Source organism: Amycolatopsis sp. CFH S0740 (assembly GCF_004522315.1).
GTDB lineage: Bacteria > Actinomycetota > Actinomycetes > Mycobacteriales > Pseudonocardiaceae > Amycolatopsis > Amycolatopsis nivea.
The window spans coordinates 1-56548 of sequence record NZ_SDLS01000044.1; the positions used below are offsets into that span (position 1 = coordinate 1).

The 56548-nt window shown below is 69.4% G+C and carries 55 protein-coding genes (1 of these 55 cut by a window edge); 26 read left to right on the forward strand and 29 right to left on the reverse strand.

What is annotated here, in order from left to right; all coding sequences use genetic code 11:
* Window positions 1-46: 46 nt before the first annotated feature.
* The 4 genes from EIZ45_RS47480 (at window position 47) to EIZ45_RS42280 (ending at window position 3544) form a co-directional block, all read left to right on the forward strand.
* The gene (locus EIZ45_RS47480; RefSeq protein WP_134669545.1) at window positions 47-358 is read left to right on the forward strand and encodes a carboxylesterase family protein; all 312 of its coding nucleotides are present in this window, start codon (window positions 47-49) and stop codon (window positions 356-358) included.
* A gap of 194 nt (window positions 359-552) precedes the next feature.
* A complete protein-coding gene (locus EIZ45_RS42270) occupies window positions 553-1455 on the forward strand; it encodes an NADP-dependent oxidoreductase (RefSeq protein WP_134669543.1) in 903 nt (300 codons plus the stop codon).
* 26 nt (window positions 1456-1481) lie between these two features.
* Window positions 1482-2972 carry an MFS transporter gene (locus tag EIZ45_RS42275; protein ID WP_134669541.1) on the forward strand — a complete coding sequence of 497 codons (1491 nt, stop codon included), beginning with the start codon at window positions 1482-1484 and terminating at the stop codon, window positions 2970-2972.
* Between the two features lie 119 nt (window positions 2973-3091).
* The gene (locus tag EIZ45_RS42280; protein ID WP_134669539.1) at window positions 3092-3544 is read left to right on the forward strand and encodes a hypothetical protein; all 453 of its coding nucleotides are present in this window, start codon (window positions 3092-3094) and stop codon (window positions 3542-3544) included.
* Between the two features lie 269 nt (window positions 3545-3813).
* Here the strand turns inward: EIZ45_RS42280 and EIZ45_RS42285 are convergent, their stop codons facing one another.
* The 9 genes from EIZ45_RS42285 to EIZ45_RS42325 all read right to left on the reverse strand — a co-directional run bounded on the left by EIZ45_RS42285 (window position 3814) and on the right by EIZ45_RS42325 (window position 11659).
* Window positions 3814-4047, reverse strand: coding sequence for a hypothetical protein (locus EIZ45_RS42285; RefSeq protein ID WP_134669537.1), 234 nt, complete (start codon window positions 4045-4047; stop codon window positions 3814-3816).
* A gap of 15 nt (window positions 4048-4062) precedes the next feature.
* On the reverse strand, window positions 4063-4578 hold the full coding sequence (locus tag EIZ45_RS42290; protein ID WP_134669535.1) for an SRPBCC family protein: 516 nt from the start codon (window positions 4576-4578) through the stop codon (window positions 4063-4065).
* 20 nt (window positions 4579-4598) lie between these two features.
* Complete coding sequence (locus EIZ45_RS42295; protein WP_134669533.1) at window positions 4599-5519, reverse strand: VOC family protein; 921 nt, start codon at window positions 5517-5519, stop codon at window positions 4599-4601.
* A 1-nt stretch (window position 5520) separates the two neighbouring features.
* Window positions 5521-6372 carry a fumarylacetoacetate hydrolase family protein gene (locus tag EIZ45_RS42300; protein WP_134669531.1) on the reverse strand — a complete coding sequence of 284 codons (852 nt, stop codon included), beginning with the start codon at window positions 6370-6372 and terminating at the stop codon, window positions 5521-5523.
* Window positions 6373-6385: 13 nt separating this feature from the next.
* Window positions 6386-7942 carry a hypothetical protein gene (locus tag EIZ45_RS42305; RefSeq protein WP_134669529.1) on the reverse strand — a complete coding sequence of 519 codons (1557 nt, stop codon included), beginning with the start codon at window positions 7940-7942 and terminating at the stop codon, window positions 6386-6388.
* On the reverse strand, window positions 7939-8499 hold the full coding sequence (locus EIZ45_RS42310) for an SCO family protein (RefSeq protein ID WP_205670300.1): 561 nt from the start codon (window positions 8497-8499) through the stop codon (window positions 7939-7941). The genes EIZ45_RS42305 and EIZ45_RS42310 overlap by 4 nt, the downstream gene beginning before the upstream one ends.
* A 55-nt stretch (window positions 8500-8554) precedes the next feature.
* Window positions 8555-9496 carry a LysR substrate-binding domain-containing protein gene (locus EIZ45_RS42315; RefSeq protein ID WP_037817981.1) on the reverse strand — a complete coding sequence of 314 codons (942 nt, stop codon included), beginning with the start codon at window positions 9494-9496 and terminating at the stop codon, window positions 8555-8557.
* 45 nt (window positions 9497-9541) lie between these two features.
* A complete protein-coding gene (locus EIZ45_RS42320) occupies window positions 9542-10024 on the reverse strand; it encodes a DUF6130 family protein (RefSeq protein ID WP_240690932.1) in 483 nt (160 codons plus the stop codon).
* A 114-nt stretch (window positions 10025-10138) separates the two neighbouring features.
* Complete coding sequence (locus tag EIZ45_RS42325; protein WP_134669527.1) at window positions 10139-11659, reverse strand: tannase/feruloyl esterase family alpha/beta hydrolase; 1521 nt, start codon at window positions 11657-11659, stop codon at window positions 10139-10141.
* Window positions 11660-11772: 113 nt separating this feature from the next.
* Here EIZ45_RS42325 and EIZ45_RS42330 point away from each other — a divergent pair, with 113 nt between their 5' ends.
* The 13 genes from EIZ45_RS42330 (at window position 11773) to EIZ45_RS42390 (ending at window position 27275) form a co-directional block, all read left to right on the forward strand.
* Entirely contained in the window at window positions 11773-14484 is a 2712-nt protein-coding gene (locus EIZ45_RS42330) for an AAA family ATPase (RefSeq protein WP_134669525.1), read from the forward strand.
* Between the two features lie 92 nt (window positions 14485-14576).
* Window positions 14577-15599: an alpha/beta fold hydrolase gene (locus EIZ45_RS42335; protein ID WP_134669523.1), complete on the forward strand. Its 1023-nt coding sequence runs from the start codon at window positions 14577-14579 to the stop codon at window positions 15597-15599.
* A gap of 85 nt (window positions 15600-15684) precedes the next feature.
* Window positions 15685-16797, forward strand: a complete 1113-nt coding sequence (locus tag EIZ45_RS42340) for a serine hydrolase (protein ID WP_134669521.1) — start codon at window positions 15685-15687, stop codon at window positions 16795-16797.
* Window positions 16798-17071: 274 nt separating this feature from the next.
* Window positions 17072-17803, forward strand: a complete 732-nt coding sequence (locus EIZ45_RS42345) for a glycoside hydrolase family 75 protein (RefSeq protein WP_037820048.1) — start codon at window positions 17072-17074, stop codon at window positions 17801-17803.
* 118 nt (window positions 17804-17921) lie between these two features.
* The gene (locus EIZ45_RS42350; RefSeq protein ID WP_134669519.1) at window positions 17922-18824 is read left to right on the forward strand and encodes a nucleoside hydrolase; all 903 of its coding nucleotides are present in this window, start codon (window positions 17922-17924) and stop codon (window positions 18822-18824) included.
* 80 nt (window positions 18825-18904) lie between these two features.
* Window positions 18905-19318 (forward strand): hypothetical protein, encoded by a 414-nt coding sequence (locus EIZ45_RS42355; protein ID WP_205670299.1) that lies wholly within the window; start codon window positions 18905-18907, stop codon window positions 19316-19318.
* Window positions 19319-19524: 206 nt separating this feature from the next.
* Window positions 19525-21399, forward strand: a complete 1875-nt coding sequence (gene dnaK, locus EIZ45_RS42360) for a molecular chaperone DnaK (RefSeq protein ID WP_134669517.1) — start codon at window positions 19525-19527, stop codon at window positions 21397-21399.
* 5 nt (window positions 21400-21404) lie between these two features.
* Entirely contained in the window at window positions 21405-21887 is a 483-nt protein-coding gene (locus EIZ45_RS42365) for a nucleotide exchange factor GrpE (RefSeq protein ID WP_134669515.1), read from the forward strand.
* Window positions 21887-22819, forward strand: coding sequence for a DnaJ C-terminal domain-containing protein (locus EIZ45_RS42370; protein ID WP_134669513.1), 933 nt, complete (start codon window positions 21887-21889; stop codon window positions 22817-22819). Before EIZ45_RS42365 ends, EIZ45_RS42370 begins: the two co-directional genes overlap by 1 nt.
* Window positions 22816-23127, forward strand: a complete 312-nt coding sequence (locus tag EIZ45_RS42375) for a chaperone modulator CbpM (protein WP_205670298.1) — start codon at window positions 22816-22818, stop codon at window positions 23125-23127. Before EIZ45_RS42370 ends, EIZ45_RS42375 begins: the two co-directional genes overlap by 4 nt.
* A 2-nt stretch (window positions 23128-23129) precedes the next feature.
* Entirely contained in the window at window positions 23130-25754 is a 2625-nt protein-coding gene (gene clpB / locus EIZ45_RS42380) for an ATP-dependent chaperone ClpB (protein WP_134669511.1), read from the forward strand.
* Window positions 25755-25758: 4 nt separating this feature from the next.
* Window positions 25759-26937: a CdaR family transcriptional regulator gene (locus EIZ45_RS42385; protein WP_134669509.1), complete on the forward strand. Its 1179-nt coding sequence runs from the start codon at window positions 25759-25761 to the stop codon at window positions 26935-26937.
* A gap of 2 nt (window positions 26938-26939) precedes the next feature.
* Window positions 26940-27275: a hypothetical protein gene (locus EIZ45_RS42390; protein WP_134669507.1), complete on the forward strand. Its 336-nt coding sequence runs from the start codon at window positions 26940-26942 to the stop codon at window positions 27273-27275.
* 27 nt (window positions 27276-27302) lie between these two features.
* On the opposite strand, the gene EIZ45_RS42395 is transcribed toward EIZ45_RS42390, so the two are convergent.
* The 11 genes from EIZ45_RS42395 to EIZ45_RS42440 form a co-directional block, all read right to left on the reverse strand.
* Entirely contained in the window at window positions 27303-28283 is a 981-nt protein-coding gene (locus tag EIZ45_RS42395; RefSeq protein WP_051171873.1) for a hypothetical protein, read from the reverse strand.
* A gap of 94 nt (window positions 28284-28377) precedes the next feature.
* Complete coding sequence (locus tag EIZ45_RS42400) at window positions 28378-29649, reverse strand: FAD-binding protein (RefSeq protein WP_051171872.1); 1272 nt, start codon at window positions 29647-29649, stop codon at window positions 28378-28380.
* An 86-nt stretch (window positions 29650-29735) separates the two neighbouring features.
* Window positions 29736-30380, reverse strand: coding sequence for a carbonic anhydrase (locus EIZ45_RS42405; protein ID WP_037820036.1), 645 nt, complete (start codon window positions 30378-30380; stop codon window positions 29736-29738).
* An 82-nt stretch (window positions 30381-30462) separates the two neighbouring features.
* Window positions 30463-30627: a hypothetical protein gene (locus tag EIZ45_RS46340; protein ID WP_093572809.1), complete on the reverse strand. Its 165-nt coding sequence runs from the start codon at window positions 30625-30627 to the stop codon at window positions 30463-30465.
* 147 nt (window positions 30628-30774) lie between these two features.
* A complete protein-coding gene (locus EIZ45_RS42410) occupies window positions 30775-31770 on the reverse strand; it encodes a hypothetical protein (RefSeq protein ID WP_134669505.1) in 996 nt (331 codons plus the stop codon).
* A 233-nt stretch (window positions 31771-32003) separates the two neighbouring features.
* Window positions 32004-32384, reverse strand: coding sequence for a hypothetical protein (locus EIZ45_RS42415; protein ID WP_134669503.1), 381 nt, complete (start codon window positions 32382-32384; stop codon window positions 32004-32006).
* Between the two features lie 61 nt (window positions 32385-32445).
* Entirely contained in the window at window positions 32446-33249 is an 804-nt protein-coding gene (locus EIZ45_RS42420; protein ID WP_134669500.1) for a nitrilase-related carbon-nitrogen hydrolase, read from the reverse strand.
* The gene (locus EIZ45_RS42425; RefSeq protein ID WP_134669498.1) at window positions 33246-34700 is read right to left on the reverse strand and encodes an APC family permease; all 1455 of its coding nucleotides are present in this window, start codon (window positions 34698-34700) and stop codon (window positions 33246-33248) included. The genes EIZ45_RS42420 and EIZ45_RS42425 overlap by 4 nt, the downstream gene beginning before the upstream one ends.
* A 90-nt stretch (window positions 34701-34790) precedes the next feature.
* On the reverse strand, window positions 34791-36146 hold the full coding sequence (hisD, locus tag EIZ45_RS42430) for a histidinol dehydrogenase (protein ID WP_134669496.1): 1356 nt from the start codon (window positions 36144-36146) through the stop codon (window positions 34791-34793).
* A gap of 135 nt (window positions 36147-36281) precedes the next feature.
* A complete protein-coding gene (locus EIZ45_RS42435) occupies window positions 36282-37244 on the reverse strand; it encodes a LysR family transcriptional regulator (protein ID WP_134669494.1) in 963 nt (320 codons plus the stop codon).
* A 35-nt stretch (window positions 37245-37279) separates the two neighbouring features.
* Complete coding sequence (locus EIZ45_RS42440; protein ID WP_134669492.1) at window positions 37280-38272, reverse strand: ester cyclase; 993 nt, start codon at window positions 38270-38272, stop codon at window positions 37280-37282.
* Window positions 38273-38495: 223 nt separating this feature from the next.
* Here EIZ45_RS42440 and EIZ45_RS42445 point away from each other — a divergent pair, with 223 nt between their 5' ends.
* Window positions 38496-39833: an MFS transporter gene (locus tag EIZ45_RS42445; RefSeq protein ID WP_051729784.1), complete on the forward strand. Its 1338-nt coding sequence runs from the start codon at window positions 38496-38498 to the stop codon at window positions 39831-39833.
* A 42-nt stretch (window positions 39834-39875) separates the two neighbouring features.
* On the opposite strand, the gene EIZ45_RS42450 is transcribed toward EIZ45_RS42445, so the two are convergent.
* Entirely contained in the window at window positions 39876-40868 is a 993-nt protein-coding gene (locus tag EIZ45_RS42450) for a LacI family DNA-binding transcriptional regulator (RefSeq protein ID WP_134669490.1), read from the reverse strand.
* A gap of 151 nt (window positions 40869-41019) precedes the next feature.
* Between EIZ45_RS42450 and EIZ45_RS42455 the strand changes: the two genes are divergently transcribed.
* Genes EIZ45_RS42455 through EIZ45_RS42475 form a run of 5 tightly spaced genes read left to right on the forward strand, consistent with a single transcriptional unit; the run spans window position 41020 to window position 45666 of the window.
* Window positions 41020-42162 carry a cupin domain-containing protein gene (locus EIZ45_RS42455; RefSeq protein ID WP_037820025.1) on the forward strand — a complete coding sequence of 381 codons (1143 nt, stop codon included), beginning with the start codon at window positions 41020-41022 and terminating at the stop codon, window positions 42160-42162.
* A complete protein-coding gene (locus tag EIZ45_RS42460) occupies window positions 42129-42854 on the forward strand; it encodes an alpha/beta fold hydrolase (protein ID WP_240690931.1) in 726 nt (241 codons plus the stop codon). The genes EIZ45_RS42455 and EIZ45_RS42460 overlap by 34 nt, the downstream gene beginning before the upstream one ends.
* Window positions 42855-44156: a histidinol dehydrogenase gene (gene hisD / locus EIZ45_RS42465; protein ID WP_134669488.1), complete on the forward strand. Its 1302-nt coding sequence runs from the start codon at window positions 42855-42857 to the stop codon at window positions 44154-44156.
* Window positions 44153-44917: an SDR family NAD(P)-dependent oxidoreductase gene (locus tag EIZ45_RS42470; RefSeq protein WP_240690930.1), complete on the forward strand. Its 765-nt coding sequence runs from the start codon at window positions 44153-44155 to the stop codon at window positions 44915-44917. Before hisD (EIZ45_RS42465) ends, EIZ45_RS42470 begins: the two co-directional genes overlap by 4 nt.
* Window positions 44914-45666 carry an HpcH/HpaI aldolase/citrate lyase family protein gene (locus EIZ45_RS42475; protein ID WP_205670297.1) on the forward strand — a complete coding sequence of 251 codons (753 nt, stop codon included), beginning with the start codon at window positions 44914-44916 and terminating at the stop codon, window positions 45664-45666. Before EIZ45_RS42470 ends, EIZ45_RS42475 begins: the two co-directional genes overlap by 4 nt.
* A 28-nt stretch (window positions 45667-45694) precedes the next feature.
* Here the strand turns inward: EIZ45_RS42475 and EIZ45_RS42480 are convergent, their stop codons facing one another.
* From EIZ45_RS42480 to EIZ45_RS42495, 4 genes are all read right to left on the reverse strand, one after another.
* Window positions 45695-46111, reverse strand: a complete 417-nt coding sequence (locus tag EIZ45_RS42480) for a hypothetical protein (RefSeq protein ID WP_134669484.1) — start codon at window positions 46109-46111, stop codon at window positions 45695-45697.
* Between the two features lie 40 nt (window positions 46112-46151).
* Complete coding sequence (locus EIZ45_RS42485; RefSeq protein WP_134669482.1) at window positions 46152-47828, reverse strand: DUF885 family protein; 1677 nt, start codon at window positions 47826-47828, stop codon at window positions 46152-46154.
* A gap of 99 nt (window positions 47829-47927) precedes the next feature.
* Complete coding sequence (locus tag EIZ45_RS42490; protein WP_134669480.1) at window positions 47928-49148, reverse strand: CdaR family transcriptional regulator; 1221 nt, start codon at window positions 49146-49148, stop codon at window positions 47928-47930.
* Window positions 49149-49220: 72 nt separating this feature from the next.
* Window positions 49221-50519, reverse strand: coding sequence for an FAD-binding oxidoreductase (locus tag EIZ45_RS42495; RefSeq protein WP_134669478.1), 1299 nt, complete (start codon window positions 50517-50519; stop codon window positions 49221-49223).
* 186 nt (window positions 50520-50705) lie between these two features.
* Here EIZ45_RS42495 and EIZ45_RS42500 point away from each other — a divergent pair, with 186 nt between their 5' ends.
* A complete protein-coding gene (locus EIZ45_RS42500) occupies window positions 50706-52775 on the forward strand; it encodes a prolyl oligopeptidase family serine peptidase (RefSeq protein WP_167756706.1) in 2070 nt (689 codons plus the stop codon).
* A gap of 18 nt (window positions 52776-52793) precedes the next feature.
* Here the strand turns inward: EIZ45_RS42500 and EIZ45_RS42505 are convergent, their stop codons facing one another.
* Window positions 52794-53144, reverse strand: a complete 351-nt coding sequence (locus EIZ45_RS42505; RefSeq protein ID WP_134669474.1) for a VOC family protein — start codon at window positions 53142-53144, stop codon at window positions 52794-52796.
* A 13-nt stretch (window positions 53145-53157) separates the two neighbouring features.
* Window positions 53158-53931, reverse strand: coding sequence for an oxidoreductase (locus EIZ45_RS42510; RefSeq protein ID WP_134669472.1), 774 nt, complete (start codon window positions 53929-53931; stop codon window positions 53158-53160).
* 80 nt (window positions 53932-54011) lie between these two features.
* On the opposite strand from EIZ45_RS42510, the gene EIZ45_RS42515 reads away from it, so the two are divergent.
* A complete protein-coding gene (locus tag EIZ45_RS42515; protein ID WP_134669470.1) occupies window positions 54012-54575 on the forward strand; it encodes a TetR/AcrR family transcriptional regulator in 564 nt (187 codons plus the stop codon).
* 32 nt (window positions 54576-54607) lie between these two features.
* Here the strand turns inward: EIZ45_RS42515 and EIZ45_RS42520 are convergent, their stop codons facing one another.
* A complete protein-coding gene (locus tag EIZ45_RS42520; RefSeq protein WP_134669468.1) occupies window positions 54608-55126 on the reverse strand; it encodes a DUF2165 domain-containing protein in 519 nt (172 codons plus the stop codon).
* A 193-nt stretch (window positions 55127-55319) separates the two neighbouring features.
* Between EIZ45_RS42520 and EIZ45_RS42525 the strand changes: the two genes are divergently transcribed.
* The gene (locus EIZ45_RS42525; protein WP_134669466.1) at window positions 55320-56411 is read left to right on the forward strand and encodes a hypothetical protein; all 1092 of its coding nucleotides are present in this window, start codon (window positions 55320-55322) and stop codon (window positions 56409-56411) included.
* 19 nt (window positions 56412-56430) lie between these two features.
* Here EIZ45_RS42525 and EIZ45_RS42530 read toward each other — a convergent pair whose 3' ends face one another.
* On the reverse strand, window positions 56431-56548 hold the 3' portion of the coding sequence (locus tag EIZ45_RS42530) for a TetR/AcrR family transcriptional regulator (protein ID WP_134669464.1). The gene runs 521 nt beyond the window's last position; the window shows 118 of its 639 coding nt (coding positions 522-639); the start codon falls outside the window, past its right edge; its stop codon occupies window positions 56431-56433.

Consider the following 56548-nt stretch of genomic DNA (forward strand, 5'->3'; position numbering starts at 1 on the left):
TGAGGGAATCTGATTCCCTCAAGGAGTCCTTCACGGACCTGTCTGCATGGTCCAACGGGAGCTGATCGGGCCGGGGAACCGTCCTGGCGGGGTTCTCTGCGCGTTGACAAGAACACTGTTCGTTGATAGAACGGTGTTCGTGGAAGCATGGACAGAGCGGCCGGTGGTGAAGACCTCGCACGGCCAGATGCGCGGCGGGACCCCCTCGGGCTTCCGCGGCATTCCCTTCGCTGCGGTGCCCGTGGGCGACCTGGCACCCCAGCCGCCTCGTACCTGGGAGTATGTACTTGACGCCGGGGAGTTTCGGACGGATTCCCGCCCAGGCGTCCTCGTCCGCGATCGAGCCTCGGCAACCTGACCGGTCCGCTGGTCTGGAAATCGCTGGGCCGCAACCGAATGCCGAACTCGCCGCGCTCTCGTCGGCGATGAGAACGGCGCGGACCCGATCGTGCGGCCTTGTCCGGAGCAGCTGTCCGCGCACCTGCGGGCTAGCCACGACTTCCTGTGCCTGCCTCTTCGATCCTCGGCCTCGCGCCGGGAAGGGATTGCCTCATGAAATCGGTCCGGTTCAGCAGCTTCGGCGGCCCGGAAGTCCTCGAACTCGCCGACGTCCCGGATCCGCATCCGGGCCCCGGCGAAGTCCGGATCTCGGTGCGTGCCGCGGGGATCAACGCGAGCGACTGGAAGAAACGTCAGGGCCTGATGGACCAGGAACTCCCGCAGACGATGGGACACGAGGCGGCGGGCGTCGTGGACGAACTCGGCGAGGGCGTCACGGATGTCGCGCTCGGCGACCGCGTGTTCGGATTCTCCGCTTCTGGTGGCGCACAAGCGGAATTGACCGTGCTGTCCTGCTACGCGCCCATCCCGCCGTCGCTCAGTTTCGCCGAGGCGGCTGCCTTGCCCGCCGCAGCCGAGACGGCCGCGCGTGCGCTCGACCAACTCGGCGTCGAGAGCGGGGCCACGGTGCTCGTCAACGGTGCTTCCGGCAGCGTCGGTGCTGCCGCGGTCCAGCTCGCCGTGGCGCGGGGCGCGCGGGTGATTGGCACAGGAAGCCCTGCCACGCATGACTTTCTGAGCTCGCTCGGTGCCGAACCCATTGCCTACGGACCTGGTATGTCAGACCGGGTCCGTGCGCTCGCACCAGACGGCGTCGACCTGGCGCTGGACGTCGCCGGAAGCGGTGTTCTGCCGGAATTGATCCAGCTCGCGGGCGGTCCGGAGCACGTCATCACCATCGCCGACTTCGCCGGTGCCCAGCAACACGGCGTCCGCTTTAGCCGCGGCGACGGCGGGCACGCGCTGTACGTGCTATCTCAACTCGGCGACCTGGTGGAAGCCGGAAAATTCACCCTGCCCGTCGGGCAGACGTTCCCGATGGCCGACGTCGCGGAAGCGCACCGCGTCGGCGAATCGGGCCGGGTACGCGGAAAACTCGTCCTCCTGCCCGGCTGACGGGCCAACTCAATCGAGAGAACTTCATGAACTCTGACCTCTCGCCGACCGGGATCGCCCAGTCGGCTCCCCGAAGCGCGCCCGGAAACGCCGTGCGCCACCAGTACCGCTGGCTGACGCTCGTCGTGCTGAGCCTCGCCCAGCTGATGGACATCCTCGACTCCACGATCGTCAACATCGCCCTGCCGAGCGCACAGCACGACCTCGGATTCCCCGCCGATTACCGGCAATGGGTGCTCACCGGCTACGCGCTCGCGTTCGGCAGCCTCCTGCTCCTCGGCGGCCGGCTCTCCGACTACTTCGGCCGGAAACGGCTGTTCCTCGTCGGCGTCGGCGGGTTCGCCGTCGCGTCCGCGGTCGGTGGCGCCGCCGGGAATTTCACGACCCTGCTGGCCGCGCGAATCGGCCAAGGCGCGTTCGCCGCGATGCTCGCCCCGGCCGCATTGTCCTTGCTGTCCATCACTTTCGCCGACGACGCCAAGGAACGCGGCCGCGCGTTCGGCATCTTCGGCGCGATCTCCGGCGCGGGCGGAGCAGTGGGTTTGCTGCTCGGCGGCGTCCTCACGCAGGGCCTGTCGTGGCGGTGGTGCCTGTACGTCAACCTGATCATCGCGGCGCTCGCGTTCGCCGGCGGACTAGTCCTCCTCCGCGACGGCGACCGGCCGCAGCGGGTCCGGCTCGACGTCGCGGGCACGGCCGCGGTGGTGCTCGGCCTGATCGGGATCGTCTTCGGTCTCGGCACCGCGGAACGCAATGGCTGGCACGACATCCGGACACTCGGACCGGTGCTCGCGGGCGTCGCGCTCATCGCCGTGTTCGTCGTCGTCGAACGCCGCACCGCCCACCCGCTGCTGCCGCTGCGGGTGATCCTCGACCGGGTCCGCGGCGCCGCGTACCTGACCTTGGGCATCACCGGGACCGGAATGTTCGCGATCTTCCTGTTCCTCACCTTCTATCTCGCGAACACGCTGGGGTTCAGTCCGCTGCAGACCGGCGTCGCGTTCCTTCCGATGATCGGCCTGGTCATGGCGGGAGCGGTGTTCTCCGGGGCGGTGCTCCTGCCGCGCTGGGGGCCTCGGCCGATCGTGCCGCTCGGCTGTCTCCTCGCCGCCGTCGGCATGGTCATCCTCACCGGAATCGGCGCGGACTCGAGCTACGCGGGGAACATCCTGCCCGCCCTGCTCGTCACCGGGATCGGCTTCGGATTCATCTTCGGCCCGGTGCAGAACGCCGCGACCAGCGGAGTCCGGCCGCACGACGCCGGGGTGGCGTCCGCGCTGGTGACGACGGCCCAGCAGATCGGCGGCTCCGTCGGAACCGCGGTGTTCAGCTTGCTCACGACGTCCGCGATCGCCGGCTACCTGGCCGCACATCCAGGAACCCTCGCCGCGGCGACCTTCGCCGGATACCACCTGGTTTTCTGGACTGCGGCGGCGGTTTTCCTGTGCAGCGCGCTGCTGGCCGCGGCGCTGTTCCGCAGTGGTCCGTTGCCGCTGCCCGCAGACCCGGCGATCTGAGACGCGAACGCTAGCCTGGTGGTATGGCAGACACCCGTCCTGGAGGCCGGGCGGCGCACAATGCCATGCGCGAGTCGCCGTCCGGAGTTCTGGGTCGCGCGCGGCATAGACTGGCCTGCGTGGCCGGCCAGAAACTTCTAGCTTTCCTCCGCGAACTGCGGGCGACCACCACCTGGAAGGTGACCGCCGACGACACCTCGGTGAGATGGCAACTCGGCGGGTTAACGTGGCAGACCACGGTGATCGTCGACCCTCGGCGCTGGCTCGGGCTGGAGTTCGAGGCACGGGTCCCGGCGACCGGCAAGCTTGTCACGTACGACATCGACACCGACCTGTACGACATCACGCAGGAGCGTCAGCGCGAGTTCGCCGAGGAGATCGAACGCGACATCATCGAGTTTCTCGACAACCTGCGGAAGGGCTCGATGCTGCGCGGAACCGACGGCGCGCTCGTCTTCCCGCTCGACGGCTCGTGGATCCGCGTCGTCCGAGGGCGGTTCCTGACCAGCGCGTCGACGCACGCCGATGCTGCGGCAGCCCGGGCCGGTGGTGACTATGCCGTGGTGCGGTAAGGGCTGCTGATACTTCACCGGGTTGCCGTTGAGATCGCCGCCGTCGCACGGCCAGGGTCCGTCGTCCAAGGGGCCGAGCCCGCTGCCGTCGTCCGAGAAACCGGCCGCGATGCGGTCGGCAGCGATCAACAGTGGCTGCCAGCGTGCCGCGGCGAGGTCGGTGTCCTCTGGTGCCAGAGAACCGAGCGGGATGGCGGTCGGCCAGACTGACCGGCCATCGGAAGCCAAGACACGCAGACGCCGTCCGCCAGCAGGACGAACGCGCCGAGCTATTCGTGCTCGAGCGCGACCGAGCGGAGGACCGCGCCGACGAAGTCGAGTTCGGCCAGGACGTAGCCGTCCGCGTCTCGGTCGGCGATCCACACCGTCCCGGCGAGGCTGACCACCGGCGGGTACGGGTGGCCGTCGGCACGCTGCTGCCAGAGGACCGCACCCGAGGAATCGAATGCGGTGTACGTGAGGGGAACCCTGACGGAATCAGATTCCCCCAGGGTTCCCCTCACGTACCTCGGCAGCGCTTACGCGGCAGTGCCCTCGATGTGCGCCTTCAGCAGTTCCAGTCCGGGCTGGATGCGGGCCGAGTCCTCGACCGGGTGCGGGCCCGCCGGTTCGGTGGGCGGGACCAGGCGCTCGAACAGGCGGCAGAACAGCGTCGTGCCGTCGCCGAGGTCGAAGGTGGTGAAGGTGGCGATCGCGTGCATCGCCGGCGCCAGGGTTCCGTCGTCGAGCACGTCGCGGCCGACCACTGTCCACAGTTTGCCCGGCACTCGCGCGACGACGGTGTACAGCTTCGGCTTTTCGTTCAGGTCCGGCACGATGGTTTCGAGCAGCACGTCGCCGAGTTCGGCGGGGACGTCCGGAGTGCCGCGGCGTACTTCGGTTCCGGTGGCCATCGGCAGCCACTTCGGCAGGTTCGACCAGGTGGTCACCCAGTCGTAGACCTCCTGCGCCGGGCGGTTGACCACGATGCGGTTTTCGACGAAGCGGATGTTCAGGTTGTCCGGGATCTGCGGGACGTACAGTGCGGTGGACATGATTGTTCTCCTTTTCGGGGTTATTTGGAGGAATGCTGACCGGTCATGAGCGCGCCGAGGTCGTCCGGTTCGAGGAACGACGGCGGCGGGGGCGGGCCCCAGCTGAACAAGCCCTGTGCGCCTTCGAAAACCTCCGGCGTCCAGATCTCGTCCTCGGGGATGCAGTCCATGTCGGCGTAGTACTCGCTGAAGTTCCCCGCCGGGTCTTTGAGATACCAGAAGAAATTGGACCCCGCGTGATGGCGGCCGAGGCCCCACACGTGCCGGTCGGGGTGGCCGTTCAGCATCGCTGCTGCGCCGCGGCCGACGTCGTCGATGTCGTCGACCTGCCACGACGTGTGGTGCAGGAAGTTCACCGGGGCCGCGAGCGCCAGCACGTTGTGGTGATCCACCGAGCAGCGCATGAAGGCGCCTTTGTGCCCGATGTAATCGCTGACCTTGAAGCCGAGTGCCTCGGTGAAAAAGCGCATGGTGGCGTCGAGATCGGTGGTGCCCACTACGCAGTGGCCGAGTTTCTTCGGACGGATCGGGTACTCGCGCACGACACCGGGCGCGCGGCCTAACCGTTCGATGCGGCCGGGGCCGTTGTACGGCGTGGCCAGGACGGGGTTTTGCGTGATCCGCGGCGAAATCTCGACCCGGACCGTGAATCCGGAGACTGGCTCGATCGCGCAGACGGCGGTGCAGCTCTCAGTGCTGACTACGCCGAGCCGGTTCAGGCGCGCCGCGGTTCGGGCGAGGTCGTCGGCGTCGTCGACTCCCACGCCGAGTTCGAGCAGTTGCCGGTACGGCGCGTGCCGGACGCGCAGCTGCTCGCCGCCTTCGAGGGTGGTGAAGGATCCGTCGCCGACATGGGTGAGTCCGAAATCGGCGTAGTAGGCAATGGTTTCCGCGACATTCGGCACACCCATCGTGACGCGGGTCAGCCGGTGCATCCCCATGTCAGTCCTCCAGCGCGGCGACGAAGGTCTGCCGCATTTCGCCGAGACCTTCGATCCAGCTGACCAGTTCCTCCCCGGCCCGCAGGAACCGTTGCGGCGTACGGCCGACACCGACCCCGGACGGGGTTCCGGTGAAGACGAGATCGCCCGGGTACAGGGTGATCGTCTGCGACAGCGCGGAAATCAGCCGGGCGACCGGGAAGATCAGCTCGCGGGTCCGGCCGTCCTGCACGGTCTCGCCGTCGACCGCGCAGCCGAGCGCCAGGTCGTCGCGGTCCGCCAGTTCGTCCGGCGTGACCAGCCACGGCCCGACCGGGGCGAAGTCCGGGAAAGACTTGCCGAGGCTGAATTGCGGGGCCGGGCCGGCCAGTTGCGAGACCCGTTCGGAGAGGTCCTGTCCGATCGTCACCCCGGCGATGTGCTCCCACGCTTCGGATTCCGCGACGTGGTGCGCGGTTCGTCCGACGACCGCGACGAGTTCCACCTCCCAGTCGACGTTGCCGCCCGGCGGCAGGACGACCTCGGCGTCGGGACCGGTCAGTGCGGAAACGAATTTGGTGAATACCGGAGGAAGGCCGTCGGGCGAGGCGAAACCGGATTCCGCGGCGTGTGCGTCGTAGTTGAGTCCGATCGCGACGATCTGCCGCGGCTCGGGGGAGGGCGGACCCAGCTGGGTCCGGGCGAAGACGACATCGGGTTCGGCGGTGACCTTTTCCGCCCAAGCCTGGAATTCGGTCCAGTTGCGGTACAGCGAGCCGAGGCCGAAGAGGCCGCCCGACGCCTTGGCGACGTCGATTCCCTTGTCCTCGGCGGTCAGCAGGACGGCCCGGCCGTCCACATTGGCCAGTTTCACGGGGTTCTCTTTTCTAGAAACAGAGTGTCAGATTGGTCCGGACGGCGAGCGGGAGACTGACGACGAGATCGGTCCCCTCAGACCGGGTGCGGAGGCCGGGCGAATCGGCGGCGAGCACGTCGTCGCGGAACAGTTTCCAGGGCCGGTCGACGTTGCCGATCCGCAGCGTCACGTCGGCCGGTTTCCCGGCCACTGGCCGCAAAGTCAGTGCCAGCAACGACTTTTCCCGTTCGTACCAGGCGCGGACGAATTCGGCGGGGCCCTCGATCGCCGTCACCGCGGGCTCCCGGAAATGTTCCGCGGTCCACGGATGGTGATACATCTTCCACAGCCCGTCGGCGACGTTCAGCCGGGCGTAGCCGAGCATCGCGTTGCCGGTCAGCCGGTCCATGAAGATCATGTTGCCGTTCTCGTCGAACGACCGGTCCTCGCGCGGGTAGAACAGTCCTCCGTTCTCCCAGGTCGGGTTCAGGTAAGCGTCGGCGTAGCCGAGGAGGCCGCGCAGGTTCTCGTGATCGCCGACCTCGGCCATGCAGGCCGCGACGTAGCCGAAAGCCGGGGCGCGCCAGGCGAAATCCAGGTCGCGGGCGAACTCCGGTTCCCGGCCGGCGAGGCGCGCCTTGCGGGCTTCCAGCGCCGCGGTCGGTTCGGCGAGGGTGACCAGGCCGTCCGGGGTGCGCCGGATTTCGTCGCGGATCTGGTCGGGATAGAGCCGGTGCACCAGGTCGCGGCTCCAGGCGTTCAGGTTCAGCGCCGTCCAGGCGTTGCCGCCGCCTTCCAGGGGCATCTCCGGCCGGTTCTGCTCGACCAGCCAGAGCCGCCAGTACTCGCCGTACTCGTTGAGGATGCCCCGTTCGTCCCACGCCGCCTGATAGTTCCGGGTGACCTCCTCGGCGACCGACGTGCTTTTGCGCAGGTCGAGGAACCGGAAGCCGAGGATCGGGAACTGGTTGCAGACGAGGAAAAGGCAGTTGGGTTCGCAGACGATGCCGTACCAGCCCTGTTCGGCCATCTGCCAGTACAGGTTGTCGGCGAGCGAGCTGAGCGAGTACTCGTAGATCTCGGTGCCGAGTCCTTGGAAGAGCGGGTCCCAGCGGAAGGAAAGCGCGCCTGCGCGGTCGTACTGGTCGCTGTCGAACAACATGCTGTGCATACCGAGAATCGCGAAGAACCGGCCGCTGTACATGATGTTTTCCTTGACCACCGGATCGCGCCAGCCTTCGCGCAATTCGGTCAGGTCAGGGTTGTTGCGGATGCTTCCCCGGCTGGTCTCGCGCCAGTACGCCCACACTTCCGGAAGCTGCATTTTCCGGATGATCTCCTCGAACACCGGCCGGAACGCGGCGGGGGCGGCGGGAAGATGGTGGAAATGCGCGAAACCCAGCGTGTAAGCCATCTGGGTCAGCTGGTAGCGGTAGGCGTCGGTCCATTCCTGGCCCCACCGCATGCTGCCCATGTTCGCCCATTCGTTGTCCTGCTGGGCGATCAGATTGCGCACGTGCTGGACGTGGCCCGCTTGCTTGTCGTCGAGTGCCGGATACCCCGAGATGTCCGGGGCGGTCGGCGTCACCGATCCGCCAAACAGGACTTCAGCGCGGCGGCGATGTCGTTGCTGTCCACCGGATCCACGAAGTGGGTGAGGTATTCACCCTCGGGGCCCATGAGGTAGGTGAACGCGCTGTGCGGCATCCGGTAGCCGTCGGGGTCGTCGACGCGCCGGGAGTGCACGTGGTAGGCCTTCTTCGCCGCCTCGATTTCCGCGGCGGGCCCGGTCAGCCCGGTGATCCGCGGATGATTGGCCGCCAGGAAAGCGCGCATGACCTCCGGGGCGTCGCGTTCCGGATCGACCGTGACATAAAGGGCTCGCACTCGATCCGCGAGATCGCCGAGGTGGTCGAGCGCCTGGTCGATCCGGGCCAGCGCGGGCGGGCACACGGTCTGGCAATGCGTGAAGCCGAAAAAGACGAGGAGGTATTTTCCGAAATAGGAACGTTCGGTGACCGCGGTGCCGGAATCGTCGATCAGCCGGAAACTTCCGCCGACTGTCGGAACCGGGCGCGAAATCGTCGCGGAAGCGGAACCGGACCCGGATCCGGGAGGGGTGCAGCAGGAGGAATTCATTTCCATGACTCACACGCTAGGAGCCGTGGTCATGCCCGTCCAATGCCGCGTTGGCGCTCGGCTATGTCGGTTGGGTATAGCCGCTGATGGTCGCCCGGATCTCGGCCGCGACCTCGTCCAGTTTTCGCATCATGAGCAGCATCGTCGGGGTGAGCTGCCGGCCCGCGGGCAGCGTGACGCCGACCGATTCCACGATGCCGAGGTCGATCGGCAGCGCGGACAGCTCCGGTTCGGTGTCGGCGACGAGCTGCGGCATCACGACCAGGGTGTCGGTCTCGAGCGCGATGGCGCGCACGGCGAGGAACGAACCGCATTCGATGCGGTTGGCCGGGGTGGAGAGGCCGCGGCTCAGGAGCTGTTCCTCGAATTGCCGTCGCTGCGGGTTGTCGGCGGGCGGCATCGACCAGAGTTCGCCGACCAGATCGGCGAGCGTGAGCCCCGGCCGCCGGTGCGCCGGATGCTGGCTGCGCGCCACTACGCGAGCGGGCTCGTAGTAGAGGTGGTGCTGGCGCAATCGGTCGTTGTTCGCCGGTTCGAGCGTGCCGACGACCAGGTCGACGTCGCCCGCGAGCAGCGCCTCGTACAGCGCCTCCGGGCCGCCGTGCCGGATGATGACGGTCAGGTCGGGGGCGACGGCTTTCACTCGCGCGACCGCGCGGGGCAGCAGCACGCTCGCCCCGGCGAGGAAGGTGCCGATCGTGACGGTGCCGGCGTGGCCGTCGACGAGTTCTTCGAGATGCCGCCCGGCTTGGCGGAGTTCGGCGAGCACTGCCCGGGCGTGGTCGACGAAGACCTCGCCGAACAGCGTCGCCGTCATCCCGCGCGGGCTGCGCTCGAACAGTTCGACCTTGAGGATCGACTCGAGTTCGCGCAGCCCGCGGGTCAGCACCGGCTGCGTGATGTGCAGCCGTTCGCCCGCGGCGACCAGCGAGCCCTGTTCGGCGATCGCCACGACGTAGCGCAGATGGCGCAGCTTGAGCCTGCCGTCGGCGAGATCGGTCATCGGGAACGCTCGGCTGGTCGCATGCGCCCGATTCTGCCGGTCCGCTCAGTGGTGGCCGCCCGCCGGCACGACGAAACTGACGGTTTTGCTGTCCAGGACGTGGTGCGTCGGGTCGGCCAGCCCGATCCACACCTTGTGCGGGCGGGGCGGCAGCGCCTGGATGATCAGCGGTTCGCCGCTGCCGTCGGCCCAGTGCCAGGGCGCGTCGTCGACCGTCACGTGGATGTGGCCGATGCGCGGCGAGACGTCGAGCGCGGCCGGGCCGTAGACCGGGACGATGCGCAGGTTTTCCGCCCGGTAGCGCAGGACGACCAGGCCTTTCGCGAGCTGTTCCGGCAGCGGCGCGTCGACGGTGAGCGCGGGCGGCGGCTGGGACGGCAGCGGCACGACGGGGGCGGGCGGCCACCCCGAGGCCGCGGCGGGCGGAGGGGCGGAGGTCACCGGAGGAGCGGGAACGGCGGAAGCGGAGCAGGCGGTCGCCAGCAAAGCGGCTGAACCGAGGATCGCGGTGCGAAGAAAATGAGCCATGGAAAGAAAACTAGGCAGCTGTTGATCATCTTCGCGTCGGTCGGACGACCGGATCGCTGTACGTCATGAGGGAAGTGCCGTGCGTGCCGCTGGGGTCGGCACGCACGGCACAGGTCAGCGGCAGCGGTAGCTGGACGCGTCGGCGGGGTCGCCGTAGCCCTTGTACCGCGAGACCCGCGGGTACGCGCACAGGTCGCGGGTCTGCTTCCCGTCCGCGGTGGCGGCCGCCAGGGTGGCCGGGGCCTTGCCGTGCTCGACCCAGTCGACCAGCGCGCCGAGCGGGTTGGCGGGCGTCGCGCCCGTCCCGCCGCCGCAGTGTTCGACGCCGGGGGCCAGGAACAGCCGGTAGAAGTCGTTCACCCGGTGGGAGCCGCCCATCGCCCGTTCGACCTCGGCGCGGTAGCGCAGGGTGCCGCCGGGCGGGATGAGCTGGTCGTCCGTGCCGACGAAGGTCAGCAGCTTGCCGCCGGTCCGGCGGAAGGCCGACAGGTCCGGGTCGGCGGTGCCGATGACGTCGTCGTACTCCCGCACCGACTGGCGGAACACCTGCGCGAACTGCGCGTAGCTGAGCTTCGAGACGTCGAAGTCGGCCTGCTTCTCCACGAACGACTGCACCCACTTGACCGCGACCGGGAACCCGGTGGCGTACGGGCTGTCGCCGGTTCCGGCCAGCCAGGTGAAGTCCGCGCCCTTCGGGAGGCCGTCCCACAGCTTCCGGCCGCGTTCGTCGGTCGGCCCGGCCCAGATCTTGCGCATGACGTCGGCGTCCTTGGCCGTGACGGTGATTTCCTTGCCGTCGCAGAGGACCTTCGTGCCGATCAGGGAGCGCGGGTCGTAGCTGCACTCGTCCGGCCGGTCGACGATGCCGTTCTTGACGCCGTCGTTCGCGTCGCACGCCTGGACCGCGGCCTGCCGGAACGCGGTGAAGACGCACGCGCTCGGGAAGTCGTGCTCCTGGTTCATCACGATCTGCGGCCAGAGCGTCGCGACCGCGAACTGCGTCCAGTGGACCGCGGGCGCGTTCGCCAGGATGCCGTCGAAGTCGCCGGGGTAGTTCTGCGCCTCGGAGTAGCCCTGGCGGCCGCCGGTCGAGCAGCCGTTCCAGTACGAGTAGGTCACCGGCCGGTGGTAGAACCGCTGCGTGACGTCCTTGCCGATCAGCGCGGCCTCGTGCACCGAGCGGGTGGCGAAGTTCGTCAGCAGCGGCTGGTCGACCTTGCCGGGCGCGGTCAGTGCCCACGAGGTGTCGAGGCCGGACAGGACGCCGGCGTCGGTGGTCACGCCCGCGTAGCCGTCTTTGGCGGCCTGGGCCAGCGGTGCGCCGAAGTCCCCGGCGGCGTACGCGCTTCCGCCGACTGCCTGGAGCCGTCCGGTCCAGCCGGTTTGCGGCAGGGCCACCCCGACCTTGACGTGGTCATTGGCCCCGGGATGGGTGAGCGTGACGGTGATTTCGCAGTAGCCGGGCTTGGCTTCGGCCTGCACGGATTCGATCTTCGCGCCGCTGGGCGCGGTGACCGGGACGGTGGCGCAGGCGGTGGTTTCGGCCGCCGCGGCGCTGGGCGCGAGCTGGGTGACGGTGGTCACCAGCAGCGCCGCGAGCGGCAACGCCGAGAGAAGTGTTCGGGTGCGTCTCATCGCTTTCCTTTGTGGAGGGTCGCTTTCGCCTGAAACTAAGGCGGCCGCCGCACCCTTCGCGCCCGTCGGACGACGCCGTTGACGTACGTCGTCGCCCGGTATCGTCAGGGATCATGACGCTGCGCGGACGGGACGCCGAGCTCAAGGAGCTGACCGAGCTGGTGGACGGCCCGGAAGGACGCGTCGGCGTCCTCGTCCGGGGCGAGGCCGGCATCGGGAAGTCCGCGCTCGCCGGCGCGGCGGCCGCGGCCGCGTCGGTCGCGGGCATGCGGGTGCTGCGCACGACCGGCGCCGAGGCCGAGCAGGACCTCGCGTACGCCGGGCTGCACCAGCTCCTGCACCCCATTCGCGCAGGTGTGGCCGGGCTGCCCGCGCCGCAGCGGACGGCGTTGGAGACCGCGCTCGGACTCGCGGACGGACCGGAACCCAGCGCATATCTGGTCGGGCTCGCCGCGCTGACACTGCTGGCCGACACCGCCGCCGCGAAGCCGGTGCTGGTCATCGCCGAGGACGTCCACTGGCTCGATCGCGCCAGCGCGGACGTCCTGGCCTTCGTCGCCCGGCGGATCGAGACCGAACCGGTCGCCCTGCTCGCGACGCTCCGCGACGGATCCGGTCCGCTGGCGGACGCCGGGCTCAGCCTGATGCCGCTCGATCGCCTCTCCGACGAGGCCGCCGCGGAGCTGCTGGACTCGGTAGCGCCGAGGCTCGACCCGATGGTCCGTACCCGGCTGCTCGCCGAATCCGCGGGTCATCCGCTCGCGCTCACCGAGCTTCCGGCCGCGGTGGCCGACCTCGACGTGCTCGATCCGGTCCTGCCGCTGACCGAACGGCTCGAGCGGACGTTCGCCTCCCGGGTCGCGACGCTGCCGGAAGCCACCCGCGCCGCGCTGCTGGTCGCGGCGCTCAACGAGACCGGGTCGATCGCGGAAACCCTTGCCGCGACGGGAGTTCTGCTCGGCACGCCGGCGGAACCCGAGGTGCTGAGCCCCGCTGTCGACGCCCGGCTGGTCGAGTTCGCGGTCGGGTGCCTGACCTTCCGGCATCCGCTGATGCGGTCGGCCATTCCCGCGGCGGCGACGCTCAGCGAGCGTCGGCGGGCGCAGCTCGCGCTGGCCGAGACGGTGCGCGAACAGCCGGATCGGCGCGCCTGGCACCAAGCCCGGGCTGCCGCCGGTCCGGATGAAACCGTGGCCGCGGCCTTGGAATCGGCCGCCGACCGAGCGCGGCGGCGAGGCGGGGCTGCGGCGGCGATCGCGGCACTCGAGCAGGCGGCGCAGCTCAGCGAAAACCCGGACGCGCGGGCGGATCGGTTGCTGCGGGCCGCCGAGCTGGCCGTCGAATCCGGTCGCCGCGAGACTGCCGAACGGCTGGTGCGCGAAGCCCGGAACGGGTCGCTTTCCGCGCGCCGGAAGGCCACCGCGAGCCAGTTGCTCAGCGGTTTCGAGGACGGCGTCCGCGAGGATCCCGCCCGGATCGGGGAGTTGGCGGCGCTCGCCGAATCCGTCGCCGCCGACGGGCAGGACGACGCCGCGATGCGGATCCTGTGGGGCGCGGCGATGCGGTGTTTCTGGGCCGAACCCGGCGCGACAGCCCGTCAGACGCTGCTGGACGTCGCTGGGGAGCTGCCTCGCCCGGACGACGACCCGCGCCTGATCGCGGTCGCTGCGTACGTCGCGCCGTTCGAGCGTGGCACCGCGGTCCTGGCGCAGCTTCGGGTACTCGCGGGCGCGACCGGGGCCGATCCGGAAACCGACCGCTACCTGGGCAGCGCGTCCTTGCAGGTAGGCGCCTTCGACCTGGCCGCCCGCTTCTCGACGGCCGCGGTGCCGGGCCTGCGCGCGCAGGGCAGGCTCGGGTTGTTGCCGCGGGCGTTGGCCGTCCAGGCGTGGAGCCGGGTCCGGCTCGGCGACCTGGCTGGCGCGGCACCGTCTGCCGCCGAGGCGGTCCGGCTCGCGCAGGAGACCGGGCAGCCGTTCATGGGCGGGCTGGCGCTGGCGGTCCAGGCCGAGATCGCCGCGCTTCGCGGTGACTACAAGCAGGCCAACGCCCTCGCTGACGAGGCCGAACGCGCTGGGCTCGCCGCCGGAGCGCGTCCGGTGCTGGCCACAGTCCAGCTCGCGCGCGGGCTCGTGGCGTTGAGCGAAGGCCGGTACGAGGACGCGTTCGCCGACCTGCGCCGGTTGCTCGACCCCGCGGATCCGGCGTATCAGCTGGCCCTGCGCGCGTACTGCGTCGCGGAGCTGACCGAAGCCGCCGTCCGGGCCGGGCAAACCGATGCGATGCGGGAAATTCTGGCCGAGCTGGAGCCGTTGGGAGCCGCGTCCGAGGCACCGGCGCTGCACATCGGCCTGCGGTACGCGCGAGCCGTGCTCGCTCCGAAGGAAACCGCCGAAGACCTGTTCACGGCGGCTTTGCAGGCGGACTTGAGCGGATGGCCTGCCGAACGCGGACGGGTCCACCTGGCGTTCGGCGAGTGGTTACGGCGGCAGCGCCGGGTGGTCGAATCGCGGGCGCACCTGCGTACCGCGCGGGAGACTTTCGACGCGCTGGGCCTGACGGCGTGGGCCGAGCGGGCGCGGCGCGAGTTGCGCAGCGCGGGGGAGTCGAGCCCGAACCGGAGCCCGGACGCGCGCGACAAGCTGACGCCGCACGAGCTGAGCATCGCGCAGCTGGCCGCTGAGGGGCTGACGAACCGGGAGATCGGGCAGCGGCTCTATCTTTCGCACCGGACCGTCGGGACCCACCTGCACCGGATCTTCCCGAAGCTCGGCGTGAGCTCCCGCGCCGAGCTGGCCGACGCGGTGCGGGCGCTCGGCGACTGACTTACGCCGGTTGCGTCATCCGACGGGCGCGGGCGGGCGGCCGGACTCTCTAGCGTCGAGGCCGTCCCACGGTCTTGCGCACAGGAGTTCAGATGATCAGCAGGAGACGATTCACCCAGATGTTCGCGGCCGGTGTGGCAGCGACCTCGCTCGCCGCCTGCTCGTCGCCCGCCGCTTCGCAGCCCGTGGCTCCCGACCTGCGGGCGGGTTCGGGCGAGCACACCTCGCTGGGCACGATCAAGCACGCCGACGCCGGAGTCGTGAGCATGGCGTACGCCGAATTCGGCCCGGCGGGCGGCAAACCGGTGATCCTGCTGCACGGCTGGCCGTATGACCCGTACAGCTACGCCGACGTCGCGCCGTTGCTTGCCGCACAAGGGTTCCGGGTGATCGTCCCGTTCCTGCGCGGGTTCGGCCCGACGGTGTTCAAGTCCGCGGACACGGTCCGCAACGGGCAGCAGACGGCCATCGCGCTCGACGTCGTCGCGCTGATGGACACGTTGAAAATCGACAAAGCGATCCTCGGCGGATACGACTGGGGTTCCCGGACCGCCGCGGTGATCGCCGCGCTGCGGCCCGAGCGGTGCCAGGCCGTCGTCCCGGTCAGCGGGTACATCGTCGCCAACCTCAAGGCGAACCTGCAGCCGCTGCCCCCGGCCGCCGAACTGGGCTGGTGGTACCAGTATTACTTCGCGACCGAGCGCGGCCGCGCGGGCTACGCGGCGAACCGGCACGATTTCAACAAGCTGATCTGGAAGACGGCTTCGCCGACCTGGCATTTTGACGACGCGACGTACAACCGCAGCGCCGCGGCGTTCGACAACCCGGACCACGTCGCGATCGTCATCCACAACTACCGCTGGCGGCTCAGCCTCGCCCCCGGCGAACCGCGATACGACGCGGACGAACAGAAACTCGCCGCGGGCGCGACCATCGGCGTCCCGGCGATCACCCTGGCCAGCGACTTCGACGGCGCGGCCAAGGACGGCAAGGGCTACCGCGCCAAGTTCACCGGAAAATACGAGCACCGGATCCTCGACGGCATCGGGCACAACGTGCCGCAGGAGGCGCCGCGGCCGTTCGCGCAGGCGATCGTGGACGCGGCCAAGCTCTGAGGATTCATCGAGGTTTGATCGAGAGCGAATACGGTGCGCACGCCTCTCGCCGGAAACCCGGCGGCTGTCGAACTTGAGGAGTGCGATGAGACGCAAAGCTTTCGGTGCCGTGGCGGTCGCGGCCGCCTTGATCGGCCTGGCCAGCCCGGCTTCGGCGGAAACTCCCGCCGACATCCTCCAAGCGGGCGCCCAGGCCGGCGTCAGCGCGGGATACCCTGGGGTGATCGGGCTGGTCCGCAACGGCGAAAGCACGCAGTACATCCACGCCGGATACGGAAACCTCACCACCAAGACCCCGGCGGACCCGAAAGCGCGGTTCCGGATCGGCAGCGACACCAAGGCGTTCACCGCCGCGGTGCTGCTGCAACTGGAAGCCGAAGGCAAGCTCTCCCTCGACGACACCATCGCCCGCTGGCTGCCCGGCGCGGTGAACGCCAACGGGAACGACGGCACGAAGATCACCGTCCGGCAGGTGCTGCACCAGACCTCCGGATTGCCGGACTACACGGGCGACTCGCGGTTCATCAACTCCTACGTCGCGAATACCAACCCGCGCCAGGCGTGGCCGCCGCAGACGCTGGTGGACATCGCGACGTCGCATCCGTCGCTGGGCACGTCGTTCCACTACTCGAACACCAACTACATCCTCGCCGGCATGGTGATCAAGGCGGTGACCGGAAACGAACCGGCCGTCGAGATGCAGCGGCGCATTTTCGAGCCGCTCGGATTGAGCAACACCTCGTTCCCGACCGCCGACCCGGGGTTGAGCGGCAATTACCTGAACGGCTACTACATCTCGTTCGGCGTGTTCTACAACGACTTCACCGTGTCGAATGTGCAGGCCTTCGGGACCGCGGGCGCCATTGTGTCCACAGAGGACGATCTGGCGACGTTCGAACGCGCGCTGTTGAGCGGAAAGCTCCTGCCGCCGCAACAGCAGGCCGAGCTGAAGACGACGGTGCCGATCGACAACGCGGGCAACCAGTACGGGCTGGGGATCGGCCTTTCGCCGACGGCCTGCGGAATGGCGTGGAATCACAGCGGCGGGGTGCTCGGCTACTTCAACACGTGGCTGACCAGCGACGACGGCAGCAAGCAGGTGCTGGTGGCGGCCAATGAGAACCATCTGGCCGGAGCCGCGACCCGGGGGCAGACCACGCTCGGCAACGCGGCGCTGAAGGCCTACTGCGCGTCCTAGGCCCGCTGTCGGTCGTGAGGGGAGCCCTGCGGGAATCAGATTCCCTCAGGGTTCCCCTCACGTGCGGTCCGGTCCGTTGGGCTCGGCTGGGCGGCCGAGTTCCGGTCAGCGGCACCTGTCCGGCGTGGATTCCCAGCACCAGGCGGCCGCCGCGGACTTTCTGGGAATCACCTCGTGACACGGGCCGGTCACGGGTGGTTCACTATGTTAGGAAGTTTTCCTAATGAAGGCTGGAGGTCGCCCGGTCATGTCATCCTCCCGTAGGCGTTTCGCTGTGGTCGGCGCCGCCCTGGCGCTCGCCGTGCCGCTCGCGGTCAACTCCGCGCACGCGGAAACCGCCGACGCCACCGCCAAGTCCTATACGGCCGCGCAGGTGCTGGCCGGTGTCAAGAAGAACAGCACGGACGCGAACAAGGTCAACTCCAAACCGCACATCAACACCATGACGCGGGCCAAGAACGTCAACGTCTACCAGGTGGCGAAGGGCGTCTACGCCTACGGTTCCGGACTGGCCGTCGACACCGACGGCAGCGACCCCGACCCCGATCCCGACCATCAGGGCACGACGACTTTCAAGGACAGCAACGGAAAGTCGCTCGGCGCGCACCACGTGCCGTTCTACGTCCTCGGCGACGACTGCTACGACAAGAAGAGCCCCTGCCCGCATTTCTTCTACAAGGAACACGGCATCAAGGGCCGTCAGTTCGCGCTGATGTTCTACAAGAGCAAGGTGATCGGTGCGATCTTCGGCGACACGCAGACCGCCAACGACCAGGACACTTCGGACAACGACTCGCGCGAATTGGGCGAGGCGTCGGTGAAGGCGGCTTCGCTGCTGGGAATGAACAGCAGCGGCACTGACGGCGGCGTCGACAACGGCGTGACCGTGGTGATCTTCTCCGGTTCGGACTGGGTCGTGAACGGCACCAACTCCAACCTGAACGCGACCGCCCAGGGCATGGTCACCAAGGCGCTGGACAGCCTTGGTGCGAGCATGGGTATCTGATTTCTCCGCCGAACGCGGTCACTGCCGAGGCTTGCAGTGGCCGCGTTTGACGTGTTGTTCTCCGGTTCGGTTGACGGCGAAGTTTGCGCTGTTCGCCAGTCTCCGGAGAAGATGTCTTATGGCGACCACGACCACCGTCATTGTCGACCAGGACGGCGGTGTCGACGACGCGCTTGCTCTCGTTCTCCTGGCCCGTACGCCCGGGGTGGAGATCGTCGGCGTGGGTTCAGTGCACGGCAACGTGTCCGCGGCGGCCGCGGCCGACAACGGCTTGCGAGCGCTCGAGCTCGCGGGGGATCACTCGACAGCGGTCGCGGTAGGAGCTTCTGATCCGCTCGCCCGTCCTCTGCATCTCGCCCACCCCGAAGATCTGCTGGGCAAGGCGGCGGGTTTGCCGAAGCGGACGCCCGTACGGGAGGAAACCGCCGCCGAGCAACTAGTGCGTCTTGCCTGGGAGAGCCCCGGCCGGGTCGATCTTCTGACGCTCGGCCCGCTCACCAATGTCGCGCTCGCTCTGCAGGCTGAACCCGAGTTGCCCCGGCTGGTCCGGCGTGTGGTGTCGATGGCTGGCGCGTTCGAGGTGAAGGGCAACATCAGCGACTGCGCGGAAAGCAATGTGTGGCACGATCCGGAGGCAGCGGCCCAGGTCGTGGCGGCTGGGTTCGACCTGACGCTGGTTCCTCTCGATGTGACCCGCAATGCCACCGTCACCCGGCTATGGCTCGAACGCCTCGCTGCCGATCAGGACCGGCTGTGGGGGCGGATGGCGGCGATGCTCCTTGCCATACCGGGAAAGTTACCGGCTTTTCCGCTGCATGACCCCTTGGCCGCCGCGGTCCTGCTCGACCCGTCGATCGCCACATTCCGCCACGCGTCGGTCACCGTCGACGTCGGGGAGCGGCGTGGGGAGACTCGAGCTGGGGAGGCGACACGCGGGGCGAACACGGCTGTCGTCGTTGCCGCTGATGCCAGCGCCCTGCTCGCACAGTTGACCCACGCTTTGCTGCCTGGTCGGCGCTAGGAGAGTGGCTTGTGGAAATTTCTTTCTCGCCGAGTCCCGTCTACACGCCTGCTGGGCGAGAACATGCCCATGCTGACGGCTTGGCTGCCATTTCCCAACACGATTTGCAGTGGTATTTCTTCCTCGGCCAGCTTTCGATCTCCCATGCCGGAATCGGGATCGGGCCTCCGTGGGGCTGGGTGCCGCTGTTCGACGCCATGTTCTGCGTGCGGAACGTGATAGCCGTCGCCCGGACAGGAAGCGGAACCTGGACGATCGACTTCACCGAGAACGCCGAACTCATCGTTTTCGACTTCGATCGAGGTTCCCTCCGGGTCACTCCGACCTATCTGGATGCCGTAGTGCATTGCTCCGCCGACGAATTCGTCGCCGCTGGGACGGGTTTCATCACGGGAGAACTGCGCCGGGTGCTGGCCGAGTACCCCTCGCTGGCCCGCAACCAGGCTGCTCGGACGCTGGCGCGGGACGTGGGGCTGGAGTTCCCCGCCGGGTAGCGCGGCTTCCCCGGCCGACCCTTTGTGTCGCGGAACAATCTTCTTTGGCGCGCCCCACAATCGCAAGACAATTCCCCTGGAAAACGCGCCGGTAAAGATCATCCCGTGTTGACGCCCCCTTTCCTCCTCCAGTACACCAGACCTCGGACTCGCCCTGTCCGGAGGTATTCGGGCAGGAGAAGAAAATCCCGGAAAGGAACGGCGTCGTGGCGAAAGCGGTGGGCATCGACCTGGGGACGACCAACTCGGTCATCGCGGTGCTGGAGGGCGGTCAGCCCGCGGTGATCGCCAATGCGGACGGGGCTCGGACGACCCCGTCGGTGGTCGCGTACACCGATTCGGGCGAGCGGCTGGTCGGGCAGCTCGCGCGGCGGCAGGCGATCATGAATCCGAAGGGGACGATCTCGTCGGCGAAGCGGTTCATCGGCCGCCGGTTCGACGAGGTGGCCAGTGAGATCGACGCGGTGTCCTACGACGTCGTGCCGGGGCCGGACGACGCGGTGCGGTTCGACGTGCACGGCAAGAAATACGCGCCGGAGGAGGTTTCGGCGCTCGTGTTGCGCAAGCTGGTGGACGACGCGTCGAAGTTCCTGGGCGAGAAGGTCACCGAGGCGGTCATCACGGTGCCGGCGTATTTCAACGACGCGCAGCGGCAGGCGACGAAGGACGCGGGCCGGATCGCGGGGCTCGAGGTGTTGCGGATCATCAACGAGCCGACCGCGGCGGCGCTGGCTTACGGGCTCGACAAGAAGCAGCACGAGACGGTGCTGGTGTTCGACCTCGGCGGCGGCACGTTCGACGTCAGCGTGCTGGACATCGGCGACGGCGTCGTGGAAGTGCGCTCGACCGCGGGCGACACGCATCTCGGCGGCGACGACTTCGACCGCCGGGTCGTCGACCATCTCGCGGACCAGTTCGAGCAGGAGAACGGCATCGACCTGCGGGCGGATCCGCAAGCGCTGCAACGGTTGTTCGAGGCCGCGTCCAAGGCGAAGGAAGAGCTGTCCTCGGTCACGCAGACCACGATCAACCTCCCGTTCATCACCGCGGACGCCTCGGGGCCGAAACACCTGAACACGACGTTGATGCGCTCCACTTTCGACCAGATCACCTCCGACCTCGTCGAGCGCTGCAAGGTGCCGGTGGAGCGGGCGCTGGCCGACGCGAAGCTCACCGCGAACGACATCGACGAGGTGATCCTGGTCGGCGGTTCGACGCGGATTCCGGCGGTGCAGGCGCTGGTGCGGCGCATGACCGGCGGCAAAGACCCGAACATGACGGTCAACCCGGACGAGGTCGTCGCCCTCGGCGCGGCGGTCCAGGCGGCCATCATCAAGGGCGAGGCCAAGGACGTCCTGCTGCTGGACGTCACCCCGCTTTCTCTCGGCATCGAGACGATGGGTGGCGTGATGACCAAGGTCATCGACCGCAACACCACGATCCCGGCCCGGCGCAAGGAAACCTTCTCCACCGCCGAGGACAATCAGTCCGCAGTGGACATCGTGGTCCTGCAGGGCGAACGCGAGAAGGCGGCGGACAACCGGGTGCTCGGCCGGTTCCGGCTCGAGAACATCCCGCCCGCCCCGCGCGGCGTGCCGCAGATCGAGGTCACCTACGACATCGACGCCAACGGTATTCTCAACGTCTCGGCCAAGGACACCAACTCCGGCCGGGAGCAAACCATCACCATCTCCGAAAGCTCCAATTTGGACTCCGCGGACGTCGACCGCATGGTCGCCGACGCCGAGGCGCACCGGGCCGAGGACGCGAAGCTGCGCGAGATCGTCGACGCGCGAAACACCTTGGACAGCGCCGTCTACCAGGTGGAGAAAAGTGTCTCCGAGCTGGGCGACGCGGTGCCGGTCAACGAGAAGGCCCGCGCGGAGAACCTTGCCGTGGACGCCCGGGACCTCCTCAAGCAGGACGAGCCGAGCCTGGCGAAGCTGCGGTCGATGACCTCGGAACTCCAGCAGTTGTTCCACGGTCTGTCCGCGGTCGCGTCCACCGCGGGCGACGCGCCCGGTGCGCAATCCCCAGACGACGGCGACGACGTGGTCGACGCCGAATTCACCACCTCCTGACCGCCATGGAGAACCAGCAGCAAGACGCCGCGCAACCGGAAAGCAGCACCGAACTCCAGGCCAGAGTCGCCGAGTTGGAGAACAACTGGCGCACGGCGCTGGCCGATCTGGACAACCTCCGCAAGCGCACCGTCCGGGACACCGTGCAGGTGCGGCAGCAGGAGCGCAAGCGGGCGGCCAAAGAACTCCTGACCGTGCTGGACAACTTGGACCTGGCCATCGGGCACGCCGAGGCGGACCCCGCAACCATTGTTGCCGGGGTGCAAGCGGTGCGTGCGCAGGCTGACCTGGCGATGTCCAACCTCGGGTTCCCGCGGCACGCGGACGACCAGGGGGAACCGTTCGATCCGCAGGTGCACGAGGCGGTGTCGGTCGTTCCGGCGGTGGGCGTCGAGCCGGGCACGGTGGTCCAGGTCGTGCGCCCCGGCTACGGCGGCGCCGAGAATCAGTTGCGGCCCGCGGCGGTCGTGGTCGCGAAGGCGGATTGATGAGCGACAGCGAGGACTTCTACGAACTGCTCGGCGTCTCCCGGTCAGCCAGCCAGGACGAGATCCAGAAGGCGTACCGCAAACTCGCCCGCAAGTACCACCCGGACGTCAACAAGGACCCGGGGGCGGAGGAGAAGTTCAAAGCCGTCTCCGAGGCGTACGACGTGCTTTCCGAACCGGAGAAACGCAAGCGTTACGACGCGTTCGGCAAGGACTTCCGCCAGGTTCCCCCGGACATGGACCCGGACACCTACGCGCGCGCCAAGGCAGGCGGCGGTTTCCAAGGCGGCTTCCAGAGCAGCGGTTTCCAGAGCGCCGAAGGAGTCAACTTCGAGGACCTCTTCGGCGGCATGTTCGGCGGCTCCAAAGGCCGTCAGCGCGGTCCGATCCCCGGCGCCGATCAGGAAGCTGGCGTCGAGATCCGCCTGGAGGAGGCCTTCCACGGCGGACGGCGATCGTTCACCCTCGACGGTCCGGAGGGTTCGCGCACGGTCGACCTCAACATCCCGGCCGGAGTGACCGACGGCAAACGCATCCGGCTGGCCGGGCAGGGCGGTTACGGCAGCGGCGAAGGCGCGCCGCGCGGCGACCTGTACCTGGTGGTGCACCTGGTGCACGACAAGCGCTACCGGGTAGAAGGCCGGGACGTGACCGTCGATCTTCCTTTGCTGCCTTCGGAAGCAGCGCTGGGCGCGACCGTCGCCATGGACCTTCCCGGCGGCGGCGAAGCGAAACTGAAGATCGCGGCGGGAACGTCCAGCGGACGAAAGCTGCGGTTGCGCGGCCGCGGCATCCCGAACAACCGCGGCAACCCCGGCGACCTGTACGCCGCGGTCAAGATCGTCGTCCCCCAGCACCTGACCGACGAGCAGCGGAAGCTCTACGAGGAGCTGGCCGCGGCCACCGACGACAACCCGAGGAGGCCGGGATGACCTACGCGCTCGTGCGCCGCAGCCCCGGCGCGGCGCATCTGGACCTGCCGACGTTCGCCCACGCGACCGGCCTGCATCCGGAGCTGGTCCGCCGGTTCACCGTGCTGGGCCTGCTGGAACCGGTCGAGGACGCGCGCGGCGAATGGTGGTTCCCGGTCGCGCAGGTGTCCGCGGCGGCCCGGATTCAGCGGCTGCGCGCCGGGTTCTCGCTGAACTACGCCGCGGTCGGCCTGGTCGCCGATCTGCTCGACCGCATCGCGGACCTCGAAGCGGACCTCCGTACCCGACCCCGACGCAGCGGAGACTGACCATGGATCCCAACCGGCTCACGCAGAAATCCCAGGAAGCGCTGCACGCCGCCCAAACCGCCGCGCTGAAGTACGGCCAGCCGGAGGTCGACGGCGAACACCTGCTGCTCGCACTGCTCGACCAGCCCGACGGGCTCGCGTCCCGGCTCCTCGAAGAGGCGGGCGCGGACCCGGCGCGGCTCAGGCAAGAGCTGGAAGCGGAACTCGGCCGCCGTCCCAAGGTGAGCGGCCCCGGCGTCGCGCCCGGCGAAACCCGCGTGACCGCCCGGCTGGCCCGCGTGCTCGACGCGGCCGATCGCGAAGCGGGGCGGTTGAAGGACGATTACGTGTCCGTCGAACACCTCGTCGCGGCGTTGCTGGAGGAGGGGAGTTCGAGCGCGGCCGGACGGCTGTTGCGCGGCGCGGGCCTGACCCGGGACAAGTTCCTGGAGGTGCTGCGGAAGGTGCGCGGAAACCAGCGGGTTACCTCGGCGACGCCGGAATCCGCTTACGAGGCCTTGGAAAAGTACGGTCGCGACCTCGTCGCCGACGCGGCGGCGGGCAAGCTGGACCCGGTCATCGGACGCGACGCGGAGATCCGGCGGGTGATCCAGATCCTGTCGCGCAAGACGAAGAACAACCCGGTGCTCACCGGCGATCCGGGCGTCGGCAAGACCGCGATCGTCGAAGGGCTCGCGCAGCGCATCGACCGCGGCGACGTGCCGGAAGGCCTCAAAGGCAAGACGGTCTTCTCGCTCGACCTCGGCGCGCTCGTCGCGGGCGCGAAGTACCGGGGCGAGTTCGAAGAGCGGCTGAAAGCGGTGCTCAACGAGGTGACCGCGGCCGAGGGACGGATCCTGTTGTTCGTCGACGAACTGCACACCGTCGTCGGCGCGGGTGCCACCGAGGGCGCGATGGACGCGGGCAACATGCTCAAGCCGATGCTCGCCCGCGGCGAACTGCACCTGATCGGCGCGACCACGGCGGACGAGTACCGCAAGTACATCGAGAAGGACGCCGCGCTCGAACGACGGTTCCAGCCGGTGCTGGTGGACGAGCCGTCGGTCGAGGACGCGATCTCGATCATGCGCGGGCTGCGCGAGCGGCTCGAAGTGTTCCACGGCGTGAAGATCCAGGACAGCGCGTTGGTCGCGGCCGTCGTGCTGAGCCATCGGTACATCTCGGACCGGTTCCTGCCGGACAAGGCGATCGACCTGGTGGACGAGGCGTGCGCGATGCTGCGCACGGAGATCGACTCGATGCCCGCCGAACTGGACGAGCTGAGCCGGCGGCTGACCCGCACCGAGATCGAGGAAGCCGCGCTGGCCAAGGAGACCGACGCGGCGAGTCACGCCCGGCTGGAAGAACTGCGTCGCGAACTGGTCGATCTGCGCGCCGAGGCGGGCGGGATGCGGACGCAGTGGGAGGCGGAACGCTCCGCGCTGCACAAGGTGCAGGCGCTGCGGGAGGAGATCGAGCAGGTCAGCCGGGACGCCGACGCGGCCGAGCGGGCCTACGACCTGAACAAGGCCGCCGAACTGCGCCACGGCAAGCTTCCCGAGCTGGAGCGTCGCCTGGTGGGCGAGGAAGAACTGCTCGCCACGCGGCAGGCGGGCACCCGGTTGCTGCGCGAGGTCGTGACGGAGGAGGAGATCGCGGCGGTCGTGTCGCGCTGGACCGGCATTCCGGTCAGCCGGCTGCAGGAGGGCGAGCGGGAGAAGCTGCTGCGCCTGGACGAACTGCTGCACGAGCGCGTGATCGGGCAGGACGAGGCGGTGCAGCTGGTCGCGGACGCGATCATCCGGGCACGGTCGCGGATCAAGGACCCGCGCCGTCCGATCGGGTCGTTCCTGTTCCTGGGCCCGACCGGGGTCGGCAAGACCGAACTGGCGAAGGCGCTCGCCGCGGATCTGTTCGACACCGAGGACAACATCGTCCGGATCGACATGAGCGAGTACCAGGAACGGCACACGGTCTCGCGGCTCGTCGGCGCGCCGCCCGGGTACGTCGGCTACGACGAGGGCGGCCAGCTCACCGAGGCCGTGCGGCGCAAGCCGTATTCGGTGGTGCTGTTCGACGAGATCGAGAAGGCGCACGCGGACGTGTTCAACACGCTGCTGCAGGTGCTCGATGACGGACGGCTGACCGATTCGCAGGGCCGCACGGTCGATTTCCGCAACACGGTGATCATCATGACCTCCAACATCGGCGCGCATTTCCTGCTCGACGGCGTCAATGCCGAGGGCGAGATCACCGAGTCCGCGCGCGACGAGGTGATGGCGGCGCTGCGCGGCCACTTCCGGCCGGAGTTCCTCAACCGCATCGATGACATCGTGCTGTTCAAACCGCTGACGCTGCCGGAGATCGAACGGGTTGTCGAACTGATGCTGGGCGAACTGCGCAAGCGGCTCGCCGAGCAGAACATGACGCTGGAGGTGTCCGACAAGGCGCTGCGTTTCATCGCGGAACAGGGCTTCGACCCGGTGTACGGCGCCCGGCCGCTGCGCCGGTTCCTCGCCCGCGAGGTCGAGACCCGGATCGGGCGCGCGCTGCTCGGCGGCGAAGCGCACGACAACACGGTCATCGACGTCAGCCTCGACAACGGCGTGCTCACCGTGACGTGCCGGGACCACGCGGCAGCGGCGTGATCCGATGACCGCCGGCGAGCTCGTCGCGTGGGTCCGGCAACGGCTGCCGCGGCTGATCGAGGACATCTGCGCGACGGTGTGCGAGCGGATCGACCTCTACCGCGACGAGAAGATCGTGCCGCGCGCGGACCTGCACCGTTCGGTCGCGGTCAACGTGCGGTTCCTGGTCGACGCGCTCGGCGGGATCGAGGACCCGGACCAGGGCGCACCGCAGGAGACCGGCAGCAGGCGCGCGCACCAGGGCGCGCCGCTGCCGGAGGTGCTGCAGGTGTACCGGATCGGCACCGCGATGCTGTGGGACCTGCTGGCCGGGCACGCTCGCGAGACCGGCAGCACCGACGTGCTGATCGACGCGGCCAGCCTGCTCTGGCAGGTCACCGACGAGCACGCGGTGCACGTGACCGAGGCTTACCGGACGGCGAGCGCGGAGCTTCTCGTTGCCCAGCAACGGCGTCGCTCCGCGTTGGCCGAGGCGTTGTTCACCGGCCAGCGTCTCTCCGGCGCCGGACCGTGGGAAGCCGGGCGCCTGCTCGGCCTGCCTCCCGACGGCAAACTCGCCGTCGTCGCGGCCGAGACGCGCGGGCTGGCCGAGGAGAGCCTGGTCGGCATCGAACGGCGGCTCGGGCAGCTCGGCATCGTGTCGGCGTGGCAGCTCACTCCGGCCTGGCAAGCCGGGCTGGTTTCGTTGCGCGACGAGCAATACCGCGCGGTGCTGGCGGTGCTCAATGAGGTGGCGCTGACCCGCACCGGCGTCAGCCCGCTGTACACATCGCTCGCCGACACTCCGCGCGCGCTGCACCTGGCGCGGACCGCACTTGCCAGCGGACCGCCCGAACGCGTCGAGGTCCGCGCGTTCGATCCCAGTCCGCTGGCCGCGCTCGTCGCCTACGACCCCGACGAGGGCCGTCGGCTCGGCGACCAGGTCTTCGGCCCGGTCCTGGATTTGCCCGCCGACGAACGAGATCTCCTCCTGGAGACCCTCGAGGCCTACTTCTCCGGCGGCGGCTCTTCTGAACGCGCCGGGCAGATCTTGCACTGTCACGCCAACACCGTCCGCTATCGGCTGCGGCGGATCCGGGAACTCACCAACCGGTCGCTGACCGACCCGCGCGACGTGGCCGAACTGGTCACCGCGATGCAAGCGCTGCGCGTCGACACTCAAGCCCACTCTCAAAGGAACTGACGATGAACCAGATCACCGCGAAAACCCTCGGCACCCCGAGCGGCGGACTCTTCGACAATCCGTGGCCGCCGGATTTCCCGGCCGCCGGACAGCGCGTCGCGATCTTCGCCTACGAAGTCACCAGGGTCGACGGCACCGACCAGGACGACATCCGCACGTATCACGTCGGTCCCGCCGAAACCGCGGCGCAGGGACAGATCGGGTCGAGCCGCGACGAGCCGCAAGGCGTCACCGTGGCCTGGCGCGGCTGCGGCACCGGCACGGTCACGTCGGTGTCGGCACCGCTGGGCCGCGAACGCACCTGCGAGGTCACGCCGGACGAGGCGGGCCTGCTCTGACCGCCCGGTAACCCGGTTTCGCGTCAATCACCGCAGGCGGCTGGCGAAGAACGACACGATTTCGCGGATGGCGTCGCCGCGCTGCTGTCCCGGAGACAGTTTGCCGACGCAGTCCGCGGGCGCGTCGTCCTCGCCGCCGATCTTGCCGGGGGACCATTCGGTGTTGAAGAAGTTGTGGTTGGCCCCGGTCAGCGTCACCGAACTGATGTCGGGGTTGCGTCCTTCGGCGTCCTTGACGTACTGCAGGCCCACGGTGCGGACCGCGCCGTCGCAGGTGCCGACGACCACCTTGAACGGCACCCGGGTGACCAGCACGTCGCTGTTGTCGTCCTCAGTGGAATTGAAATAGACCGGCGCGAGCGGGACGACCGCGCGGATCCGGACCCCGGCGGGCCATTCGGGCGTGTGCTTGTCGGAAGCCTGCCACATGACGCCCTTTCCGCCGCGGGAATGCCCCATCGTCCCGACCCGGGAGAGGTCGACGTGCCCGCGGAACCGGCCGAGCGTGCGGGCCAGCGGTCCCTCGCCGCGGGCGAGGTCGCGCCACAGCTCCAGATGCCTGTTGACCAGATGCGCGCGCGAGTAGTAGCCCTCGTCGCCGAGCAGATGCGCGTTGATGGCGTTGGCGCTGATCGACACCACGATGAAGCCCCGCTCGGCCAGCTTCTCGCCGAGGTAGTCGTAGCCGCGGAAACTCGGCAGCGACCGCTGTCCCGGCGGACAGGGCCAGTCGCCTCCCGGGGTCTTCGCGACCGGGTCCACGCAACTCCACCAGCTGCCGTGCTCCTGCACGATCAACGGATGCGGCCGTCCGCCGAGATCGCGCGGATAGTGCACGACGGCGGCCAGTTCCATCGGCACCGACACGGTCGGATCGTGGAAGGCCTGATCGCCGAGGTTGTACTCGACGACGCCGACGCCCTGTCCGGTTTCTGCTCCTGCTTGCGGTGCCGCGATGGTCACCGTGGCCAGCACCAATGCGGCGAGGGCCGTGCGAAGGAAAGTCATGCGCGAGAGGGTGCCGAGCGAGTGTCAGGGACTCGTGAGCGACGGAGGAACGGGCCGATTCATTGCCCGATGAGTCCCGGTTTCCGGCTTGCTGCTACTCCGCTTCACCGAGATGATTCCGCCAATCGTTCTCCGTGAAGGGAATTGCGCCGACTGGATAACTAGTGCCGCCGAGTTTCACCGCCGCGTCGTACCAGCGGCGATTGCTCTCCACCATCTGCTCGGCGATCGCTTCGGTCCTTGCGTAGCGGAGTGCCGCGACGAGGAAGATCGTCGGCGCGTCCGGCACCCGGAAGAGGGGCGTGGTGAGCACGTCCGCGGGAACGGGGTAGGTCAGGATCAGCCCGGAATCTCCCAGGTCGGCGTGCGTGAGGTCGGACATGATCCCGTCGACGAAAGTGTCGACGGCGTGGCCGGGCAGAAACAGGTTCGCCCACGGATGCGGCGAACGCCATTCGCCGGTGGATTCGAGATAAACGACGGTTTCGTCAAGCCGGGTGGCGAACTCCGCATAACTGAGGTCTTCGATTTTGTCCCTAGCCGCGTCGAAACCGAGGCCGTCGAGCAAGGCGTCGTCCGGTTCCGCGGACGGAGTGGAGAAAGCGGCGACGTCGAGCAGATGGAGCCAGCCCGCGTCGCCCGGGATGATCTGTCCTTGGAGAAAGTCGAACCGGCGCTCGCGGAGGAGTTTTCGTTGCTGCGCGCGAAGTTCGGCCGCAGTCGGGTAGTAGATCTTGACTCGCCGCACCCGCGCCGGCGCGGGAATGAGCGGAATGGTCGCGCGCACGATCACCCCGTCTCGGCCGAACCCGGCGAGCACCGCTGCGAAGAGGTCCGGCGCTTGGGTCGGGGAACAGGTCCGGAGTGCCCCGTCGCGGGTGACGACGTCGAGGGACAGCACGTTGTCGGTCTGCACCCCGTACCGGTGGCTCGTGCCGCCGATTCCGCCGACGGACAACGTCCCGCCGACGGAGAGGTGGAGGTAGTCCGTGAGGACGCGGGGAGCCAACCCGTGCTGGAGCGTGGCCGCCAGGAGTTCGGCCCAGGTCGTACCGGCGTCGACGACTACGCGGTCCTCGCTGATGTCGTGCACGGTACTGAGGCCACTGAGGTCGAGCACGATCCCGGAAGCGGCCTGAGCCTGGCCCATGCCGGTGTGGCCTTGTCCTCGTGGCGTGACGGAAAGGCCGTGCTCCGCGGCGAAGCGGAGGACCGCGCTGACATCTCGGCACGAGCTGACCCGGGCGACCGCCAGCGGGGGACGGGAGACGATGCCGCCGAAGTCGGCAGCGGCGTAGGCGATTTCGGGTGGGTCGGTGGTCAGTGTGCCGTCGAGCTGGAGTCCTGCGAAGGGTTGCCCGGGCATGCACTGCCTCCTGGTGTCCTCACCGTGCGCTTCGGCCACGGTAGCCCCGGAACGCTGTTCCGGTTCCGCGGCCGAAGTGCGCGGGGCTAGGACACCGCTTTGGCGGCGGAGACGTCGACGCCGTGCGCGGCCACGACCTCGGCGCTGCCGTCGGCCAGCCGGTAACGCAGGCCGACGACCGCGGCCCGGCCGTCCGCGACCCGGTCGGCGAGCACGCGGGAGCGGTCCAGCAGCAGGTCGACGGTGTGCTTGACGTGCTCGGCCAGAATCTCGTGCGGCTCGACCCGGCCCGCGGCCCGCGCGGCGAGGACGCTGGGCGTCACCTTCTCGACGACGTCGCGGACGTAGCCGACCGGCGCGAGCCCGTCTTCGAGGGCGGCCCGGGCCGCGCCGACAGCACCGCACGAATCGTGGCCGAGCACGACGACGAGCGGGCAGTCCAGCAGGTCGACGCCGTACTCGATGCTGCCGAGCACCTCCCCGCCGATCACCTGGCCCGCGGTGCGCACGACGAACAGGTCGCCGAGGCCGCGGTCGAAGATGATCTCGGCGGCGAGGCGCGAATCGGAACACCCGAACAGGACCGCGAACGGATGCTGGTTCGGCGCGATCGCCGCGCGGCGGGCAGCGTCCTGGTTGGGGTGCTCCGGGGCGCTGGTGACGAAGCGGTGGTTGCCTGCCATCAGCAGGTCGAACGCTTCCTGCGGAGTCGGCGGTGTCGTGTCGGCCATGCCCTCAGCCTAAGCCGACCGACGCCCCGAGCGGTGTTGCGATCGTCTCTCCGGGCCCAGGTTTGAACCGCCCGCGGACGGGTTACCGACCCCGGCCGAGCGCGGCCCGCTTCACGAAGCCGACCGCGGCGGTCGCCAGGAACAGGACCGCGCCCACGACGACGAGCCAGAACAGGCCTTTGATCACCACCCCGAGCACGATGCACACCAGCCAGATCACCAGAAGCAGACCGAGCAGTGCCAGCATGGAGCCCTCCTGACCGTCGCCGGGAAACCGCGGTACTCGGGAGGGGTACCCGTTCGCGGCCGGGCTATGCGAGCCGTCCGGCCCCGGCCGCCTGGGGAAGGCGACCGGGCGTCGGTGTGCTGCGGAACCACTGCCTGAGGACCTCGATCAGGAACAGCGCCAGACATACGGGTGGTAGATCCCGTCGGCGTCCATGCGCGCCCCGGCCACCGTGCCGTCGTCGCCGATCCGGGACGGGAGGTCGCGCGTAATGTCGCCGAAGTTCGACACCCACGCGCCCTGCCGCCACACGCCGTAGCCGGTGCCCTTGGAGTCGTTGCCGCCGTGCGCCACGTCGATCCGGCCGGTGATCAGACCGTCCCGGTTGAGGGTGAGCTGCGGGTTGCCGTTGGACAGGTTGTAGCTCGAGCCGGGCAGCACGTGCGCGGCGCCCTGCTGGTCCCAATAGACGCCGACCGGCTTGTTGTTGTAGCTGGCGTTGCCGACCACGCGCCCGTTGGAGAACGCCGTGCCGTCGGGGAACTGCAGGCCCGGCAGGGTACCGAGCGGGGTGATCGTGCCCACCCGCCAGATCGCGAGACCGGAGTCGCGCAGCAGCAGGACCGAGCCGTCCTCGTCGACCGCCTGGGGCTGGGTGCGGTCCGGAGCCAGCCCGGGAAGCGCGGTGACGGTGCCCGGTTGCGCGGCGGGCCAGCGCACCACCGTGGTCAGGCCGCTGCTGTCGCCCCAGACGTAGCCGGTGATGTCGCCCGCGTCGTTGATGCCGAGCGCCGCGGCCTTGGTGTTGTTCCCCAGCTTCGGCAACTCCTCCAGCACGTCGCCCCGGGAGCGGAACGCCGTGCTCACCGAGACCCCCGGGAAACTGACCCGGGCAGTACCGACGATCGTGCCCGCGCGGTTTTCGTCGGCCACCTCGTAGCTGAGCACGTCGTTCATCACGGTGAAGACGGAGTACGCACCGTTCTTCCAAGCAACCGGCCGCTGCCGCCCGCCGATGTCGGCGACGCCGGAAAAGCCGCCCTGGTGATCGGTCGCGGTCGGCATCCCGCCCTGGCCCGGCACGGGAAGCGCCGTCGCCCGCCAACTGCAAGCCGCCGCGGACGCGGTCGAGGTCGGGACGAGCAAGGCCGCCGCGATCAGCAAGGCGCTGCCTAGTAACCGGTATCTGTGCACGTTTCCCTCCAAAGGGTGGCGGTGAACGCCGTCTAGGATCGCGTTCACTGCCGCGGGAGGGGGCGAGGATAGGGGTGGTTTCGCGTGATCAGGGGGCCGTGTGCGATTTCCGGCTTGCCGCGCGTGCTGGCTGGAGTTGGCCGCCCCGGCTTTCTGGGCGACGCCTGATCGGCATAGGTCTTGAACTATTTTCGGAGTTCGGGCTACCAAATCCATAGCTGTCGTGAGTCCGTCCAGCCGCTTTCGTCGATGCCGACGAGGTGGGCGGCCTCGGGGCCGGTGCGCGAGTCTTCGTCCAGCGGGATGGCGAAGCGGTGTTCGCCGGAGTCCACCGCGAGGTAGCGATCGGGGACCAGTTCGCAGTGGTCGATCACTGTGCCGATGTAGGAAAGCATGACGACCGGCGACTGTCCTTCCGGAAAGCGCCACCCGCGGCAGCCATACAGACCGAACGGGTTGGTGAGAGCCCGCAGGACGGGTCCGTCGAAGTGCAGTTCGACGTAGTCGCGGACGAAGCAGACCGCGCTGATCTCGCGGCCTACGAGGAGTTGCAGCGGCGCGGCGAGGTCGTCAGCGGTGGTCATGCGACCAGGCTGCCAGAAACTCAGGTGATCGTGACGCCCGCGCCGGAGAACCCCCCGGAAATCAGTGCGGCGGCCCGTACAAATCGGTCCTCCGGTCCCCGAATAGATGGTTGCGGGTACTGATGTTCTTGTCCCGCCCCGCGGAAAGCTCGGTCTCCCAGCAAGCCCGCCCGTCCTCTCCCGCGACGGCGGCGACCCAGCCGTCGTGGTCGACGATTGCCGTTCCCTCCGTCCACCGCTGACCGCGTTCAAGCCCGGAGCGGTCGCAGCACGCGATGGCGACTCGGTTGACTCGCGCGGCCGCCTGGGCGATGACTACCTCCGGCGGTCGCTCACCCTCGGGACGGGGGACTTCGGGCCAGTTGGTCGGGACCGCGATCACATCGGCGCCCTCGAGAGCGGACCGGCGGGTGTACTCCGGGAACTCGAGGTCGTAGCAGATCATCACCGCGATCCGGCCGAAGCGGGTGGTGGTGACTGGCGGCGGCTGGCTTCCGGGGGTGAAGAACAGCTTTTCCCGGTCCCACAAATGGGTTTTGCGATAGCGGGCCAGGACACCGGTGGCATCGAACAGCACCGCGCTGTTGTAAAGAGCACCGTCCGGGCCGCGTTCTGCGTATCCGCACACGACTACCGAGTCGCCGTCGATCGCGGCCGCCCACTCGGCGATCATCGGGTCATCAGACGGGATCGCGCACTCCCGCGCCTCGGCGGGCGACTCGAAGACGTATCCGCTCGTCGCCAGTTCCGGCAGCACGAGGATGTCGGCGGTCGTGTTTTCGCTGATCGTGCGGACGATCTGCCGGTGGTTTTCGGCGAGGCGGCCGACCTGCGGGGCGAGTTGCGCGCAGACGATCCTGGTCATTCGCTGTCTCCCGGCTCGGCGATCTGCGTCCGGACCCGCTCGGCTAAGCCGGGCACCGCGGCCACGACGACGGTCGCGACGACGAGGACTCCGAGAATGATGTACGGGAAGAACCGGTACGGGCCCGACACGCCCACCACGTTCTTGAAAATGGTGTAGGCGATGAAGGCGAGCGCGAGCACCGGGACGACCGCCTGCCAGCGGGGCGCTTTCGGCTTCCCGCTGAGGAAAAGAAAGCGGAACGCGCCGACGGTGGCCATGGCATAAGCCACGAGCAGGGCGATGGTTCCGATGGTGAGCCAGTAGAAAGTCGCGTCCAGGACCCCGGTGCCGGCCAGCCGCTGCCCGACGGCGAAGCAGAGGATCAGGACGCTGGTCACGACGATCGTGCCGACCGGGGCCCCGCGTTTGGTCAGCCGCGCGACCGGTCCGGGGACTCCGGCGTCGCGGAGCAGCGCGTAGCCGACCCGCGCGGCGCCGTTGACGGTGCCGAGGGTGATCGCGAACAGGCTGACGCTGGCGACCAGGTTCAGCAGGACGCCCATCGCACTGCCGAGATACTGACCAGCCAGATCGCCGTACGGGTCTTCGGCCGCGGCGAAGGCTTTCACCCCGTCCGGCCCGGTGCCGTAGCCGAGCGCCTGCCCGGCGATGGCGAGCAGGAAGAACACGCCCACCACCGCGATGGTGATCTTCAGCGCCCGGGGGATTTCCCGCTTGGGGTTCATCGTCTCCTCGCCGAGCGACGCGGCGCCCTCGAACCCGGCGAACGCGAGGAATCCGAACACCGCGGCGCCGGCGATCGTGCCCACTCCGGTTCCGGCGGGCAGGTGCAGGAAATTCCAGCTGAACGTCTGCCCGTGCGGGCCGTGGCCCGTCGCGACCCGCGCGATGATCACGATGCTGAGCAGGCCGACCAGTGCGGCCCCGGCCAGTTCGCAGATCAGCAGGATCCGCGTGATGACCCGGATTTCGCTCAGCGACAGCGCGACGACCAGGACCAGCGCCACCAGCGCGGTCCAGATCCATTCGGCCGACCCGGCACTGGCCAGGCCCAGCTGGCTGAGGACTTTGTTGAAGAACAAGGCGATTTCGGCGGTCGAGCCGGTGCCGATGGTCGCGTACGCGGTGAACAGCGCGGTGCCGGCGACGAACCCGGCGCGCGGGCCGAGCGTGCGGCCGACCAGTGCGTAGACGGATCCGGTGTGCGAGATGTGCTGAGACAGCTTCACGAATCCGTAGCCGACAAGCGAAACTCCGAGGATGGCGAAGACGAAGGCCCAGGTGGCTCCTTCGCCGAGCAGCCCGGCCGCTCCCACGCCGAGCAGCGCCATCGCGCCGACCGGGCCGATGAGACCCACGGAGAACGCGGCCGCGTCCGTGACTTTGAGTTCTCGCCGCAGTTTTTCCGGTGCGGCCGCGGCTTGGTTTCCGTTGGCGGGTGCGGACATGTCCTCAGCCTCTGTCTGGTTTTCGGTGCCGGGGAGCGGCAGGGGGCGGCGGGCCGGACCGGCGGACGCGGTCCGGCCCGGGAAGCGGGCTCAGGCCCGGTCGACGGCGGGAGTGCCGTCGAACGCACCGGAATGCCTGCCGAGGTGTTCGATGCGGACGGTGGCGGTGGCCTCGTGCGCGGCCAGGCCCTCGAACGCGGAGATCCGTTCCACGGCAGGGGCCAGCGCCGCGGTGCCTTCCTTCGCGGCGCGCTGGTAGGTGAGCGGCTTGAGGAACCGCGACACCGACAGCCCGGCGTTGTAGCGCGACGTCTTGCCGGTCGGCAGGACGTGGTTGGTGCCCGCGATTCCCTTGTCGGAGTAGGCGACCGTGCTCCACCGGCCGAGGAACAGCGAGCCGTAGTTGGTGAGCGTCTTGAGGTAATAGTCGTCGTCGGCGGTCTGGATTTCCAGGTGCTCGGGACCCCAGACGTCGCTGACCGCGGCGGCCTGGGCGCTGTCGCGCGCGACGACGACCGACCCGAAGTCGCGCCACGCCGGGCCGGCGACCTCGCGGGTGGCCAGCGTCGCCAGCCTGCGTTCGATCGCGGCGACGACCTGGCGGCCGAGTTCCTCGGAGGTCGTCACGAGCGCGGCGGGCGAGTTGGGGCCGTGCTCGGCCTGCCCGAGGAGGTCGGCGGCGACCCAGTCGGGGTCGGCGGTCTCGTCCGCGAGCACGGCCACTTCGGACGGTCCGGCCAGCAGATCGATGCCGACCCGGCCGAACAGCTGCCGCTTCGCTTCGGTCACGTAGGCGTTTCCCGCGCCGACGAGCATGTCCACCGGGGCCTCGTCCAGCAGTCCGAACGCCATCGCGCCCAGCGCCTGGACGCCGCCGAGCGCGAAGACCCGGTCCGCGCCGGACAGGTAGGCGCCGTACAGGACCGCCGGGTGCGCGCCGTGCTCGCCCGACGGGGGAGTGCACGCGAGAACGGACGGCACGCCGGCCGTCTTGGCGACCCCGACCGTCATGAACGCACTGGCCAGCAACGGGAATCGGCCAGCGGGCAGGTACGCGCCGACCCGGCTGACCGGCACGTAGCGCTGTCCGCAGACGACCCCGTCGGCCAGTTCGAGTTCGAAGTCCGTCAGGTGCTCGCGCTGGGCGGCCGCGAAGCGGTGGGTGCGTTCGTGGCCGAGTTCGAGCGCCGCGCGCAGGTCGGCGGGGAGCTGGTCGCCGGAGCGGCGCAGTTCGTCGCGGCCGAGTTCGAGCGCGCCGGTCCAGCCGTCGAGGTCCTCGGAGTAGCGCCGCACCGCGGTGAGACCGCCGCGTTCGATGTCGCGCAGCATTTCGCTGACGCGTTCGACGACGCGCGGGTCGCGCTGGGCGGGCGGTCCGTCCACGGCGGGCTTCTTGAGCCAGGTCAGCGGGCCGAGCTGGGCTGCCTCGGAGGGAGTGATTTGCATGGCACGAGACGGTAAGCGCGATCCGGCCCCCGGACTAGAGGGTGCGATCCTGGGCGAACCATCGGTTTGCCCTATGCCAGCGAGGGCAAAATGTCCACTATGGACAAAAGCGGAACTGTCCACACCGGACCCGGGTCAGCCTCGGGTCTGCTTGGGCCGGGCGGCAGCCGGGCCGCGCGCGTCGCTGACCGCGTCCTCGGCCAGCCGGGCCAGCTCCCGGGTGGCGCGCGACAGCGGACGGCCGCGTTTGCGGGCGATGGCGATCGTGTCGAACAGCGGCTCCTCGAACGGAGCCGTGTGCAGACCCGGCGGGAAGGCGGCGCTGCGGACCACCGCGGTGCTGGCGATGGTGTCGCCCGCCCCGTCGGCGACCAGTTTCAGGGCCGCTTCCACGTGCTCGATCTCGAAGACCGGTTCGATGCGCACGCCGGCCAGCTGCGCCCGGTCGGCGAGCTGGCGGCGGGTGGGATCGCGCCAGCCGTAGCGGGCGTCGTAGAGGACCAGTCGCGCGGCCGCGAAACGCCGGATGCTCACCGGTTCCGCGGCCGCGGCCGGATCGGCGCTCACGTAGAGCACCTCGTCCCGCATCAGCGGGGTGATGTCCAGTCCCTCGTCGTCGACCGGGAGCACGATGAGCCCGGCTTCGATGTCGCCCGCCCGGATCGCGTCCGCGGTCTCCGCGGAATTCTGCCCGACCAGCCGGACCTTGACCGACGGATACCGGCGGTGGAAGGTCTGCGCGAGATTGCCGAGCAGGTAGTAGTCCGCGTTGCGCAGGACGCCGAAGGTGGCGGTGCCGCCGCCGAGCGAGCCCAGCGACTGCACCGCGCGGACCCCTTCGTCGGCCGCGTGGACCGCGCGCCGCGCGAACGGCAGCAGTTCCTCGCCGGCCGCGGTCAGCGTCAGCCGCCGGGCGCCGCGATGGAAGAGCACCGCGTCGAGTTCTTCCTCCAGCCTGCGGATCATCTCCGACATCGAGGCCTGGGAGACCTCGAGCTGGGCCGCGCCCCGGGTGAACGAGCCCTGGCTTTCGGCCGCGACGAACGCCCGGAGCTGGTTCAGGGTCACCCGGTCGCCGTCGCGGGACTCCTGCTCCATCGGCCGATCCTAAGCGGACGGACGTCCCGCCGCGCTCAGTAGATGTTGGTGTCGGCGAACGAGCTTTCGTGGCCGTTGATCTGCGCCCGCAGCGAGATCTGGTCGAAGACCCGGACCTCGCGGACGATCCGGCCGTTCTGGACGAGGAACTGCGAAACGCCGAGCAGGTCGACCGGTTTGCCGGTCAACGGCCCGAAATCGGCGACCCCGCGGTACTCGCCCCGCATGACCCAGAGCACGGCGACGCGCAGTCCCGCGTACCGCTCGGCGTAGTTGGCCTGCACGTCGCGGATCTCGAAGCGGGCGTCCGGGAACGGCGCGATCTGGGCGAGCAGGTCCTTCTGGTAGCCGTCCGGGCGGAGGACCGTGCGGTCGCCGACGGTGTGCAGGAAGAGGTCCCGGTGCATGAAGTCGGTGACCTTGTGCAGGCACCGCGCGTTCCAGACCTCTTCGACGAATTCCAGCACCATTTCGCATTCGGGCCGGTAGTCGTCCGCGCGCGGGCCGCTGTCGCCGACGGCCAGGACGTCGGCGGGCGCCGGTTTCGTCATCGATCCCTCGTAACCGCGGAACCGCAGCCCGCGCGCGACCTCGGCCGGGTCGAGGCCGAGTTGCAGGCAGTCCGCGAGGTCGTCGCGGACGACCCATTCCTCGACCATGCGGCCACGCCGGTACAGGCAGTTCGCGATGGTGCGCTTGCGGATCGGCACCGGCCGGCCCGCCACGAGGTGCGTGTCGGCGGAGAAGACGAGGTGCGAACTGAGGAAGGCGTCGTCGCCGCGGGCCTCCCAGACGACGTCCTCGGCCTGGCCCACGTGCTGCGGCACCTGCGCGATCCGCATCAGGCTGCCCTCGATCACGCCGTCCCGCCCGGTCACGGTGCCGAGGCCGCCGTGCACAATCGAGTCGGGTTCGTAGTTGTCGACGATGTAGGAGATGTCGCGCTGCACCCAGATCCGGTCGGTGACCTCGCGGATGAAATCGTCCGGGTCCGCGTAGGGCTGGTAGGCGACCGGGTCGAGCGGCATGGCGGGTTCCTTTCTCGGCTGGCAACGTGCGCTGGGCACTGTATCCGTATGCATTGCTCCGGGCAAGAGCAGCCGCCGAACCGTGGCCGCGGCTGATCTTCCGCGCGTGACCTCGGCAAAATTCGCGGCAGTGGCGGTCTTGACCCGGTGACCCGGGCCACTTAAGTTGCCATCCATACGTATGCAGACGGCTGAGCCGTTGTGAGACGCCACTGGAGGTGTCATGTCCACCGTCACGCCGACCGCGGCCGCGACGGCCGAGGCGACCGGACGTCGGAAGGCGATCCGCAAGGTCGTCCTCGCCGGCAGCATCGGGAACTTCGTCGAGCAGTTCGACTACGGGCTCTACGGCTACATGGCCCCGGTGCTCGCCGGGTCCTTCTTCCCGGCCAGCGACCACACCGCCAGCGTGCTCAGCGCGTACGCGGTGATCGCGATCGCCTGCCTGGTGCGCCCGCTCGGCGGCACCCTCCTCGGCCGGTGGGGAGACCGGCTGGGGCGCAAGCGGGTGCTGTTGTGGACGGTCCTGTTCATGGGCGTGTCCACGGCGGCGATCGGCGTGCTTCCCACGTACGGCCAGATCGGGCTGGCGGCTCCGCTGATCCTGCTCGTGCTGCGGGTGGTGCAAGGCATGGTCGCGGGAGGGGAGTACGTCGGCGCGGTCGCGTTCGTGGTCGAGTGGGCCGAGCCGCGCCGGCGCGGGTTCTACACGTCGTTCGCGTCGAACAGCTGCTTCCTCGGCATCCTCGCCGGGGCAGGCACGGCAGCGCTGATGAGCGCCTTGTTCAGCGACGCGGCATTGCACAGCTGGGGCTGGCGGATCCCGTTCCTGGCAGTGCTTCCGCTGTGCGCGATCGGAGTCTGGCTGCGCAGCCGGCTCGACGAGACCCCGGAATTCGTCGCCGCCACCGAACACGGCACGAACGTCGTCGCGGCGCCGCTGCGCGAGGCGCTGCGTTCCCAGTGGCGGCCGATCCTGGTGTTCTGCGGCGCGTCGATCATGCTCGCGATCCTGTCCTACACCTGGGTCACCTTCTACCCGGAGTACCTGTCCGAAACGCTGCACCTGCCGAAGTCCGCGGCGTGGCTGTCGAACATGATCTCGGTCGCGGTGCTGATCCCGCTGCTGCCGCTCGCCGGCGCGATCTCCGACCGGATCGGGCGCAAGCCGATGCTCATCGCCGGGGCGGTGTGCTGCATCGTGCTGGTGCCGCTGGCGTTCAAGGTGGGCGAGGCGGGCACGTTCGGGGCCGCCGTGGCGAGCCAGCTGATCTACCTGGTCCCGGAGTTCTTCCTGACCGGCATCGTCACCGTGTGCGCGGCGGAGATGTTCGCGACCCGGACCCGGTTCAGCGCGAGTTCGATCGCCTACAACTGCTCGTTCTCGATCTTCATGGGCATCACGCCGTTCGTCGCCACGCTGCTGGTGGCGGAGTCCGGCACGATCTACGCGGTGTGGATGTACCTGGCCGCCGCGGCGGTGCTCGCACTCGTGGTGATCACGGTGTTCATGAAGGAGACCTACCGCAGCGACCTCTCGGCGGACAAATACGCCCGGTGACCTGCCGGGGCCCCGCGTCCGCCGCCGCGGCGGGCGCGGGGTTCACCGCGGCGCGTGCGTTCCCCGGGGCACCAGCGACGGGGCGAACACGGTGCGCCGCGGTGCTTCGCTGTTTCCGGCGAGGCGGTCGACCAGCAGGGCCGCCGCGGCCTTGGCCATGCCGTCCAAGTCGTGGCGCACGGTCGTCAGATCGAAGGTCTCCCAGGAGGCCATCGGCAGGTCGTCGAACCCGATCACGGTGAGGTCGCCCGGGATGTCGATGCCGAGGCGCCGGGCCGCGTTGATCGCGCCGATCGCGATGACGTCGTTGCCGCAGAACACCGCGGTGGGCCGGGGGCTTTCCGCCATCAGGTCGAGCAGTCCCTCGTACCCGGTGCCGTGGTCGAACGGGCCTTGCCGGACGCGGCGGCGCGGCAGGCCGACGCCCGCCTCGGACAGCCCGATCCGGAAGCCGAGCTCGCGGTCGCGTCCGGTCGTCGTCTCGGACGGGCCGCCGATCAGCGCGATGTCGGTGTGGCCCAGCCGCAGCAGTTCCTCGGCGACCAGCCGCCCGCCCGCCTCGTTGTCCACCACCGCGGCGTCCGCGTTGCCGGCGCCGGTCTCCCGGTTGAGGAAGACGAACGGCAGCCCGCGCCGGGTGAGTTCGGCCGGAAGGCCGGAGCCGATCACCGCGGTGGTGAGCACCACCCCGTCGATCGACCGGTCGAGCAGCCGCTCGGTCTCCAGCGCGGCCTCGCTGCGCTCGGCGAAGAGCATCATCCGGTAGCCGTGCTGTTCGAGCGTGTCGTGCAGCGGCCCGATCAGATGCGGGTAGAACGGGTTGGTCAGATCCGTGACGACCACGCCGACGCAGTGCGTCGACCGGGTCGCCAGGCTCCGGCCGGCTTCGCTCGGCACGTAGCCGAGCGCGTCCGCCGCCTCGCGCACGCGGGTGCGGGTGGCCTCCGAAACCCGGTGGTCCCCGCGCAGCGCCCGGGAAACGGTCGGCTGCGAGACCCCGGCGAGCCGGGCCACGTCATGACTCGTGATCGACATCCGCTCCTCTTCCGCGCAACGGGCGTGCATACGGATCCTAGCGGAAATTCCGGACCGCCCGCGCGAAGGCCTGACGCTGGAGCGTCTTGACAGAACCCGCACGCGATGGTCGTATGCATACGTATAAACAACCAGGTTTCGGAGGGGTGCCATGCGTACCGACGAAGGGCCGGTGACGGCGGGCGAGCTGGCCCGCCGGACGATCCGGCGGACCGATTTCGTGTCCTGCGATCAGGCGTTCATCGACTGCCGGACGCCGGGGTCGGACCGCAAGGAGAACTACTCGATGATCGGCCCGGGGGTGACCCAGAACGCGGACCAGGTGGTGAACCTGCGCGAGCCGCACGGGTTCAGCATCGGGGCGGCGGCGATGCCGCACGGGATCACCAACAACCTGCACCTGCATTTCACCGCGGAGGTGTTCCTGTGCTTCCGCGGCGAGTTCCTGCTCCGCTGGGGCGCGGACGGCGACGAAGGCGAACTGGTGCTGCGCGAGGGCGACATCGCCTCGATCCCGACGTGGATCTTCCGCGGGTTCACCAACATCGGCCCGGACGACGGCTGGCTGTTCACCGTGCTGGGCCACGACGACACCGGAGGCATCATCTGGGGCCCGTCGGTGCTGCGGGAGGCGGGCAGGCACGGCTTGCACCTGACCGCGGACAACCGGTTGATCGACACTCTCGCCGGCGACGAACCGCCCGACGCCGCGGAACTGGTCCAGCCGATGGCTCCGGCCGACATCGCCGCCCTGCCGTCCTACGACGCGGCGAAGCTGCGCCGCCGCGTGGCCACGGCCGATGATCTGCAGTGGTCCGCGCACGCCTTGCTGGGCGGTGCCGTGCCCGGCGGGCGCGCCGAACTGGCCCCGGTCATCGGCTTCGGCATGACCGAAGACCGCGACCAGGAACCGCCCATCTACAACCCGCACGGCCACAATGTCGCGTGGCTGCGCGCCGAGCCCGGCGAAGGCATCCCGCTGCACCGGCACGACGAAACGCAGGTGCTGCTGGTCAAGGACGGCGAATGGGAGGTCACGCTCAACCGGCACGACGAGACGAGCGTGCGCCTCGGCCCGTGGGACATGGTTTCCGTGCCGCGCGGCGCGTGGCGCAGTGTCCGCAACGTGTCGGACGAGCGGGCGACGCTGCTGGTGGTCAACGGCGGAGACGGCCGCGTGCGTCTCGACTGGGACGACGAGGTCGTGAAGGCGGCTGCCGACGCGGGCGTCGGCCTGGACCACAACGGTTACCTCGCGCCGTGGCATCTGCTGCCTCGCGCGGCCGGCCGGTGACTGACCTGCCGGTGGTGCTGGTCCCCGGAATGCTGTGCGACGCCGAGATCTGGCCGCGGCTGCCCGGGCGGGTGGTCCACGCGGAGATCACCGCGCCGGACATCGGCGGCATGGCCGAGCAGATCCTGGCCGCGGTCGAGAGCCGGTTCGTGCTCGCCGGGTTGAGTCTCGGTGCGATCGCCGGGTTCGAGGTCGCGCGCCGGGCGCCGGAGCGGCTCGCCGGATTCTGTGCCGTCTCGACCAATGCCGGCGCGCCGACCGCGGAGCAACTCGCCGCCTGGGCCGCGTTCGACCGCCGCACGCTCGCCGGGGAATTCGACGACGTGGTCGCGGACGAGATCCTGCCGACGATGTTCTCCGCCCCGGATCCGGTGCTGGAACAGCGTTTCCTCGCCATGGCGCGGCGGGTCGGGCCCGGTGTGTTCCGCGCCCAGCTCGCCGCCCAGGCGACCCGGCGGGACGCGCACGCCGCGGTGGCGGGCCTCTCCTGTCCGGTGCTCGTCGTCTCCGGGGCACAGGATCGCTTGTGCCCGCCCGAATTCCACCGTTCGATCGCCGCGCGGGCGCGAAATTCCGTGCTGCGCGTGCTTCCCGAAGCCGGACACCTGCTGACGCTCGAGACGCCCGGTGCCGCGGCCTCGGCCTTGACCGAGTGGCTGTGCTGTCTTTCCCCATTCTCGAAGGAGTCCTGAATGCCCAAGACCCTGAAATCCGCTGTCCCCGCCGAGCAGGTCGCGGCCGACCGCACCGACGTCGGCGACCGGGTCCGCGCGATCATCGCCGACATCCGCGAACGCGGGGACGCCGCGGTCCGCGAGTGCTCGGAGAAATTCGACTCGTGGTCGCCCGAATCGTTCCGGCTCTCGCCCGAGGAGATCGAGAAGATCGTCGCCCGGGTGCCCGGCCAGGTGCTCGATGACATCCGGTTCGTCCAGGACCAGGTGCGCGCTTTCGCGCAGCGGCAGCGGGACTCGTTGCAGGAGTTCGAAATCGAAACGCTTCCGGGTGTCCACTTGGGACAGAAACACGTTCCGGTCGCTGCCGCGGGCGCTTACGTGCCCGGCGGTCGCTACCCGCTGACCGCCTCCGCGCACATGACCATCGTGACCGCGAAGGTCGCCGGGGTGCCGCGAGTGGCCGCGTGCACGCCGCCGATCCGCGGGGAGGTGCCGGAGGCGACCGTCGCCGCCATGCATTTGGCCGGAGCCGACGAGATCTACCTCCTCGGCGGCGTGCAGGCGGTCGCCGCGCTGGCGGTCGGGACCGAAACCGTCGGGCGCGTCGACCTGATCGCCGGGCCGGGCAACGCTTATGTCGCCGAAGCGAAGCGGCAACTGTTCGGCGAGGTCGGGATCGACCTGTTCGCCGGCCCGACCGAGGTGCTGATCGTCGCCGACCACACGGCCGACCCGTTCGTCGTCGCGGTGGACCTGCTGTCCCAGGCCGAACACGGCCCGGACTCTCCGGCCGTGCTGATCACCACGTCCGAGGACCTCGCACGGGAGGTGCTGGAGCACGTCGAGGCGCTGCTGCCGGGCATGCCGACCCGCGACTTCGCCGGGCCGGCCTGGCGCGACCACGGCGAGATCCACGTCGTGGACGACCTCGACGAGGCGTTCGCGCTGGCGGACTCCTACGCGTTCGAGCACGTCCAGGTGCTCACCGAGCAGCCGCGTCAGGCGCTGACGAAGATGCGGGACTACGGTGCGCTTTTCCTCGGCCCGGGCACCTGCGTGTCCTACGGCGACAAGGTGATCGGCACCAACCACGTCCTGCCCACGCGCGGCGCCGCCCGCTACACCGGCGGGCTGTGGGTAGGGAAGTACTTGAAGACCGTGACCTATCAGGAGGTCACGAGCAGCGAGTCGAGTGTGCGGCTCGGCGAAGTCTGCGGACGCGCGGCGCGGGTGGAGTTGTTCGAAGGCCACGCGCGGTCGGGCGATGTGCGCGCGGCGGAGTTCCGGCGGAGCGAGCTTTCCTGGAACCCGGCGTGACCGCGTCGCTTTCGGCACGGACCGCGCTCGTCACCGGCGGCGGGAACGGGCTCGGCCGCGCGATCGCGTGCGCGTTGTCGGCGGCGGGCGCGCGGGTTGTCGTGACCGGACGTCGGCGGGACGCCCTCGAGACCACGGTCGCGGCGCTGTCCGGACCGGGCCGGGCAGCGGTGTGCGACGTCGCCGATCCGCGTTCGGTCACCGCCCTTGCCGAGGAACTCGCGGACGAGGAGATCTCGGTGCTGGTCAACAACGCCGGGGTCGCGGGGCCGGTGAAGCCGCTCGTCGAGGTCGAACCGCAGGAGTGGGACGAGGTGTTCGGCGTCAATGTGCGCGGGGTTTACTTGGTGTGCCGCGCTTTTCTGCCGGCGATGACGGCGCGTGGCGCGGGCGACGTCGTCAACATCGCTTCCGTGAGCGGGAAACGGCCGCTCCTGCGCCGTACGCCTTACTGTGCTTCGAAAATGGCTGTGCTCGGCTTGACGGCCACGCTCGCGGGCGAGGTCGGGCCGTACGGGGTGGCGGTGAACTCCCTGTCGCCCGGGCCGGTCGAGGGCCCGCGGATGGAACGGAACTTCCGGTTGGAGGCGGAACGCACCGGCGTCAGTTACGCCGAGGCCGAACGCGCGTTCACGGGCCGCGCCGCACTGGGCCGGATGGTCACCGAGTCCGAGGTGGCCGCTGCGGTGCTCGCGATGCTGGCGATGCCCGGCCTGTGCGCGGCGGACATCGACCTGTCGGCGGGGATGGTGGCGCGGTGACCACGCTCAAACAGCGCCTGCGGTCCGGGGAACGGCTGCTCGGCGGGCTGCTGCGGCTGCCCTCGGAAACACTGGTCGAGATGGCCGGGGTGGCCGGGCTGGATTTCGTCGTGCTCGACTGCGAACACGGCCCGGCCGACCTGGTCCCCTTGCAGCAGCATCTGGTCGCCGCGCAAGCACACGGAATGGGCGCGCTGGTCCGGGTGGGGGCGGCGGAACCGGCGCAGGTCCTGCGGGTGCTCGACCTGGGCGCGGACGGCGTGATCGTGCCGCACGTCGACACCGTGGACCAGGCCCGCGCCGCGGTCGCCGCCGCGCATTACCCGCCGCTCGGGCAGCGGGGTTTCGCGACCTACAGCCGAGCCGGCCGGTTCGGTGCCCGCACCAGTGCTGAGCATCTGGAGACGGCGGCGGAAACCACTGTCGTCGTGCCGATGCTGGAAACGCCCGAAGCGTGCGCGGCGGCCGGGGAAATCCTTGGGGTCCCCGGAGTCGATTCGGTGCTGGTCGGGCCAGCCGATTTGGCGGTATCGCTCGGTTTGCCCGGCGGTGCCGCCGAACCGGCCGTCGGGCGCGCACTGGACGCGGTCGCGGCAGCGGCGAAGAGCGCGGGCAAGCCGATGACCAGCATCGTGGGAACTGTGGACCAGGCTCGGCAGGCACCGCCCGGGGCGGTGATCTACAACCTCGCGCACGTGCTGCTCCACGCTCTCGGCGACCTCACCGGGGCGCGGACCGCGGACCGGTAACGCGACGTCAGTTCCGGCCGGGGTGCGTTCATCGCGCCTCGGCCGGGCCCACGTCGGGGAATTCGACCGGCACAGTGGCGACCCGGCGGGCGGTGGCGTAGGCGTGGGCGACTCGTTCGAGGACGGACGCGTCACCGGATTCCGTCAGGTTCTCCTCGACCGGTTCGCCGGCGTGCGCGGCCCGGCTGGTCCGGATGACGTCCGCCCAGTCGCCGAAGTACGTGATGTCGGCCCGCGGCGACGGTTCGAGGGAGAAGCGCGCGCCGAGACCGCGGTCGAAGCGCAGCACCCAATGCACGGTGCCGGACGGGCCGTCGCTCAATTCGTAGGCGATTTCGCAATCCCGGTCCAGATCCGCGCATGCGGCCCGGACTTCGGCGGAAGCAGCGAGCAGTTCGTTCATCCGGGCGACGTGTTCGGGGGACATGAACATCGAGGCAGGCACGGGACCTCCTGATTCGGGGCGGCTTCTTGGCACGGTCGGGTCAGCGGTTTGCGTAAGCCCGCACATTGAGCTCGACGGCGGTGAGCGGAAGAGTGCCTTGTCCCAGCACGGTTTCGTGGAACTCCCGCACGTCGAACCGGCTGCCGAGCGCGCGTTCAGCGGTGCGGCGCAGCTCCCAGAACTTCTCGAAACCCAGCCGGTAGGACAGGGACTGGGCAGGCAGATCGGTGCCGTACCGCAGGATTTCGGTGGACACCTGGGCCGGCGACTCCATAGTCGTCGAGGACAGGTACGCGCGGCCCTTGTCCTCGGACCAGCCGAGTGTGTTGAGGCCGGTGTCCACGACCAGCCGCTGCGCCACGAACCGTTGGTGCAGGCAGGCGCCGTAACGGTCCCACGGGTCGCTGAACAGGCCCATTTCGAAGCCGAGCGAGGCGGCGTACTCGGCCCAGCCTTCGCAGTAGGCACCGAGCGATTCCGCGGCGGCTTGCGCCTGCAGCGGGTGCAGGGTGGCGTCATCGGCCTGGCGGGCCAGATGGAAGTGGTGGCCGGGCACGAGCTCGTGGAAGATCAGCGCCGCGGCCGAGATCTGTGCGCGTCCGTCGAGGCCGGATCCGTTGAACCGATAGCGGCCGACCGGATTCGCGGCGATCGGCTGCTCGTAGTAGCCGAAGGTCATGCCCGCTTCCAGCTCCGGGTCGAGCCGCTGAACGCCGAAGGCGGCCCGCGGGCGGACGCTGAACCACTGGTCGAGCAGCGGTTCGATGGCGGCGATGTGCCTGCCGTAGGTGTCGGCGACGTGTTCGGGGGAGGGGGCGTGGAAACGGGGATCGGCTTCGAGAACGGCTCGGTACGAGGTCTCGTCGCCGTCGAAGCCGACTTCGCGGCGGATTTCGGCCAGCTGCTCGGTGAGCTCCGCAACGGCCTTCAGCCCCAGTTCGTGGACCTCTTCAGGCTCGATGGGGTAGGTGGCGTAGTGGCGCACCAACCGGCGGTAAGCCTCGTGCCCGCCCGGGTACTGGCCGAGGCCGATGCCGTCGACGGCGCTCTGCGCGCCCGGTCCGTCCAGGTGCGCGAGGACGGCGTCGAAGGCGGGCAAGAGGTCGTCGACGACAAGCCGGTCGACGCCGTCGGCCAGCATCGTGCGCGTCGCGGGATCGAGGTCAGCCAGGCGGGACTCCGCAGGCCGCAGGAATTCGGCCGCGGCGGCCCGATGCGCGCGGACAGCGGCCAGGAAGCCGGGCAACGCGGGGCGCGGCAGCACGATGCCCTGTTCGGCCTGGCCGATGAGCTTGGCGTGCGCGGCCTTGATCATGTGCGTGAAGTCGTTGACGAGGGACAGGTAGCGCTTCGCCTCGTCGCCGGCGGTGAAGGCGAACGGGCGGAACACCTGCTGGCCGTACAGGGTCCAGCCGAAACTCTGGTAGGGCGCGACCGGGAAGCTCCACCAGTAGTCCTCGTCGGCTCCGGCCAGCTGGGTGGCCAGCGCACGGACGACAGCGGCGAGGGAAGTGTCCACATCGGACTCCGGAGCCCGGTTGAGTCCGGCCAGAATCCGTCGGCCCAGCGCAGCGGCTTCGCTCGCTTCCTCGTACGTGCCGCGGGGAAGCTGCGTGACCGGTTCGCCGGCGTGCAGCGCGAAGTGCGGCTGGGTGCGCTGGAGATGTGCCCACAGCTCGTCGGCCAGGTGACGAGTCGGATCGCTCGGTTCTGCCATGCCAGCGAACGTATCGCCGGGCGTGGCGGGCCCGGAATCAACAACGGTCGCGTCTTGCGCGGGGAGATGCTGCGCGTTTGTCGCGGGCGCCGGAGCCGGTCAGCCGCCGAGCCGGTCGTCGTACGCGGAGGCGAGCAGGCGCAGTTTGAGGCCAAGGTGCAGCATGAGCCGGTCGTCGCCGTCGTCGAGGCTGCATCCGGTGATCTGCTCGATCCGTTTGAGCCGTTGGTAAAGCGTGGCCCGGTGCACGCGCAGCGTGTCGGCGGTGCGCTGGATGTTGCCGCCGTGGTCGAAGAAGGCGGTCAGCGTGTCGAGCAGGACGTGGTGCCGGTCCTCTCGATCCAGGGCCTGGAGTGCCGGAACCCGGGCACTGCTGCGCAGGTCGTCCGGCGGCAGCTTCAGCAGCAGTTCGTAGGGCCCCAGTTCGCCCCAGCGGGCCAGGTCGCCGACGCTGGGCAGCAGCAACGCGGCCCGCACCGCCAGCGACGCCTGCTGATACGACTCGAGAACAGCGTCGAGTTCGGTGACGGTTCCGCCGAGACCGGCGACGGGCCGCGCGGCGCCGTCGGTCAGCCGCTGGAACCGGCTGGTGATCCGCTCGGCGATCGCGTCGACGAGAGCGCGCGCCGGCGGTTGCCGTTGGATGAGGAGAAGCCAGCCCCGTGAGCGGTTGGCCACCATCAGCGCGACGTCGTCCACGACGGTGCGCACGCCCTCCTCGATCGCCGCTTCAAAGGCGACTTCCTGCGGCGGCGCGGCTGCTCCGGACACGCGGCATTGCACCGCGAGGACGGTGAAGCAGGTACGGTCCTCGCCGAACAACTGCTCGGCCCGCAGGTCGGCGATCGCCTGCGCGCGCATGTCGGCGTCGGGCGAAACGAGTTCGCGCAGGATGCCCTCGTGCCGTGCCTTCGACCGCTCGTGCAGCAGCAGCCTGCGGTAAAGCACGGAGCCGGCGGCCTCCGCGGCGGCTGCGGCTGCCGACAGTTCGGACTCGCTGAACGAGCCGTCCTCGTCGATGAGCCACAGGTAGCCGAGCAGCATGCCGTTGCACCGCACCGGCGCGCACAATCTCGGCTTGGCCCCCTCGACGCGGACGATGCCGGGTTCGGTCCAGCCGGCGATGCCCAGCGCGAAGAGACCGGTGGTGATCTCAGGCCGCACGGCCCGGTTGAGCACCGAGCCGACCCGGACGGCGTCCTCGTCGCCGAAGTGGCGGCTGGCCGCGAGAAGTCGGATCGCGGGGTCGTCGATGGCCACCGAGCGGTGCAGGCGCTCGGCCAGATCGTCCACAATGGACTGGAGGTCACCGTCGGACATGGGCGTCCATTTCGCTTCGCGCGCTCTTCCGTGCCGAGCACCGACGCTACCACCGTCCACAGAGGAGCGCGGTCAGCCGAGCACGGTTCCGGAGTTGTTCTGGTGGTGTTTCCGTTTGCGGGAGAACGCGCCGAGGTCGATGGGGAGGCCGGTGTGGGTGCCGGTGTACTGGATCGGGTGGGTGTCGTGGTCGGCTCCGGCTTCGACCTGCTCGATCAGGGTGTTCATCAGGCGGCCGACGACCGGCGCGTTCTTGAACTGGTTCCCGCTGGTGCCGATCGCGACGTAGAACCCGGGCAGCTCGGTCCGGTCGTAGATCGGCGTCCAGTCGTCGGCCACGTCGTAGACGCCGACCACTCCGCGCGCCCGGTTCGGCACGCGCAGCGCCGGCAATCGCCGGGCCGCGCGCGTCACCTGCGCTTCGAACACGGCCATCGTCGGGTTCGGATCGGCGTCGTCCGGGTCGTCGAGCCACTGGAACGGATCGCATTCCGGCTCGGTCCCGCCGACGAGCAGCCCGCCGCCGACTTCGCCGCGGAAGTACGTGCCCAGATCCATGTCCGCGACCGACGGCCCGACCCCGCCGCTCGGGTGATAGCCCTCGGGCGCGAGCACGTGGGCGACCTCCTGGCGCATCGGCCGCACTGAGACGGCGAAGTCCGACCCGACCCCGGCCATCCGGTTGAGCTTGCCCGACCAGGGCCCCGCCGCGTTCACCACCACCGGGGCCGCAATCCGCGTTCCGTCCGCCAGCACGACCGCGCCGACCCGGCCGTTTTCCGACTCCACCCCGGCGACCGTCGCGCGGAACCGGAACTCCGCGCCCTCCTTCGCCGCGGCCGCTGCCAGGTTCTGCGCGGCCAGCTGCGGATCGCTGACGTAACCAGCGTCCGGGGTGTAGACCCCGCCGAGTGTCGTGGCCGCGTCGGACCAGAACTGGTCGTCTTCGATGCGCTTCGGGGGCCAGTAGCGACCGTTGTCGATTCCGGGCAACCGCCGCGCCAGCGTCGCGCTGTCCCACTCCTCGTACGGAACGCCGACCTCGTCGAACAGCGGCAGCCAACCCGCGCGCGGAGCGGCGTCCACGTCGAGCATGACCATGCCGCTGCGGGTGAACCGGGCCAGGTCCCCGACGTCGTGGCCGAGGTGATCGGCCCAGGACGACCAGCAGAAGTGCGATTCCCACGCCGTCGTCACGCCGGCCAGGGTGGAGAAGTTGTACCGGATCACGGCACTGGACGCGCTGGTGGAGCCTTGGCCCGCCGCCGCGGCCCGGTCGACCACCACCACCCGGCGCCCGGCCCGGGCCAGCTCCAGCGCGACCGCCGACCCGATCACCCCCGCTCCGACGACAACGGCATCCGCATTCATCGTGGCCTCTCCGCAGTTCAGGTGCTCAGTGCCGCCGATTCTGGCGCGGGAGAACCCCGTTCCGCGATCGACATGTGTCGCGGCGATCAAGCTGCTTGCGCGCCACCTGTCGTTCGGAATCCGGGCGGCGGCGGGGCACAGTGGATCCGTCCACAACGGACACCGGCGAGGCGGAAGGATCGAGCGATGGCCGACGAACAGCTGGACTACCCGGTTGCGCGGACTGTCGACGCGCAGGACACAGTCGTGGGCCTCAGCTTCCGTGATCCCTACCGCTGGCTGGAAGACGACAGCGAGGAGACCGAAGCGTGGCAGCAGGCGCAGAACTCGCTCACCGACGCGTTCGTCGATGACTGGCCCCATCTGGCCGCGCTCCGCGCCTCGGTCGACCGCTGTGTCGCGGACGGCACCGGATCGGCCAACTGGATGGTGGAGCCGGCCCCGCGTTTCGCCGGCGGCCGCTGGTTCCGCCTCGATCGCGGCCCCGGGCCGGACTACCCCGACCGTGCGGTGCTCGTCGTATCCGACCTCCCGGACGGCGCCGGCCGGGTGCTGTACGACCCCAATGCCGACGGGACCCGGCAGATCTCGTGGTTCGTGCCCTCCCCGGACGGCCGGATCGCCGCGCTGGGCGTGTGCGAGGGCGGCTCGGAACTCGCCGAGATCTGGTTGCTGGACACGGAAACCGGCGAACGGCTGCCGGACCGGATCCCGCAGCCGACGATGGGGCCGACGGTCGTCCCGCAGTGGCTGCCGGACAGCTCGGGATTCTTCTACACAGCAGGCGACCTGACCTCCGAGGCCTTCGCCTTCCGGGCCTATTTCCACGCCGTCGGCGACGAACCGGCCAGTGAACCCGAACCGGTCGATGTCGTGCACGCGCCGACAGTGCAGGTGTCCGCGGACGGAAAGCGCGCCGTGGTGACCGCTGTGTGGCCTCTTCCGGAGTATGTCTGCGAGTTGCCGCAGCGGACGTGGCGGCCGTTCGTCCGAGGGCTCGACTCGTCGGTGGCAGGCGTCATCGACGGTGACCGGTATGTCGCCGTCACGAACCACGGAGCACCGCGGGGGAGGATCGTCGCGATCCCGTTCGACGCGGCCGTTCCGTCCGATCCGGCGACCTGGACGGAACTGGTCCCGGAATCCGGTCGCGTGCTCAGCCACCTCAGGCTGGTCGGCGACCGCGTGGTGGTGACCGGGTCGGTCGACGCCGAGGCGCGCGCCTGGGTTTTCGACCGCGACGGGCGGGAGTTGGCGGAAGTCCCGCTTCCCGGCCGGGGCGCGCTGCCGCTGGAGGTCCTCCCGACGGCCGGCTTGGCCCCCGACGGCCATCCGGACGAGTTCGTGTTCCTGTTCTCCACTCCCGTTTCCTCGCCCGGCCTCTACCGCTACCGCCTGGGCTCGCCCCAGGTCGAGACGCTGTGCCCGCCGCGCGTGCACCTCGCGGGCGCGACTGTCTCGCTCCGCTGGGCGGAGTCCCGGGACGGCACCCGCGTGCCGTACCACCTCGTCCTCCCGGACGGCGCGGACGGAACCTTGCCGACTCTCATCACCGCGTACGGCGGCGGCCGGGTCTCGTGGCCGGCGCAGTTCCCAGGCCCGGTGGCGGCCTTCGTCGAGGCCGGTGGCGCCCTGGTGATCTCCCACCAGCGCGGTGGCAGCGATCTCGGGTCCGACTGGGCCGACGCCGGGCGGGTCAAGAACAAACAGAACAGCTACGACGACCTCTACGCCATCGCCGAACATCTTGTCGCCAGCGGCGTGACCTCTCCGGACAAGCTCGCGGTGACCGGCTGGAGCAACGGCGGGGTCATGGCCGCGACCGCGTTCACGCAACGGCCGGAGCTGTGGGCGGCGGTAGTGGCCCAATGCCCGGTCGCCGACCTCATCGGATGCCACCGGCACCCGTACGGCCGGTTCGCCGTCACCGCCGAATTCGGCGACTTGGCCGACCCGGACGACATCGCCCGGCTAGCCCAGATGTCGCCGTACCAACTCGTCCGGCCCGATGTCGCGTATCCCGCCCTCTACGTGCACGCCGGGGGCGCCGACGTCGCGTGCCCGCCGGGTCCGACCCGCAAGTTCATCGCCCGGACGCAAGCCGCGGCGGGAGCTGCCGCGCCGATCCTGTTGCGGGTGTGGGAAAACGTCGGGCACGGAACCGCCACGAGCCGGTCCGAAGGCGTCGCCCACACGACGCACTGGCTCGCCTTCTTGATGAAGCGGTTCGGCATGGTGCCGCGCGCGGACAGCTGAGCTGCCCGCATCCGGCGGTCAGGTCGACCGAACGCAGAAGGGATGTCCCGCAGGGCTGGCGTAGACCCGGACGCCGGACCGCTGACCGGGCTCCAGGCACCGTCCGCCTGCTTCGAGGACCAGCCGGTGCGTTTCGGCCGGGTCGTCGGTGCGCAGGTCGAAGTGCAGCTGCTGGTCGTTTCCGTCCGGCCAGGTCGGCGGCACGTGGCCGGGCACGGCCTGCACGACCAGCGCGGGGAATCCGTCGGCCTGGAGGAAGTGGTGGCTCGCGGTCTTCGTGACCGAGGCGCCCAGCACCCGTTGCCAGAACGCGCTTTCGGCGTCGATGTCGGCGGCGTCGATCACCAGGGAAAGAAGGGTGGTGCGCATGGGTTTCCTCTCGTCAGAGGGCGGGGATGATCCCGCCGTCGACCCGGAATTGCGCCCCGGTGAGCCAGCCGGCCCGGTCCGAGGCGAGGAACGCGATCATCTCCGCGACGTCCTCCGGTTCTCCCGGCCGTCCCATCGGGATGTCGAGGTGGTCGACGATCTGCTGTTTCACCTGGTCGAGGCCGACGCCCCGCTGATCGGCGATGCGCTGCAGATGGGCGAGCGCGCCGTCGGTGACCACGAATCCCGGAAGCACGCACACGACCCGCACCCCGTGCGGACCGACCTCAGTCGCCAATTCGCGGCTGTAGGCGTTGAGCGCTGCTTTGGCGGCGGCGTAGGACGCTTCGGTGCGCTGCGGCAGCCGGCTCGCGATCGACGAAACGTGCACGACTACGCCGGACCCGCGCTCCACCATGCCGGGCACGAGAGCGCGGTCGAGACGGACGGCGCTGAGGAGGTTCATGTCCAGGTCCGCCAACCACGATTCGTCGGTGCGGCTCAGCGTCGGAGCCGCGGAACTGGCCGCGGCGGCGTTGTTGACCAGGACATCCACCCCTCCGACGGCTTCGGTGACGCGCCGTCCGAGCTCGGCGGCTCCTTCCGCGCTCGACAGGTCAGCGGCGATGAACGTGGCAGGCAGATCGTCCGCGGGTGCGGTGCGGGAGACGGCCAGCACGGTCGCCCCGGCTGCCGCGAACCGGCGCACGGTCGCTTCGCCGATGCCGCGGCTGCCGCCGGTCACTAGGACCCGCAACCCGTGCAGTTCTTCTCCTGGCGGCTTCATCCAGGCCTCGCTTCAGTAAGGTGAGTCTGACTCCGTTAACAGTACACAAGCGGAGTCGGACTCACCTTATGGAGGTTCTGGTGCCGTCGTCCCGTCCGCTGCGCGCTGATGCCCGGCGCAACCGCGAAGCCCTGCTGGCCGCAGCTCGGCAAGCCTTCCTCACGGGAGACGCTGATGCGCATGTCGAGGACATCGCTCGCAACGCGGGCGTCGCGATCGGGACGCTCTACCGCCACTTCGAGACGCGCGAAGCCCTGATTGAAGCGGTCTACCGCAAGGAAGTCGACGAGCTGTGTGACGCACCGGCCGCCCTGCTGGAGACGCGGTCCCCGGACGAGGCGCTGCGGCATTTCCTGATGCTGCTGGTCAACCACGCGGCCGTGGGCAAGGGGATGGCGGTGGCCCTGCAGCACATCATGACGACGAACTCGCCGGTATTCGGCGAGGCCCGCGCCCAGATGGCGGACGCCCTCGCCCGGCTGCTCGCCGCGGGCGCCTCGGCGGGCCTCGTGCGGGACGACATCACCGGCACCACCCTCCTGCACGCACTCGGCGGCATCTGCGCGTTGCAGGTCGCCGACGGATGGCAGGACGAGGCGCGGCAAATCGTGTCAGTCCTCTTCGACGGCCTGCGCATCCGCTGACCACGGACCGGATGCTTCGACTCGCTTGCGTCCTAGCGCTGCGGTGAATCTTTCGCGGCGAGGTGAGCGAGCACGAGACCGAACGAGGCGATGATGATGTGCGGAAGCGCTGCCTGGAGACCGTTCCACTTGCTCGATTGCCACATCTGAAACCACTCTCCGCCTATCGCCAGGAAACCGATCCCGAAAAGCATCAACTGCATTACCCAGCCCAGACCGGACAGCTTGTAGGCCGTCGACGGAGCGTGTCCGGATATGTGGTTTCGTATGCAGCCGATAAATCCGCAAATGAGCACCAGTGCGGTGAGAACCTCCCACGCGATGATGGCAAGATAGGCGGCATCGGCAAGCCCGGGGCTGGTTATGGCGCGCCACATCATGTTGGGCGATTGAAATGTAGTGTCCATCGCCAGAACGTGGCGGACGAAATCTTGATTGGTGCCGAAGTCCGTGATGTTTCCGACTGCGACAAGTGTCATCTGCAGGGCTGTTGTTCCCGTGAGAACTGTGACTGCGGCGGGGAGGGCGCTGAACCTGCTGAAAAGAGGCATACCTGAATACTAGACTTATGGGCAAAGTGTTTTAGGGGCGAATTTCGGGATGCGCAGTTGTGCCACGCGCTTCCCGCGCGATCGTTAGCGGCCGCCGCGGATCGCGAGGGCTGGCGACGCTTGGCGGCTCGCGTACTAATCTCTTGCTCACCCGGGTCCGATCAGGAGCCGCCTGGTCAGGACGGATCCGCCGATGAGCGCAGTCCCCGATGCCGACACGCCGCCCGCGGACCGCGTCGTAATCCTCGAGCCGGAGGAGGGCCGTCCGGCGAGTCAGGACCGGTCGTTCGCGCCGAGCTTGCGCTGGAACCGGGGCAAATTGCGCAGACGTGCCGTGCTCCTGTTCGCCCTCGTGGCGGCGGGCGTGGCGCTGATCGTGTTCGCCCGGTCGAAGATCTACCTCGCACTTCCCGCCGTCGCGACTGCTTTGGTGGCTGCCAGGCTCTGGCTGCTCGTCCGGGCCGCCTTCCGTGCCCCGCACAAAGTGCGGGAACGATTGCTCGACCTGCCGTTCCGCAAAGTGCCCGTGGACGGCAGCATGCTCCGGGCCACGAAGCGCGCGCTGTACCTGAGGCTGGCCGACGACCAGTGGTTCCGCATCGGCCCGCCAGTGGTCAACGGCTTGATCAACAGCAGGGGCTACGTCTGGGCGCTAGGCCCCGAACCTTCGGGCCGGGCAGGGCTCGTGGTCCCAGGCACCGTGAGCACGGCCGTCCTCCGCGCCCGCGAACTGCCGAGCTCGGCGCATCCGGTGTCGGCTCCGGTGCTGCCTCCGACGCACAACGAGCAACTCGGCCTCATCATCAGGCTCTACCGGCCCCGGAGAATCGCGGCCGCCATCACGAAGCTCGCACTGGCGGCCTGGCTGGTCGCCACCTACGCGCCCCTGCTGCTGCACACGTACCAGCAATCCGACGAACTCCTCGGGCTCGCCACGTTCCTCGGGCTCTATCTGGCCGCCGCTCTGGTCTGGACGTCAGCGACATCCCTGCACCAGTGGCTGATCCGTGCACCGCGGGCAATTCGGGCAACCCACTGGACGCCACTGCGGATCGTCCCCGACTCGCTGAGAAACGGCGGCAGTCGCCGGAAACGCACCTGCCGGGTCACCTCACCGGAAGGATCCCGCACGGTGTCCATCGGCGATTCGCCCGTCGTCCCGATCGTTCGGGCGACCGGGGTCCTGTGGGTAGGAGGCCAGCCGAAGAAAGGCGTTGTGGCCATCGGATTGCCCGGCTACCCGATCCTGGGCCACGCGAAGCTCGGGCGCATCGAGCACCGTTGAGGCGGCGCGCGGTCGCCCCTCAGGACAAATCCACGAAACCGACCGCGAGGCGTTCGGCCATCCGCATCAGTGTGTCGACCAGTTCCGGCGCGGTCATCGGCACGGCTTTGGAGCGCCATGCCGTTGCCGCTTCGACG

Coding starts and splice junctions, on each gene's coding strand:
- EIZ45_RS47480 (WP_134669545.1), top strand. CDS start 47: ATGGTCCAACGGGAGCTGATCGGGCCGGGGAACCGTCCTGGCGGGGTT.
- EIZ45_RS42270 (WP_134669543.1), top strand. CDS start 553: ATGAAATCGGTCCGGTTCAGCAGCTTCGGCGGCCCGGAAGTCCTCGAA.
- EIZ45_RS42275 (WP_134669541.1), top strand. CDS start 1,482: ATGAACTCTGACCTCTCGCCGACCGGGATCGCCCAGTCGGCTCCCCGA.
- EIZ45_RS42290 (WP_134669535.1), bottom strand. CDS start 4,578: ATGTCCACCGCACTGTACGTCCCGCAGATCCCGGACAACCTGAACATC.
- EIZ45_RS42295 (WP_134669533.1), bottom strand. CDS start 5,519: ATGGGGATGCACCGGCTGACCCGCGTCACGATGGGTGTGCCGAATGTC.
- EIZ45_RS42310 (WP_205670300.1), bottom strand. CDS start 8,499: ATGGAAATGAATTCCTCCTGCTGCACCCCTCCCGGATCCGGGTCCGGT.
- EIZ45_RS42315 (WP_037817981.1), bottom strand. CDS start 9,496: ATGACCGATCTCGCCGACGGCAGGCTCAAGCTGCGCCATCTGCGCTAC.
- EIZ45_RS42320 (WP_240690932.1), bottom strand. CDS start 10,024: ATGGCTCATTTTCTTCGCACCGCGATCCTCGGTTCAGCCGCTTTGCTG.
- EIZ45_RS42325 (WP_134669527.1), bottom strand. CDS start 11,659: ATGAGACGCACCCGAACACTTCTCTCGGCGTTGCCGCTCGCGGCGCTG.
- EIZ45_RS42330 (WP_134669525.1), top strand. CDS start 11,773: ATGACGCTGCGCGGACGGGACGCCGAGCTCAAGGAGCTGACCGAGCTG.
- EIZ45_RS42335 (WP_134669523.1), top strand. CDS start 14,577: ATGATCAGCAGGAGACGATTCACCCAGATGTTCGCGGCCGGTGTGGCA.
- EIZ45_RS42340 (WP_134669521.1), top strand. CDS start 15,685: ATGAGACGCAAAGCTTTCGGTGCCGTGGCGGTCGCGGCCGCCTTGATC.
- EIZ45_RS42350 (WP_134669519.1), top strand. CDS start 17,922: ATGGCGACCACGACCACCGTCATTGTCGACCAGGACGGCGGTGTCGAC.
- EIZ45_RS42365 (WP_134669515.1), top strand. CDS start 21,405: ATGGAGAACCAGCAGCAAGACGCCGCGCAACCGGAAAGCAGCACCGAA.
- EIZ45_RS42370 (WP_134669513.1), top strand. CDS start 21,887: ATGAGCGACAGCGAGGACTTCTACGAACTGCTCGGCGTCTCCCGGTCA.
- EIZ45_RS42375 (WP_205670298.1), top strand. CDS start 22,816: ATGACCTACGCGCTCGTGCGCCGCAGCCCCGGCGCGGCGCATCTGGAC.
- clpB (WP_134669511.1), top strand. CDS start 23,130: ATGGATCCCAACCGGCTCACGCAGAAATCCCAGGAAGCGCTGCACGCC.
- EIZ45_RS42385 (WP_134669509.1), top strand. CDS start 25,759: ATGACCGCCGGCGAGCTCGTCGCGTGGGTCCGGCAACGGCTGCCGCGG.
- EIZ45_RS42390 (WP_134669507.1), top strand. CDS start 26,940: ATGAACCAGATCACCGCGAAAACCCTCGGCACCCCGAGCGGCGGACTC.
- EIZ45_RS42395 (WP_051171873.1), bottom strand. CDS start 28,283: ATGACTTTCCTTCGCACGGCCCTCGCCGCATTGGTGCTGGCCACGGTG.
- EIZ45_RS42400 (WP_051171872.1), bottom strand. CDS start 29,649: ATGCCCGGGCAACCCTTCGCAGGACTCCAGCTCGACGGCACACTGACC.
- EIZ45_RS42405 (WP_037820036.1), bottom strand. CDS start 30,380: ATGGCCGACACGACACCGCCGACTCCGCAGGAAGCGTTCGACCTGCTG.
- EIZ45_RS46340 (WP_093572809.1), bottom strand. CDS start 30,627: ATGCTGGCACTGCTCGGTCTGCTTCTGGTGATCTGGCTGGTGTGCATC.
- EIZ45_RS42415 (WP_134669503.1), bottom strand. CDS start 32,384: ATGACCACCGCTGACGACCTCGCCGCGCCGCTGCAACTCCTCGTAGGC.
- EIZ45_RS42420 (WP_134669500.1), bottom strand. CDS start 33,249: ATGACCAGGATCGTCTGCGCGCAACTCGCCCCGCAGGTCGGCCGCCTC.
- EIZ45_RS42425 (WP_134669498.1), bottom strand. CDS start 34,700: ATGTCCGCACCCGCCAACGGAAACCAAGCCGCGGCCGCACCGGAAAAA.
- hisD (WP_134669496.1), bottom strand. CDS start 36,146: ATGCAAATCACTCCCTCCGAGGCAGCCCAGCTCGGCCCGCTGACCTGG.
- EIZ45_RS42435 (WP_134669494.1), bottom strand. CDS start 37,244: ATGGAGCAGGAGTCCCGCGACGGCGACCGGGTGACCCTGAACCAGCTC.
- EIZ45_RS42440 (WP_134669492.1), bottom strand. CDS start 38,272: ATGCCGCTCGACCCGGTCGCCTACCAGCCCTACGCGGACCCGGACGAT.
- EIZ45_RS42445 (WP_051729784.1), top strand. CDS start 38,496: ATGTCCACCGTCACGCCGACCGCGGCCGCGACGGCCGAGGCGACCGGA.
- EIZ45_RS42450 (WP_134669490.1), bottom strand. CDS start 40,868: ATGTCGATCACGAGTCATGACGTGGCCCGGCTCGCCGGGGTCTCGCAG.
- EIZ45_RS42455 (WP_037820025.1), top strand. CDS start 41,020: ATGCGTACCGACGAAGGGCCGGTGACGGCGGGCGAGCTGGCCCGCCGG.
- hisD (WP_134669488.1), top strand. CDS start 42,855: ATGCCCAAGACCCTGAAATCCGCTGTCCCCGCCGAGCAGGTCGCGGCC.
- EIZ45_RS42485 (WP_134669482.1), bottom strand. CDS start 47,828: ATGGCAGAACCGAGCGATCCGACTCGTCACCTGGCCGACGAGCTGTGG.
- EIZ45_RS42490 (WP_134669480.1), bottom strand. CDS start 49,148: ATGTCCGACGGTGACCTCCAGTCCATTGTGGACGATCTGGCCGAGCGC.
- EIZ45_RS42495 (WP_134669478.1), bottom strand. CDS start 50,519: ATGAATGCGGATGCCGTTGTCGTCGGAGCGGGGGTGATCGGGTCGGCG.
- EIZ45_RS42500 (WP_167756706.1), top strand. CDS start 50,706: ATGGCCGACGAACAGCTGGACTACCCGGTTGCGCGGACTGTCGACGCG.
- EIZ45_RS42505 (WP_134669474.1), bottom strand. CDS start 53,144: ATGCGCACCACCCTTCTTTCCCTGGTGATCGACGCCGCCGACATCGAC.
- EIZ45_RS42510 (WP_134669472.1), bottom strand. CDS start 53,931: ATGAAGCCGCCAGGAGAAGAACTGCACGGGTTGCGGGTCCTAGTGACC.
- EIZ45_RS42520 (WP_134669468.1), bottom strand. CDS start 55,126: ATGCCTCTTTTCAGCAGGTTCAGCGCCCTCCCCGCCGCAGTCACAGTT.
- EIZ45_RS42525 (WP_134669466.1), top strand. CDS start 55,320: ATGAGCGCAGTCCCCGATGCCGACACGCCGCCCGCGGACCGCGTCGTA.